Origin of the sequence: Rhodocista pekingensis, assembly GCF_042665545.1 — a bacterium.
In the GTDB taxonomy this organism is placed as follows: domain Bacteria; phylum Pseudomonadota; class Alphaproteobacteria; order Azospirillales; family Azospirillaceae; genus Rhodocista; species Rhodocista pekingensis.
Genome location: NZ_JBHTCM010000004.1, coordinates 446,755 through 502,466, shown reverse-complemented (window position 1 = coordinate 502,466; position 55,712 = coordinate 446,755). Strand labels below are relative to the sequence as shown.

The window sequence follows — 55,712 nt, the reverse complement described above, 5'->3', positions numbered from 1 at the left end:
GCTGCCCTTCGCCCACGTCGAGGCGCCGACCGCCGGGTCGGTGATGCTGGCGGGCGTCATGCTGAAGATGGGCGGCTACGGCCTGATCCGGGTGAACGTGCAGATGCTGCCGGAGGCGACCTTCTTCTTCACGGACTTCGTGTTCGTGCTGTCGGTGGTGGCGATCATCTACACCTCGCTGGTGGCGCTGGCACAGACCGACATGAAGAAGATGATCGCCTACAGCTCCGTGGCGCACATGGGCTACGTGACCATGGGCATCTTCACCATGACCCAGCAGGGCATGGACGGCGCCATCTTCCAGATGCTGAGCCACACCATCGTGTCGGCCGCGCTGTTCCTGTGCATCGGCTTCGCCTACGCCCAGCTCCACACCCGCGAGATCGTGAAGTACGGCGGCATGGCGCAGAACCTGCCGCGCTACGCCTTCGTCTTCATGGTGTTCATGCTGGCCTCGGTGGGCCTGCCCGGCACCAGCGGCTTCGTGGGTGAGTTTCTGACCATGCTCGGGGCCTTCCAGGTGAACACCTGGGTAGCGATGTTCGCTGCCACCGGCCTCGTGCTGGGGGCTGCCTACATGCTGCTGCTGTACCGGCGGCTGTTCTTCGGCAAGCTGGACAAGGACGGCGTGAAGGCGATGCGGGACCTGCGCTGGACCGACACGGCCTACTTTGCGCCCCTGGTCGCCATCGTGCTGATCATGGGCATCTTCCCCGCCAGCTTCAAAGACGTCTATGCGCCGACGGTCGAGAAGGTGCTGCTCGACCATCAGGCGTCGCTGAAGGCCGCCGGCCTGATCGACGACGAGCCCGGCACCCAGGTCGCCGACCGCACCCCGACGAGCGGAAACTGAACCATGGTCGCCATTCCAGATTTCCTGCCGGCCCTGCCGGAGATGTTCCTGGCCTGCGCGGCCATGGCACTCCTGATGCTGGGCGTCTTCCGCCGTGCGGACAGCACGCGGCTGGTCTCCTGGCTGGCCGTGGGCTCGGCCCTGGTCGCCGGCGTGCTGGTGCTGGTCGCTTCGGGTGACCGGGCGGTGACCTTCGCCGGCATGTTCATCGCGGACGATTTCGCCGTCTTCGCCAAGGTGCTGATCCTGACAGCCACGGCCCTGACCGTGGTGCTCTCGGTCAACTACCTGGAGCGGGAGCAGATGGACCGCTTCGAGTATCCGGTCCTGATGCTGCTCGCCACCGTCGGCATGATGCTGATGGTGTCGGCGAACGACCTGATCTCGCTCTATGTCGGGCTGGAGCTTCAGTCCCTGTCGCTCTACGTGATCGCCGCCTTCCGGCGCGACTACGCCAAGTCGTCGGAGGCGGGGCTCAAGTACTTCCTCCTCGGCTCGCTCTCCTCCTGCATCCTGCTCTACGGTGCCAGCCTGATCTACGGCTTCTCGGGCACGACGAACTTCGAGCGTCTGGCGGTGATGTTCTCCTCCGACGTGCCGGCCGCGACCGGCGTGGTCGTCGGTCTGGTCTTCGTCGCCGCGGGTCTGGCCTTCAAGATCTCCGCCGTGCCGTTCCACATGTGGACGCCCGACGTCTATGAGGGGGCGCCGACCTCGGTCACCGCCTTCTTCGCCGTGGCGCCCAAGGTGGCGGCGCTGGCCCTGTTCGTCCGGGTTCTGGTCGATCCGTTCGGGGAGCTGCTGGCCCAGTGGCAGCAGGTGGTCTGGTTCTCCGCCGTCGCCAGCATGCTGCTCGGCTCCCTGGCGGCGATCCAGCAGCGCAACATCAAGCGCATGATGGCCTACAGCTCCATCGGCCATATCGGGTACGCGCTGGTCGGCCTTGCCGCCGGCACGGAGGAGGGGGTCCGCGGCGTGCTGATCTATCTGGCGATCTATCTCGCCATGAATGTCGGCGCCTTCGCGGTCATCCTCTCCATGCGGGTGAACGGCCGGATGGTGGAGAACATCGACGATCTGTCGGGCCTCTCCAGGAGCCATCCGATGATGGCGCTGGCCATGGCGTTCTTCATGTTCAGCCTGGGCGGCGTGCCACCGATGGCCGGCTTCTTCGGCAAGCTCTACGTCTTCATGGCGGCGATCGAGGCGCAGCTCTACGTGCTGGCAGTGATCGGCGTGCTGACCAGCGTCATCAGCCTCTTCTACTATCTGCGCATCGTGAAGATGATGTGGTTCGACGACCTGATGGAGACGATCGAGCGTCCGGCCCGCGCCTCGGCGCTCGTGATCGGCGGCACCGCGCTGTTCGTCTTTCCGGTCTTCTACGTGTTCTCCGAGGGCATCCTGAACAGGGCCGCCGCGGCCGCGTCCACGCTGTTCCTGAGGTGATCGGCGGCCCATGTCCGACACGGCGGAATCCGGGGTGATGGTCCGGTCGCCCGACCTCCCGCCCTGGTACCGGCTGGTCCCGCTGGAGGTCTGCGGCAGCACGAACGACGAGGCGAAGGCTCTTGCCCAGGGCGGTGCCCCGGAGGGGACCCTGATCCGGGCCCGGCGGCAGGAGGCCGGCCGCGGCCGCCGCGGCCGTGGCTGGACCTCGCCGGAGGGCAATCTCTACACCAGTCTCGTGCTGCGCCCGGGCGTGCCGCCGCTGGTGGCGGCGCAGGTGTCCTTCGTCGCGGCGCTCGCCGTGGGCCAGACCGTCTCGGATCTGGTTCCCGGTCTGGCCCGGCTGAAATGGCCCAACGACGTGCTGGTGGACGGGGCGAAGATCGCCGGCATCCTGCTGGAATCCGAACCGGCCGCCGACGGCAGCGTGGACTGGCTGGTCGTGGGTGTCGGCATCAACGTCCTGCACCACCCGGACGTGCCGGGCTATCCGTCCTGCTCGCTGCTGTCCCGCGGTGCTGTATCGCCCGATCCCGACGCCGTGCTGGGGCTCTATGCCCGGCACTTCCAGTCCTGGTACAACCGCTGGCGGGCGCAGGGCTTCGCGCCCGTGCGGGCGGCCTGGTTGAACGCCGCGCACGGGCTGGGCGGACCTCTCACCGTCCGGCTGGCGGGGGAGAGCTTCGCCGGCCGTTTCGTGGACCTGGACGACGATGGCGGCCTGATCGTCGAGACGACCGAGGGGCGCCGCCGGGTCACGGCCGGCGACGTCTTCTTCGGCTGAAGGGAAGGACATGCTGCTCGCCATCGACGCCGGCAACACCAACGTCGTCTTCGCCGTCTTCGAAGGCGATGCGAAGCGGGGGCAGTGGCGCGTCTCCACCGAAGGCCGCCGCACGGCCGACGAATACGCCGTCTGGCTGGTGGCCCTGATGGCGATGAAGGGGCTGACGCGGAAGGACATCCACGCCGCCATCCTGTCCAGCGTCGTGCCGGCGCAGACCGGCCCGCTGACGACGCTGTGCGAGGAGCATTTCGGCTGCACCCCGATGCGGGTGGGCGATCCCGGGGTCCGGCTGGGGCTGGAGGTCCGGATCGACAATCCGAAGGAGGCCGGTGCCGACCGTCTGGTCAACGCCGTCGCCGCCGTCGCCACCTACCCGCCGCCGCTGGTCGTCATCGACATCGGCACCGGCACCACCTTCGACGTGGTGGACGCGAACGGCGATTTCGCCGGCGGCGTCATCGCCCCGGGTCCGGTGCTGTCCCTGGACGCGCTGCACCGGGTGGCGGCACAGTTGCCGAAGGTGGACATCCTCCGCCCCGACCGGGTGATCGGCAAGGGCACGGTGGCCGCCATGCAGTCCGGCATGTTCTGGGGCTATACGGGGATGATCGAAGGCATCCTCGCGCGGATCAGGGCCGAGCTGTCGCCCACGGGCGACCCGCGTGTCACCGTGATCGGCACCGGCGGCCTCGTGCGGCTGTTCGCGGAAGGCAGCACCCTCGTGGACGCCATCGATGCAGACCTGACCCTGCGCGGGCTGCTGCTCATCCACCAACGCAACGCAGCCCGGTAAGTCATTGACCATGGATAATGAAATCGCCCTCGGCGACGCCGATTTCGATCCCGGGGCCCTGTACTTCGTGCCGCTGGGCGGGTCCGGCGAGATCGGGATGAATCTCAATCTCTACGGCCACGCCGGCAGTTGGCTGATGGTCGATCTCGGGATCAGCTTCGGCGACGAGACGACGCCCGGCGTGGAGATCCTGCTGCCGGACCCGACCTTCATCGCGGAGCGGAGGGAGGATCTGGCCGGGCTCGTCATCACCCATGCGCATGAGGACCATCTCGGCGCCGTGCCCTATCTCTGGCCGGAGCTGCGCTGTCCGGTCTACTGCACGCCGTTCGCCGCCGCCGTGCTGCGGGTGAAGCTCCAGGAGCGCGGCCTCTCCGGCGACGTCCAGATCATCGAGGTGCCGCTGTCCGGCCGGTTCCAGGTCGGCCCCTTCGACCTGGAGCTGGTGACCGTCACCCACTCGATCCCGGAGCCGAACGCCCTGGTCATCCGCACCCCGGCGGGCACGGTGCTGCACAGCGGCGACTGGAAGCTGGACCCCGATCCGGTGATCGGCGCCACGGCTGACGAGGCGACGCTGAAGCGGCTGGGGCGGGAAGGGGTGACGGCGCTCGTCTGCGACAGCACCAACGCGCTCGTGCCCGGCGTCGCCGGCTCGGAGGCGGCCGTGCGCGACAGCCTCATCACCCTGTTCGGCCGCTACACCGGGCGCATCGCGGTCGGCTGCTTCGCCACCAACGTGGCGCGGCTGCACTCCATCGCCGTCGCCGCACAGGCCAACGACCGCCATGTCGCCCTGATCGGGCGCTCGCTCTGGCGGATCGACGCGGCGGCGCGGGCGACCGGCTACCTCACCGACCTGCCGCCCTTCGTCACCGAGCACGACGCCGGCTTCCTGCCGCGCGACAAGTGCGTGCTGATCTGCACCGGCAGCCAGGGCGAGCCGCGGGCGGCGCTGTCCCGCATCGCCGGGGGCGACCATCCGGAGATCGACCTCGCGCCGGGCGATGTCGTCGTCTTCTCCGCCCGTGAGATTCCGGGCAACGAGAAGGACATCGCCAAGGTCCAGAACGCCCTGATCCGCCGCGGCATCGAGGTGGTGACGGCGGACGACGCCTTCGTCCATGTCTCGGGCCATCCGGCGCGGGACGAGCTGACCAGCCTCTACCAGTGGGTGCGGCCGCGGGCCGTGATCCCGGTGCATGGCGAGCGCCGACACCTGACGGCGAACGCCCAGCTCGCACAGCAGTGCCAGGTGGCGGAGACGGTGATCCCCGAGGACGGCGCCGTCCTCCGGCTCGCCCCCGGTCCGGCGGAGATCGTGGGCCATGTGCCGTCCGGGCGGCTCTGCCTGGACGGGCGCCGGATCGTGCCGGTCAACGGGGGCGCCATGCGCTCGCGCCACCGCATGATGCTCAACGGCGCCGCCGTCGCCACGGTGCTGCTGACGGCGAGGGGCGACCTCGCCGCCGATCCCAGAGTCTCCGTCATGGGGTTGCTGGACCCGGAAGAGACGGAAGCAGCGGTAGCCGATCTGGTGGACTTGCTCCGGCGGACGGTCGAGACTATGCCCATGCAGTCGCGGCGGGACGACGAGGCGGTGCGCGATGCCGTGCGTCTTGCCGTCCGGCGCAGCTTCAACGCCAGCCAGGGCCGCAAGCCCCTGACCGAAGTGCATGTCGTCCGCCTCTGAGCGGACCCTGATCCGGAGTGCAGACAGAATGATCGGCCGCCTCAATCACGTCGCCATCGTGGTCCCCGACCTCGCCGCCGCCAGCGGCACCTACCGGGACACACTCGGGGCACGGGTGAGCGCACCGGTGGACCTGCCCGCCCACGGCGTCACCACTGTCTTCGTCGAGTTGCCCAACACGAAGATCGAGTTGCTGCACCCGCTGGGGAGCGACAGCCCGATCGCAAAGTTCCTGGAGAAGAACCCTTCGGGCGGCATCCACCACATCTGCTACGAGGTGGAGGACATCCTGGCGGCCCGCGACCGGCTGAAGGCGCAGGGGATGCGGGTGCTGGGCGACGGCGAACCGAAGATCGGCGCGCACGACAGGCCGGTGCTGTTCCTGCATCCCAAGGATCTGTTCGGCACCCTGGTCGAGCTGGAACAGGCCTGAGGCCCGGGCATGGGCTGGGTCACCCTTGCTGCCATCTACTTCACGGTCTGGTGGATCGTTCTGTTCGCCGTGCTGCCCTTCGGCGTCCGGCCACCGGAGCAGCCGGAGCCCGGCACGGCGGCCAGCGCCCCGGCGCGGCCCATGCTGGCCCGCAAGTTCCTCTGGACCAGCCTGATCACTGCCGGCATCGTCGGCGTGGTCTGGGCGGTCTTCGCCACGGGCCTGCTGGACTGGCAGGCCCTGATGCGGCCGCCGGACGGACCGTGAGGGGGCATGACGCTCAGCTACTGCGACATCGCCCCCGGCCACCCCTGGCACGGCCCCTATCACGAGGGCGAGTACGGCGTTCCGCTCGACGACGAGGCGGCGCTGTTCGAGCGGCTGGTGCTGGAGATCAACCAGGCGGGCCTGTCCTGGTTGACCATCCTGAAGAAACGGGCCGCGTTCCGCGCCGCCTATGACGGGTTCGAAGTGGACCGCGTGGCTGCCTATGGACCGGCCGACATCGACCGGCTGCTGGCCGATCCCGGCATCATCCGCAACCGGCTGAAGATCGCGGCCGCGATCCACAACGCGCAGGTGATCCAGGGCATGCGGGCGAGCCATGGCGGCTTCGCCGGCTGGCTGGCCGCCCATCATCCGCGCAGCAAGAGCGACTGGGTGGCGCTGTTCAAGCGCACCTTCCGCTTCACCGGCGGCGAGATCGTCGGCGAATTCCTCATGAGCATCGGCTATCTGCCGGGGGCGCACCGGCCGGAATGCCCCGTGCAGGCACGGCTGGCCGGACTCGCGGTGCCCTGGAGGGAGGCCCGGGCGGCGGGCTTCGACGGCTATGCGGGCTTCTGATCGGGGTGAGGATCGGGCCTGCCTGATGATTGGGCGGATCGCTGACCACCGCGCAATCATGTGAACTTAAATTAGGCAATGCGCCTGAAAAAAGCACAAAAAAGAAGGCGAGCCGTAAAATCGGCTTGCCTTGCAGGGTACAGGGTATCAAACTCGGTGGTGTTGAGAGGGTTTGTTCCCTCTTGACAGACGCCTGGTGGCGATTCCTCCCTAAACTCAGGCCGCGCTGTCCTGTCAGCGCGGTCTTTCTTTTTTGTGAAGCGAGTATAAGCAAATCCGCTTTCCCGCGTCATCTTCTTTTTGCTGATTTTTCAATCGCTCTGCCCCTTTGCAGGCAGGCGCTCGGTCGGCGCCTTGTCTGCATCCCGCAAGCACCTGATCTCCGGCAGTTCAGGCGGTAGCGAATTTCACGACGAACAGCCCGGCCAGGATCACGATGGCCGGATTCAGGGCAGACAGCCGTCCCGACAGCAGCTTGATCCCGACATAGGCGATGAAGCCGAAACCGATGCCGTGAGCGATGGAGAAGGTCAGCGGCATCGCCACCGCCGTCACCACGGCCGGCGCGTATTCGGTCACGTCGTCCCAGTCCACCTCCGCAAGGCCATGCGTCATCAGGCAGGCGACGTAGAGCAGGGCGGGGGCGGTCGCATAGGCCGGGATGGCGGCCGCCAGCGGCGCCAGGAACAGGCAGGCCAGGAACAGCAGCGCCACGACGACAGCGGCGAGCCCTGTCCGGCCGCCGACATTCACACCGGCGGCGCTCTCGATATAGCTGGTCACCGTGCTGGTCCCCAGCATGGCGCCGGCCACCGTCGCCGTGCTGTCCGCCAGCAGTGCCCGGCCCAGCCGCGGCAGCCGGCCGTCAGGCGTCAGCAGGCCCGCCCGGTGGGCGACGCCGACCAGGGTGCCGGCCGTGTCGAACAGGTCCACGAACAGGAAGGCGAAGACGATGGCGATCAGCCCGACATGCAGCGCCCCGGCCACGTCCATCTGGAGGAAGGTCGGGGACGGGTCCGGGGGCAGGGAGACGATGCGGCCGTCGAACGGCGTCACCCCCAGCAGCACGCCCGCCAGGGTCACCGCCAGGATGGCCAGGATCACTGCCCCGGTGACCTGCCGGGCCGCCAGCGCGACCAGCAGCAGGAAGCCCAGGGCGGCGAGCATCGCCTCCGGCCGGGTCAGGTCGCCCAGCGTCACTAGCGTCGCCGGATGGTCGGCCACGATGCCCGCGTTCTGAAGCGCGATCAGGGCCAGGAACAGGCCGATGCCGGCCGAGATGGCGAGCTTCAGGCTGCGCGGGATGGCGTTGATGATGGCCTCGCGTACCGGCAGCAGGCTCAGCACGATGAAGACCACGCCGGACAGGAAGACGGCCCCCAGCGCCACCTGCCAGGAATAGCCCATGCCGCCGACTACGGAGTAGGCGAAGTAGGCGTTCAGCCCCATGCCGGGCGCCAGCGCGATGGGATAGTTGGCATAGAGCCCCATCACCAGCGTGCCGACCGCTGCGGCGACGCAGGTCGCCACGAACACCGCACCGGCATCCATGCCGGTGGTCGCCAGGATCTGTGGATTCACGAAGACGATGTAGGCCATCGTTAAAAAAGTCGTGAAACCGGCCAGCACCTCCGTCCGGACGGAGGTGCCGTGCGCGCTCAGCTTGAAGTAGGATTCCAGCAAGATCGGGTCCCGCTCGAAAGGAAGGTCGGCCGTGCGGCTCAGGAAAAAGGGGACGACAGTATCCATGGGAACGCTGGCTGCCGCCACCGGGTTGCTGGCGCTGCTGCTGCCGGCGACCGTCATAGCCCAGGGAACCGAAGCGCAGCGGCCGGCCCAGGCGCCGGCCTGGATCGCTCCGCCGAAGACGGCACCGCAGCCCCAGGCGCATCCGGGCCCGGCGCAGCCGACCATTGTCGTGGACCGCGCGGCCTGCCGCTGGTTGCAGCGCCATGTGCCGGATGCCGACGTGGAGTACAGGCCGGGCGTGGACGTCAACGGCAGGCCCGTCGCGCCTGCGGACCTGCCGGGCTCGCCGCGGATCGCGCTGCCCGACCGGATCGAGATCGGCATCACCCTGCCACTGGCGCAGCGCTTCGGCATCCCCGCCGACGCGCTCTATGCGGGGGAGGCCTATCTCGGCACCGTGACGGTGGAAGGGAACCGGGTGCTGTTCAACGGCCAGCCGCTTTCCTCCGATGCGGAGGCGGATCTGGTCGCGGTCTGTTCCCGCCGGGATCGCTAGCAGCGGGCCGACCCGGCGGAAAGGACGCGGCGGCGTGCGGCGGGAGGCCGCCCTCCCTGAAGGTTTGTCTTGCGAATCATTCGCAATAGCGTAATGGTCCCGGCAGCGAACCGATCCTATGGGAGCTGGCGACCATGACCATGCCGCAATCCGCCGTTCCGGGGCCTGCCGCCCCGCCGCAGTCCTCGATGATGAAAAGCGCGCCGTCGCTGGTGACCTTCGGGCTCAGCATCGTGCTGCTCGTCGTCGCCGTCGTCCGCTGGCCGGAGAACGGCTGGGGCGCGTCGCTCTGGCTCGCGTCGTTCCTCGCCATGTGGGTGATCCGGGTGCCGGCCTCGATGCGGGTCAGCGGCAACCGGATCGTGGAGGCACGGCGCGGCACCTCCGAGCTGTTCGTGCTGGCGGCCATGTTCCTGACCATGATGGTGCTGCCGCTGCTCTATCTCTCCTTCGGCGCCTTCCGCTTCGCAGACTATGCGTTGCCGGGTTGGGCGGCGGTGGCGGGTGCGGTGCTCCAGGTGCCGTTCCTCTGGCTGTTCTGGCGCAGCCATGCCGACCTGGGCCGGAACTGGAGCCCGGGGCTGGAGGTGCGGGAAGGGCACGAGCTGGTGGTCCGCGGCGTCTATGCCCGCATCCGCCACCCGATGTATGCCGCGCTCTGGATTTCGGTGCTGGCGCAGCCGCTGCTTCTCCAGAACTGGATCGCCGGCGCCCTTGTGGTGCCCGCCTTCGCGGCATTGTGGCTGCTGCGCGTCCCGCAGGAAGAGGCGATGATGCGGGCCCGCTTCGGGGCCGAGTACGATGCCTATGCCGCCCGCACCGGGCGCATCTGGCCATCCTGATCCCGCTGCGGGATGTTCCCTGCGGGATGAACGCCCGACACTCAGGAGGAGTCCATGGGTGATCCGCTGGTCGACCGTGAACTGACGGTGGAGGAGATGCTTTCCGACCCGATCGTGCGCGCCCTGATGCGGCGCGACGGGGTCCATGACGATGACGTGCGGCGGACGCTCGCCCGCGTCGGCGGCCCCCGTCGCGGCGGCGGCGCGCTGGGCGGGGAGTGACCCGCCGGCCGGCGCCGCCTCTGATCTGCCGCCGTATCAGCGTTGCCGGGAGAGGTCACCGGACGGGGACCTCTCCCATTGCCTCCCATGCGGGCACATCCTAAAGTCCGGGCCGCTTCCAACGCCAAGCCTGCGAGTGCCTGTCCATGCGGATGTCCCAGTTCTTCCTGCCCACGCTCAAGGAAACCCCCGCCGAGGCGCAGGTGGTCAGCCACCGGCTGATGCTGCGCGCCGGGATGATCCGGCAGACCTCCGCCGGCATCTATGCGTGGCTGCCGCTGGGCTGGCGCGTGCTCCAGAAGGTCGCGCAGATCGTGCGCGAGGAGCAGGACCGCGCCGGCGCGCAGGAGATGCTGATGCCGACGATCCAGTCGGCCGATCTCTGGAAGCAGTCCGGCCGCTACGAGGCGTATGGCAAGGAGATGCTGCGCATCACCGACCGGCATGACCGGGAGATGCTGTACGGCCCCACGAACGAAGAGATGATCACGGACATCTTCAAGACGTTCGTCAAGAGCTACAAGGACCTGCCGAAGAATCTCTACCATATCCAGTGGAAGTTCCGCGACGAGATCCGCCCCCGCTTCGGCCTGATGCGCGGCCGCGAGTTCCTGATGAAGGACAACTACTCCTTCGATCTGGACGTCGAAGGCGCGAAGCTCTCCTACCGCAGGATGTTCCTGGCCTATCTCCGCACCTTCGCGCGCATGGGCATCAAGGCCATCCCGATGCGGGCGGACACGGGCCCCATCGGCGGCGACCTCAGCCACGAGTTCATCATCCTGGCGGAGACGGGTGAGAGCCAGGTGTTCTGCGACCGGCGCTGGCTGGAACTGGACGTGCTGGCCGAGGCGCCGGCGCCGGACAGCGACCTCAAGGAGTTCTTCGACCGCTACACCTCCATCTACGCCGCGACGGAGGAGATGCATGATGCTGCCAAGGCGCCCGCCGATCTGGTGACGGCGCGCGGCATCGAGGTCGGCCACATCTTCTATTTCGGCAAGAAGTACTCGCAGCCGATGGAGGCGATCGTCGCCGGCCCCGACGGGCAGCCGGTGACGGTGGAGATGGGCAGCTACGGCATCGGCGTCAGCCGTGTCGTCGCCGCCATCATCGAGGCGAGCCACGACGAGCAGGGCATCATCTGGCCGGAGCCGGTGGCCCCCTTCAAGCTGGCCATCGTCAACCTGAAGGTGGACGACGCCGAGTGCTCCCGCGTCTGCGAGGATCTCTACGCCCGCCTGACCGGGGCGAAGGTCGAGGTGCTGTACGACGACCGCAACGAGCGTCCGGGCGCCAAGTTCGCCGACATGGACCTGATCGGCGTGCCCTGGCAGCTCACCGTCGGCCCGCGCGGCCTGAAGGCCGGCGTCGTCGAGCTGAAGCGCCGGGCCACGGGCGAGAAGCTTGAGCTGTCCGTCGAGGACGCGCTCGCCAGGGTCATGGCCTGATCCAGCCTGGCGGTCCGGTCCCGGGGTGTTCCTGTGGGCCGGACCGCCGGGCTCCTGCCATAAATGCGCCGCCATGCCGGGGGATACCCCGTCGGGTCCGTACCGTCCGCGCGGAAACTCCCCATGATCTTCTCAGCCTTCGAACGCATGGTGGCGATGCGCTACCTCCGGGCCCGCCGGCAGGAAGGGTTCATCTCCGTCATCGCAGGCTTCTCGCTCCTGGGCATCGCCCTGGGCGTGGCGACTCTCATCATCGTGATGTCCGTGATGAACGGCTTCCGGGCGGAGCTGCTGGGCCGCATCCTCGGCGTCAACGGCCATGCCTACGTCTATGCGACGATGGGAGCGCTGGAGGATTACGGGCCGTTGGCCGAACGGGTCAAGGCGGCGCCCGGCGTCGTCGCCGTGATGCCCTATGTCGAGGGCCAGGCCCTGGTCAGCATCCAGGGCGTCGCCACCGGCGTGCAGGTCCGCGGCATCCGGCCGGAGGATTTCCGCACCCGGCCCGTGGTCGGCGACAGCGTCGTGCTGGGCGACGAGAACGGCTTCGGCGACGGTGGCATCGCCATCGGCATCCGTCTGGCACAGCGGTTCGGGCTGCGGGTGGGGGACGAGCTGACGCTCATCAGCCCGCGCGGGGCCACCACGGCCTTCGGCACCGTGCCGCGCACGGGCCGCTTCCCGATCGCGGCGATCTTCGAAGTCGGCATGTCGGAATACGATTCCAACATCGTCTACATGCCGCTGGAGACGGCGCAGGCCTTCTACCGGATGCCGGGCCAGATCACGGCGCTGGAGGTCTTCGTCGCCGATCCCAACGATATCGGCCTGCTGCGCGCCAGCCTGGGCGGTGCCGTGGCCGGGCAGGGGCGCGTTCTGGACTGGCAGCAGACCAACTCCAGCTTCTTCACGGCGCTCCAGGTGGAACGGAACGTGATGTTCCTGATCCTCTCGCTCATCATCATGGTTGCCGCGTTCAACATCATCTCCAGCATGATCATGCTGGTGAAGGACAAGGGCCGGGACATCGCCATCCTGCGCACGATGGGCGCGACCCGCGGCATGGTCATGCGCATCTTCTTCCTGTCCGGCGCTTCCATCGGCGTGATCGGAACGGTGGCCGGTTTCACCCTCGGCATCCTGTTCTGCGACAACATCGAGAGCATCCGGCAGTCGATCCAGTCCCTGACGGGGACGGACCTGTTCAACGCGGAGATCTACTTCCTCTCCCACCTGCCGGCGAAGATCGACTGGCGGGAGGTGGCCCAGGTGGTGGGCATGGGCATCGGCCTGTCCTTCCTGGCGACGATCTATCCCTCCTGGCGGGCGGCCCGCCTCGATCCGGTGGAGGCCCTGCGCTATGAGTGAGCCGACGATGACCGCCACGGCCGAACGGACCCGGACGGCGCGGGCCGCGGCAGCGGATGCCCCGGCGGATGGCGCCCTGGTCCTGACCGACATCCGGCGCAGCTTCACCCAGGCCGGGAGCGTGCTGGAGGTGCTGCGCGGCGCCTCCTGCACCGTGCGGCCGGGCGAACTGGTGGCGCTCGTCGGTCCCAGCGGGGCGGGCAAGTCCACCCTGCTGCACATCGCGGGCCTGCTGGAACATGCCGACGGCGGTTCCATCCGCGTCGGCGGCAGCGACGCGACCCGGCTGAACGACGCCGCGCGGACGGCGCTGCGGCGGCGGACCATCGGTTTCGTCTACCAGTTCCACCATCTGCTGCCGGAGTTCAGCGCGGAGGAAAACATCGTCCTGCCGCAGATGATCGACGGCACGGCCCGGTCCGACGCCCGGGTGCGGGCGCGCGAGCTGCTGGCGCTCGTCGGGCTGGAGAAGCGGGCCGGGCACCGACCGGCGCAGCTTTCCGGCGGCGAGCAGCAGCGCGTCGCCATCGCCCGCGCGCTGGCGAACCGGCCGCAGGTGCTGATCGCCGACGAGCCCACCGGCAACCTGGACCATCACACGGCCGAAAGTGTCTTCGCCGTGCTGGCGGACCTGGTGCACGGCCAGGGCGTGGGGGCGCTGGTGGCGACCCACAATCTGGACCTTGCCCGCCGCATGGACCGTGTGCTGGAGATGCGCGACGGTCTTCTGGTCGAGCTTTGAGTGACGGTCCCGTCATCCTGACCGTCCCGGCCGGCTACCGCCCGGACTGGGTGCTGCTGTACCACGGGCGCGATCCGGAGGGGCTGTCGGAGCGGGTCGACGGGTGCGTCCTGACCAAGGCCGTGCTCGTCGCCGGTCGCCCGGTCCGGCTTCGCCTGGAGATCGGCGCCGACGGCGTGGCACTGGACTGCGATCCTGCCCTGGACGGGAACGATCTCGGGACCGCCGTCGGGATCGCGCGGCGGTCGCTGGGGCTGACGACGGAGGTCGGCGGACTGGAGGCCCGGGCCGCGGACGATCCGCAGGTCGCCCGCCTGATCGGCGGGGGTGCCGGCCTGCGCCTGCCGTTGAGCGGCAGCGTCTTCGAGGGGCTGTGCTGGGCCGTCATCGGCCAGCAGGTCAACCTGCGCTTCGCCGCGGTGCTGCGGCGCCGGATGATCGATCTGGCCGGGACGCCGCATCCATCGGGGATGGTCGCGCATCCGGGACCGGAGGCGGTGGCGCGGTTGGATGCGGCGGACCTGACCGTGCGCCAGTTCTCCCGGGCCAAGGCGGAGTATCTGCTCGGTGCCGCCCGGGCGGCCGCGGAGGGGCGTATCGATTTCGAGGCATTGCCCGCCCTCGGGCCGGAGGAGGCGGAGGCGCGACTGGCCGCCCTGCGCGGGCTCGGCCCCTGGTCGCGCCAGTACATCCTGCTGCGGGCCTGCGGCTTCCCCGACTGCGTGCCAGCGGGGGATGCCGGTCTGGCCGCGGCGCTGCAACGCTTCCACGGACTGGACTCCCGCCCGTCGCCCGAGGCGCAGCGCACCCTGATGGCGCCCTATGCCCCCTGGCGCAGTCTGGCGACGGCGCATCTCTGGGCCAGCCTGGGGTGAGAACCCCCGACTGGCGCTGGTGTCGGGTTCGGGTGGAGGGAATCCGGCGGGCGCGTCCGGGGCATCGGACGGGCCCGCCGGGATGGCTGTTGAGAGGGGCGGGGGAAGGATCAGCGGGCGTGGGCCGCGGCGACCAGAGGCGGGCGCCGCGACGGCAGCAGGGTCAGGGCCAGCCCGGCCAGGATGATGCCGCAGGCACCCAGCTTGACCGGCGACAGCTCCTCACCCAGCAGGGTCACGGCAAACCCGATCCCGAAGACGGGGACCAGCATCGAGAACGGAGCGACGATGCTGGCCGTGTACTGCTTGAGCAGGTAGCCCCACAGGCCGAAGCCCAGGATCGTCGCAATGACGCTGCTGTAGAACACCGCGAACCAGGCCGTCGGGCTCATGGTCAGCAGACCGCTGAAGCCCTGCGGCCCCTCGAAGTAGTAGGACGCGATGCAGAGCGGGATGGGCGGGATCAGGCTCATCCAGATCATCATCACGAAGACCTGCGGCGGCTTCGAGACCTTCATCAGCACGTTGCTGACCGCCCAGAACATGGCGCCGACCACACAGAGCATCAGGCCGAGCTGCGTCCCGCCCGCGGGCAGGTCGGCCGCGATGACGGCGATGCCCAGGAAGGCGACGGCGATGCCGGCGAGCTGCCGCACCGACGGCCGGTCCCCGAGCCACAGCGCCGCCAGCATGACCGTGAAGAAGGCCTGGGTCTGATTGACGAGGCTGGCAAGCCCCGCCGGCATCCCGTAGGCCATCCCCATGTACAGGCCGAACTGCAACATCCCCAGCGAGATCCCGACGCCGATGATATAGCGCCAGGCCACGGGCGGCTTGAAGCCGATGAACGGCAGGAAGGCGGCGCACACAGCGAACCGCAGTGCCGTGAACAGCAACGGCGGGATTTCGCTCAACCCCCAGTCGATCACCACGAAGACAAAGCCCCAGATGGCGGCGCACAGGATCGCGAGGGAAATATGGATCGGTTTCATGCGGTAAAAGTAGGGGCTTTCTTCCCGTTCGCAATACGCGGGCAGGGCATGGCTGTGTCGAACGTTGAACCCGTCATTTTGTGAAGATATTCCCGTTTTTCTCCATCTGCGACATTTTGCACCATCGACGTTTCATACCTCCTCTCTCCCGCATCTGCGAAGACCTGGGCGGAAGAGGCTGCCACTTCCGGCGCGTGCCAGACGGTGTCGGATCAGGTAGCCTGCGCGGCCGTCATGCATCCCGCTGAACCGGGCCCGACCGACCGTGAGCGACTTCATCCATCTCCGCGTCCATTCGGCGTACTCGCTGTCCGAAGGGGCGATCAAGGTCAAGGAACTGGTCAAGCTCTGCCAGAAGCAGGGCATGCCGGCCGTCGCCGTGACGGATACCGGCAACCTGTTCGGCTGCCTGGAATTCGCCATGGCCGCGGCCGATGCCGGCATCCAGCCGATCATCGGCTGCCAGATGTGGATCAGGAGCTGGGGGCCGCAGAAGCGGAGCCTGGGCCGCACGACGGGCCCGGCGGCCGACCAGCTCGTGCTGCTGGTGCAGAGCCAGCAGGGCTACCGCAACCTGATGAAGCTCGTCTCCAAGGCGTATCTGGAGACGGAGCCGGGCCTCCTTCCCCAGGTCTCGGTGGACGACCTGGAGGGGCACAGCGAGGGGCTGATCTGCCTGACCGGCGGCCCCGGCGGCGGCGTCGGGCGGCTCCTGGCGGAAGGGCAGAAGCCGCATGCGGAGGAGCTGCTGCTGCGCCTCAAGGCGCTGTTCCCCGGCCGTCTCTATGTCGAGCTGATGCGCCATCCGGAAGGGCCGATCGGGCAGATGGAGGACCGCATCGAGCCGGACCTGATCGATCTGGCCTACGCCCACGACCTGCCGCTGGTCGCTACAAACGACGCCTATTTCGCCGATCCGGGAATGCACCAGGCGCACGACGTGCTGCTCTGCATCGCGGAGGGCGCCTACATCATGCAGGAGGAGCGGCGGCGGGTCACGCCGCACCACTGCTTCAAGTCGGCCGCGGAGATGCGCGAGCTGTTCGCCGACCTGCCGGAAGCGGTGGACAACACGGTCGTGATCGCCCGGCGCTGCGCCTACATGCCGAAGAAGGTGAACCCCATCCTGCCCGCCTTCGTGCCCGGCGACAGCAAGCAGGCGCAGGAGGAGCTGGAGGCCGACGAGCTGCGCCGACAGGCGCACGAGGGCCTGACCTGGCGGCTGGAAAAGTATGTCTTCGCGCCGGACCAGACGCCGGAGACACGGGCCGGGATCGAGGCGCAGTACCGCGAGCGCCTGGATTTCGAGCTGAACACCATCGTCAAGATGAAGTTTCCCGGCTACTTCCTGATCGTGTCGGACTTCATCAAGTGGGCCAAGGGGCAGGGCATCCCGGTCGGGCCGGGGCGCGGTTCGGGAGCCGGCTCGCTGGTGGCGTGGTCGCTCTCCATCACCGACCTGGACCCGATCCGCTACGGCCTGCTGTTCGAGCGCTTCCTCAATCCCGAGCGCGTGTCCATGCCGGACTTCGACGTGGATTTCTGCCAGGACCGCCGTGACGAGGTGATCCGCTACGTCCAGCGCAAGTACGGCTACGACAAGGTCGCGCAGATCATCACCTTCGGTAAGCTCCAGGCCCGCGCCGTCGTGCGCGACGTCGGCCGCACGCTCCAGATGCCCTACGGGCAGGTGGACAGGATCTGCAAACTGATCCCGAACAACCCGGCCAACCCGGTCAGCCTGCAACAGGCCATCGACGGCGAGCCGTTGTTGCAGGACATGCGGAAGTCGGACGAGACGGTCGGCCGCCTGCTCGACATCGCGCTGAAGCTGGAGGGGCTCTACCGCCACGCCTCCACCCACGCGGCGGGTGTCGTGATCGGCGACCGGCCGCTGGACGAGCTGGTGCCGCTCTACCGCGATCCGCGTTCCGACATGCCGGTCACCCAGTTCAACATGAAGTATGTCGAGCTGGCGGGGCTGGTGAAGTTCGACTTCCTGGGCCTGAAGACGCTCAGCGTGCTGAAGACAGCCGTGGACCATGTCCGCGACCGCGCGGTGGAGCTGGACCTGCTGGACCTGCCCATGCTGGACGAGAAGTCCTACGGGCTCCTGGGACGGGCGGAAAGCTCGGGCGTGTTCCAGCTTGAAAGTTCGGGCATGCGCGACGTGCTGCGCCGCATGAAGCCGAACCGGATCGAGGACATCATCGCGCTGGTGTCGCTCTACCGGCCCGGCCCGATGGACAACATCCCCAAGTACATCAAGGTGAAGTTCGGGGAGGAGGCCCCGGACTACATGCACCCCTCGCTGGAGCCGATCCTGAAGGAGACCTTCGGGATCATGGTCTACCAGGAGCAGGTCATGCAGATCGCCCAGGTGCTGGCCGGCTACAGCCTCGGCGGCGCCGACCTGCTGCGCCGCGCCATGGGCAAGAAGATCAAGGAGGAGATGGAGAAGGAGCGCGCGAAGTTCATTGCCGGTGCCCGGGAGAAGATGGGCGTCGATGAGGAGCATTCGGGCCTCATCTTCGACCAGGTGAACAAGTTCGCCGGCTACGGCTTCAACAAGTCGCACGCCGCCGCCTATGCCCTGGTCGCCTACCAGACGGCCTATCTGAAGGCCAACTTCCCGGTCGAGTTCATGGCCGCGACCATGACCTACGATCTGGGCAACACCGACAAGCTGAACCAGTTCAAGCAGGAGCTGGACCGGCTGCGGGTCCGACTGCTGCCGCCCGACATCAACCGCTCCGGCGAGCGCTTCACGGTCGAGGTGATGCCGGGCGGGGAGCGGGCGGTGCGCTACGCCCTGGCCGCCATCAAGGGCGTCGGCCTGCCCGCCATGGAGGCCGTCGTGGCAGAACGCCGCGCCAACGGGCCCTTCAAGGATGTCTTCGACTTCGCGCGTCGGGTGGACACCGGCGCCATCAACAAGCGGATGATGGAGAAGCTGGTCTGCGCCGGCGCCTTCGACGCGCTGACCGCGAACCGGCACCAGCTCTTCGCCGGGCTGGACACGATCATGCGCTTCGCCCAGTCCGAGGCGCAGCAGCGCGAGAGCGGCATGGCCAGCCTGTTCGGCGCCTCGGCGGCGCTGAAGGCGCCGGACCTGCCCCGCATCGCCGACTGGGACCCGCTGGAGAAGCTCCGCCACGAGTTCGAGGCGATCGGCTTCTACCTCTCCGCCCACCCGCTGGACGGCTACGGCAAGGCGCTGGAGCGGCTGGGCGTGGTCCGTTTCGCCGATCTGGCCGCACGGGTCGCGCGGGGCGGGTCCACCCGCTTCAAGATGGCCGGTATCGTCGTTGCGCGGCAGGAACGGACGGCCAAGAGCGGCAACCGATTCGCCTTCGTCTCGATGTCCGACAGCTCCGGCGTCTACGAGGTGACCCTGTTCTCCGAGGCGCTGGCGCCGGCGCGCGAGCTGCTGGAGGCCGGCAAGGCCGTGCTGATTCTGGTGGACGTGCAGCAGAACGGTGAGGAACTGCGCCTGACCGGCAGCCAGGTCCTGCCGCTGGAGGAGGAGGTCGCACGCACCGCCGCGGGCATGCGCATCGTGGTGAAGGACGAGGCGCCGCTGCCCACGCTCCAGTCCGTGCTGAAGCGTCTGCGGCCCGGGCGCGGTCGCATCCAGGTGGCGGTGGAGGTGGATCTGATGACGGAGGTCGAGATCCTGCTGCCGCAGGCCCTGTTGATCGACGCCGGCAGCCGCGCCGCGATCAAGTCGATCCCCGGCATCGTGGACGTGCAGGACCTGTAGGCGCGGTAAGGGGGCCTGGGGCCTGCGGCTCTCAGTCCCGGGCAGGCAGGGCGGTCAGGATCTCCGTCACTTCGGCCAGCAGGGTGCCGTCCAGACGGCTCACCCGCGCCGTGCGCCCGAACAGCTCGCCCGTGCAGCCCGCCAGCGCGGGCAGGGCGGCCAGATCGGGAGCGGTGGCCGGGATGCGGAAGAATCCGTCCGGCCGGCTGCGGAAGGCGACCCCCGCCTGGGCCAGCAGCGTGCCGAAGGGCAGGATGCCGCCGCGCACCGGCTCATGGATGCACTCCGGCAGGGAGGGCAGATGGATGACGATTCGGCCCAGCTCCACCGGCCGTCCGCTGTCCGCGCCATAGAGCAGGACGGTGCGCGCCAGGCACTCCCCGACCTCGTGCGCGTCCAGCACCTCCAGCGCCATCGTCTCGTCCCAGGCGGCCTCCAGCGTCGCGGTCATGCCGCGTTCATGGTCGAGCAGCGGGCGCGCGGCCTCCGGCAGGTCGGCGGCGGTCACGCTCACCGCGCCGGCGGGAAGGGACGGGGCCATGGCGAGGTCCGCGCTGTCGATGAAGAAGCTGTGCGAGGGAATGGACATGGTGCTCGGTCGGAGGGGAATGCGGGCGGACCATAGGCGCCCGGGCACGGGCTGCCAAGTCCCGGCGGGTGCCATGCGTCAGCCGGCCCTCGGCGGGGTTGCATTGGCGGGGCCCCGGCGGTATTTAACCGCCCGTCGTCAATCCCACACGCGGGCTTGCGGTGCGTGCGCTTGCATTGCGGCGCCCCGATCCGGTGTCCGGACCTTGTCTCCGGACGTCGCCCGCGGAGGATCAACCGGAAAAGGAAGATTTCCCATGGCCATTCCCACCTTCACGATGCGCCAGCTCCTGGAAGCCGGCGTGCATTTCGGTCACCACACCCGGCGCTGGAACCCGAAGATGGCGCCGTACCTGTTCGGCGTGCGCAACGGTGTCCACATCATCGACCTGGAGCAGTCGGTCCCGATGATGTACCGCGCCATGCAGGCGGTGCGTGACGTGGTGGCCGGCGGCGGCCGCGTCCTGTTCGTCGGCACCAAGCGCGCCGCGCAGGAGAAGGTCGCCGAGTCCGCCAAGCGCTGCGGCCAGTACTATGTCAACCACCGCTGGCTCGGCGGCATGCTGACCAACTGGAAGACCATCTCCCAGTCGATCCGCCGCCTGAAGGAGATGGACGAGCAGCTCGCCGCCGGTGAGCAGTCCGGCCGTACCAAGAAGGAGCTGCTGAACATGACGCGCGAGCGCGACAAGCTGGAGCGCGCGCTCGGCGGCATCCGGGACATGGGCGGCCTGCCGGACCTGCTGTTCATCATCGACACCAACAAGGAGTCGCTGGCGATCCAGGAGGCCAACAAGCTCGGCATTCCGGTCGTGGCCGTGGTCGACAGCAACAGCGATCCGGACGGCGTCACCTTCCCGGTCCCGGGCAATGATGACGCCCTGCGCGCCATCGACACCTACTGCGAGCTGATCTCCGGTGCGGTGCTGGACGGCTTGCAGGCCGAGATGAGCGCGGCCGGCATCGACCTCGGCGCCGCCGAGGAGGCCCCGGAAGAGGTGCTTCCGGCCGAGGACGCCGAGCAGGCTCCGGCCCAGGCGTGAGTGCGTGCCGGGGCGGCCGGTCCCGTTCCCTCCGGGGGACGGGCCGGCCGCCCCGCTGTTTGTTCAAGGTTCACCGAGATTTCGGAAGAGAGGCGAAGATGGCGGAGATCAGTGCTGCGCTCGTGAAGGAGCTGCGCGAGAAGACCGGCGCCGGGATGATGGACTGCAAGAAGGCGCTGACCGAAACCAGCGGTGACATGGAAGCCGCGGTGGACTGGCTGCGCAAGAAGGGTCTGGCCGCCGCCGCAAAGAAGTCCGGCCGCGTCGCCGCCGAGGGTCTGGTCGGTGTCGTCGCCGCCCCGACGGCCGGCGCCTGCGTCGAGGTCAATGCCGAGACCGACTTCGTCGCCCGCAACGAGACCTTCCAGAACTTCGTCGCCAAGGTGACGGAACTGGCGCTGACCACCGGCGACGACGTCGGGACGTTGCAGTCCCAGCCCTTCCCGGGCACCGGCCGCACCGTCGCCGAGGAGCTGACGCACCTCGTCGCCACGATCGGCGAGAACATGACGATCCGTCGCGCCGCCAGGCTGTCGGTGACGCAGGGCATCGTCTCGACCTACATGCACTCCTCGCTGGTGCCGAACCTCGGCAAGATCGGCGTGCTCGTCGCGCTGGAATCGGCCGGTGATCAGGCGAAGCTCCAGGAGCTGGGCAAGCAGATCGCCATGCACATCGCCGCGGCCCGTCCGGAGGCGCTGGACGTCGCCGACGTCGATCCGTCCAAGCTGAACCGTGAGCGCGACGTCCTGGCCGAGCAGGCCCGCGCCAGCGGCAAGCCGGAGGAGATCGTTCAGAAGATGGTCGAGGGCCGCGTCCGCAAGTACTACGAGGAAGTGGTCCTGCTGGAGCAGGTCTTCGTCGTGGACGGCGAGACCAAGATCCGCAAGGTCGTCGAGAACGCCGCGAAGACCGTCGGCGCCCCGGTGGCGCTGACCGGCTTCGTCCGCTTCGCGCTGGGCGAGGGCATCGAGAAGACCACGAGCGACTTCGCCGCCGAAGTCGCCTCGATGGCCGGTTGATCGCCCGGACATCCGCTGTTGTCGGTCGGAAGCTCCCCCGGGGGCTTCCGACCTTCCCGACCGATACCGGGGAAAGGACCTGCCCGTGAGCGACGGCCGCTACCGACGTGTTCTGCTGAAGATATCGGGCGAGGCCCTGATGGGCGACCGGGACTACGGTCTCGATCCCCAGGTCGTTGACCGCGTCGCCGACGAGGTCCGCGCCGTCATCGCGATGGGCGTCGAGGTCTGCCTGGTGATCGGCGGTGGAAACATCTTCCGCGGGATCTCGGCAGCCGCCACCGGCATGGAGCGCGCCACCGCCGACTACATGGGCATGCTGGCGACGGTGATGAACTCGCTCGCCGTCCAGAATGCGCTGGAGAAGGTGGGGGTGCAGACGCGGGTGCAGTCCGCGATTCCCATGGCCAGCGTCTGCGAGCCCTACATCCGCCGCCGTGCCGTCCGCCACATGGAAAAGGGGCGGGTGGTGATTTTTGCCGCAGGCACCGGCAATCCCTTCTTCACGACCGATACCGCCGCGGCGCTGCGCGCCTCGGAAATGGGCTGCGATGCCCTGCTCAAGGGGACCAAGGTCGACGGCGTCTATTCGGCCGACCCCAAGAAGCATCAGGACGCGACGCGGTATGATAGGCTAAGCTACCTTCAGGTTCTGTCCCAGGACTTGCAGGTGATGGACGCCTCCGCCATCTCCCTGGCTCGTGAGAACAGGATTCCCATCCTGGTCTTCTCGATCCACACCGACGGCGCCTTCGCCGAGGTGATGGCCGGGCGGGGCAAGTTCACCATAATAACCGAAGAGGAATAAGGTGGCCGAACCCGACATCAAGAGCTTCGAGCGCCGCATGGATGGCGCTGTCGAGACGCTGCGTAAGGAATTCGGCGGCCTCCGCACGGGCCGCGCCTCCACCACGCTGCTCGATCCGGTGTATGTGGACGCCTACGGCAGTTCCAGCCCGCTGAACCAGGTCGCCACGGTCGGCGTTCCGGAGCCGCGCCTCATCACCGTGCAGGTCTGGGACCGCTCGCTGGTGAAGGCCGTGGAGAAGGCGATCCGCGACGCCGGCCTGGGCCTGAACCCCCAGTCCGACGGGCAGACCCTCCGCGTGCCGATTCCGGAACTGAACCAGGAACGTCGCCAGGAATTGGCCAAAGTCGCAGCGAAGTATGCGGAACAGGCCCGGGTGGCCGTCCGCAACGTGCGCCGCGATGGTATGGACATGCTGAAGAAGCTCCTGAAGGACGGGGATATTTCCGAGGACGAGCAGAAGACCTGGGCCGACAAGGTCCAGGGCCTGACCGACGCCCACATCAAGAAGATCGATGAGGCGCTGGCGACCAAGGAAAAGGAAATCATGCAGGTTTGAGCGAGGGTCCGGGCGCCGCTGCCATGGCCGTTTCCTCCCCCCTGCCGCAAGGCGCCCCACCGGTCCACGTCGCCATCATCATGGATGGCAACGGGCGCTGGGCAACCGCACGCGGACTGCCCCGCACCGCCGGCCACCGAAAGGGCGTCGAGGCGGTCCGGCGTGCCCTGGAGGCGGCCCGGGAACTGGGCATCCGCTACCTGACGCTCTACAGCTTCTCCTCGGAGAACTGGAACCGGCCGCGGGACGAGGTTTCCGACCTCATGCAGCTCCTGCGGTTCTATCTGCGCGGCGAGATCGCGTCCCTGCACAAGAACGGCGTGCGGCTCCGGGTGATCGGGGACCGCTCGCGCCTGTCCAAGGACATCATCTCGCTGATCGACAATGCCGAATCCCTGACGGCCGCGAATGAGACGCTGACCCTGGTGATCGCCCTCAGCTACGGCGGCCGCCAGGAGATCGCCAGCACCACCCGCCAGATCGCCGAGCAGGTGAAGGCGGGGCACCTGGAGCCGGCGGACATCGATGAGGGACGGTTCGCCAACTATCTCTCGACGGCCGGCATACCCGATCCCGACCTGTGCATCCGCACGAGCGGGGAGAAGCGGATAAGCAACTTCCTGTTGTGGCAATTGGCCTATGCGGAGTTGGTGTTCGTCGATACCCTGTGGCCAGACTTCACCAAACGCGATCTCGAAGATGCCATCCAAGAGTACCACCGGCGGGATCGCCGGTTCGGGGCATCGGTCGGCAGCCGCTGAGCCGGCGCCGGCGGGCGCGCGGTCGAGCGACCTGAAGACCCGTTTCCTTTCCGCGATCATCCTCGCCCCGCCCGTGCTGGCTGCCGTCTGGTTCGGCGGTCCGGTGTTCGACGCGCTGGTGGTGCTCGCGGCCGCCCTGTCGGTGCGGGAATGGGTGCGGCTGGTCGCGCCGGCGCCCGCAACGCTCATGCCCCTGCTGCTGTCGCTCGTGGCCGTGGGCGCCGTCATGGCGGCCGACCTCGCCTGGGGAACGGCGACCGCCCTGCCGGTCGCTGCCGCCGCCACTGTGGCGCTGTATGGCGCCTGCCTGCTGGCCGGGGTGGGGCCGCGCGCCCTTGTCGCGCTCACCGTCCCTTATATCGCGCTGGCCTGCGTCGCCCTGATGTGGCTGCGTAACGCCACCGGCGAGGACGGGCGCAGTCTCTTCTTCTTCCTGCTGCTGGCCATCTGGGCGACCGACATCGGCGCCTATGCGGCCGGGCGGACCATCGGCGGGCCGAAGCTGGCGCCGCGGGTCAGTCCGAAGAAGACCTGGGCCGGCCTGATCGGGGGCATGCTGGCCGCGGCCCTGGTGGGGGCGGGGGTCGCCTTCTTCGCCGATGCCGGCCGGCCGCTCGTCGCGGCCCTCATCGCCGCCTGTCTGGCCGTCGCGGGTCAGGCGGGCGACCTGTTCGAATCATTCATGAAGCGGCGCAGCCACGTGAAGGACAGCGGTCACCTCATTCCCGGCCATGGCGGTCTGCTCGACCGCATCGACGGGCTGATCGTGGCGGCACCGGTCTTCGCGCTGGTCCACGGGCTGGCCGGGGAGTCTCTGCAATGGTGGTGAGCGTGACCCCGCGGCATCCGACCGGGGGCGATGGAATCCGCAGCGTGACGGTGCTGGGCTCGACCGGATCGGTCGGCAGCAACACGGTCGAACTGATCGAGGCCTATCCGGACCGCTACCGCACGGTGGCGCTGGTGGCCCGCCGCAACGTCGCCGCCCTCGCCGCGCAGGCCCGCCGCCTGCGGCCGGAGGTCGCTGTCGTCGCCGATGAGGCCCACTACGCCGACCTGAAGGACGCGCTGGCCGGCACCGGCATCGCCGCGGCGGCCGGTCCGGCGGCCGTGGTCGAGGCGGCGCAGCGCCCGGCGGACTGGGTGATGGCCGCCATCGTCGGCGCCGCCGGGCTGGAGCCGACCCTGGCCGCCGCGCGCCGCGGCGCCATCGTCGCCTTCGCCAACAAGGAATGCCTCGTCTGTGCGGGCGAGCTGCTGATGGCGGAGGTGCGCCGGCACGGCGCCACGCTGCTGCCGGTGGACAGCGAGCACAGCGCCATCTTCCAGGTCTTCGACCCGGAGCGCCGGCCGGCGGTCAGCCGCCTGATCCTCACCGCGTCGGGCGGCCCGTTCCGCACCTGGACGCGCGAGCGCATGGCGGCGGCCACGCCGAAGGAGGCGTGCGCCCATCCGAACTGGACGATGGGGGCCAAGATCTCCGTCGACAGCGCCAGCATGATGAACAAGGGCCTGGAGATCATCGAGGCCTGCCACCTGTTCGGCATGCCCGACGGGCAGATCGACGTTCTGGTGCATCCGCAGTCGGTCGTCCACAGCATGGTCGAGTATGTGGACGGCTCCGTCCTGGCCCAGCTCGGCACGCCCGACATGCGCACGCCGATCGCCGTGGCGCTCGGCTGGCCGGATCGCATCGCCACGCCCGGCGCGCGCCTGGATCTCATCCGGTCGTCGCGGCTGGAGTTCGAGGCACCGGACCCGCTGCGCTTCCCGGCGCTGCGGCTGGCGCGGCACGCGCTCCAGTGCGGCGGGGCCGCGCCGACCCTGCTGAACGCGGCGAACGAGGTCGCGGTCCAGGCCTTCCTGGAGGAGCGGATCGGCTTCCTGGACATCGAGCGGGTCGTCGAGGCGACGCTCGCATCGCTGCCACATTCTGAGCTCAATGACCTGGATGATGTGCGCACAGCCGATGCCGATGCCCGCCGCTTCGCGTCCGAGATGGTCGCGGCGGGGCGGGTCAGCCGGTAGCTGAGGCAGGAGAACGATCGATGGATGCGGTCGGATACGTCTGGAATTACGGGGTCGTCTTCCTGGTCGTCCTGACCGTGCTGGTCTTCGTCCACGAGCTGGGCCACTACTGGGTGGCCCGCCGCAACGGGGTCCGGGTGGAGGTCTTCTCGATCGGCTTCGGGCCGGAGCTGTTCGGTTTCAACGACCGGGCCGGGACGCGCTGGAAGTTCAGCGCCATCCCCCTGGGCGGCTACGTCAAGATGTTCGGGGACGCCGATGCGGCGAGCCGCCCGGATTTCCGGCTGGACGACCTGCCGCCGGAGGAGAGGGCGCGGTCCTTCTACCACCAGAGCCTGGGAAGCCGGGCAGCCATCGTGGCTGCCGGGCCGGCGGCCAACTTCGCCTTCGCCATCGTGGCGCTCGCTCTCCTCTTCACCGTCTACGGCCAGCCCTTCACGGCGCCCGTGATCGAGGAGGTGAACCCCGACGGCGCCGCCGCCGAGGCGGGGCTGCTGTCGGGCGACCGGGTCCTCAGCATCGACGGTCAGACGATCGAGCGGTTCGAGGACATCACCCAGCTCGTCGTGCAGTATCCGGGCCGGCCGCTGGCGTTGGTCGTGCAGCGCGACGGTGCGGAGGTGCCGCTCACGGTCACCCCGCGCAGCGTGGAGGTCGAAGACCGCTTCGGCAACACCCACACGATCGGCCGCATCGGCGTGCTGCGCGGGGCCGACGAGTTCAAGAAGCGCGATCCGCTGTCCGCCGTCTGGTACGCCGGCAAGGAGACGCTGTCGCTGACCCTCGGCACCTTGAAGGCCGTGGGCCAGATGATCAGCGGCACCCGTGGCACGGACGAGCTGGGCGGGCCGCTGCGCATCGCCCAGATGTCGGGGGAGGTGGCCCAGACCGGCTTCGTGGCCCTGGTCTGGTTCGTGGCGATCCTGTCCATCAACCTTGGACTGATCAACCTGTTCCCGATTCCGATGCTGGACGGTGGCCACCTGTTGTTCTATGGCATTGAAGCCGTCCGGGGCCGCCCCCTGGGAGAACGCGCCCAGGAATATGGTTTCCGGATCGGCCTGGCTTTGGTACTAACGCTGATGGTGTTCGCCACGTGGAACGATCTCGTCCATCTACGCGTGGTCCAGTTCTTCGTGGACGTTCTTTCCTAGCCGATACCGGGGGAACACTTGGGTTTGGTTTCGAGGGTCGCGGCCGCGTGCCTGCTGATCGGCAGCACCACCGCAACTTCCGTCCTTGCGCTCACGGCAGGGGCTTTCGCCCAGGAAGCCTTCAGCGGCGGCACCGTCCGGGAAATCCGGATCGAGGGGACGCAGCGCATCGAGGCAGCGACGGTACGGTCCTACCTGACCGTGCAGACCGGCGATCCGTTCAATGCCGAGCGCATTGACGAATCGTTGAAATCCCTCTTTGCCACCGGCCTGTTCGCCGACGTCACGCTGCGCCGTGAGGGCGGGACCCTGGTCGTCAACGTGGTCGAGAACCCCATCATCAACCGGGTCGCCTTCGAGGGGAACCGTCGGGTCAAGACCGACGATCTGGTGGCCGAGGTGCAGCTCCGTCCCCGCGTGGTCTATACCCGGACCCGCGTGCAGAACGACGTGCAGCGCATTCTGGAGATCTATCGGCGCAGCGGCCGCTTCGCGGCGCGCGTGGAGCCCAAGATCGTCCAGCTCGAACAGAACCGCGTCGACCTGATCTTCGAGATCGATGAAGGCCCGCTGACCGGCGTGCAGCGGATCAACTTCATCAACAACAACATCTTCGACGATACCGACCTGCGCGACATCATGCTGACCAAGGAATCGCGCTGGTGGCGGTTCCTGAGCAGCAACGACACCTATGATCCCGATCGCCTGAACTACGACCGCGAGCAGATCCGCCGGCACTACCTGCGCAACGGCTATGCCGACTTCCGCGTGCTGTCGATGGTGGCCGAGCTGACGCCGGACCGCGAAGACTTCTTCATCACGATGACCGTGGACGAGGGCAAGCGGTACAAGTTCGGCGAGATCAAGATCCAGAGCGACATCAAGGATCTGGACGGCGAGCTGCTGCGCCCGTTCATCCTTGCCCAGACCGGCGACTGGTACGATGCAGACCGCGTGGAGAGCAGCATCAACCTGCTGAGCGACGCGCTGGGCGATCTCCAGTACGCCTTTGTCGAGGTCGATCCGCTGCTGCAACGCAATGAGGAGGAGGGCACGATCGACCTCCTCTTCGAAATCAACCAGAGCCCGCGTGTCTTCGTCGAGCGTATCGACATCAACGGCAACGTGCGCACGCTGGACCGCGTGATCCGGCGCGAGATGCTGCTGGCCGAAGGCGATCCGTTCAGCATCACCCGCGTCCGCCGGTCCGAACAGCGCATCAAGGATCTGGGCTTCTTCGAGGAGGTGACGGTCGAACCGAAGGAGGGCAGCACGCCCGACCAGTCGGTCATCACCGTCGAGGTGTCGGAACAGCCGACCGGCGAAATCCAGCTCGGCGCCGGCTACTCCACGACCGACGGGGCGCTGGTGGACTTCTCCATCCGTGAGCGCAACCTGCTGGGTCGCGGCCAGGATCTGCGCTTCTCGACGATGCTGTCGACCCGCAGCCAGGAATTCGACGTCAGCTTCACCGAGCCGTACTTCATGGAGCGCGACCTTGCCGTCGGCGTGGACCTGTTCCGCGTCGTCCGCGACGACCGCGACACCATCACCTACGACCTGGAGAGCACGGGTATCGTGCTGCGCGCCGGCTATCCCCTGTCGGACCGCCTGCGCCAGCGCTTCCAGTACACCCTGTCGCAGAACTCCATCGAGAACGTCTCGATCTACGCCTCCCGCTTCATCCGGGATCAGGCCGGTACGACGACGACCTCCTCGATCGAGCAGCTTCTGTTCTATGACGCCCGGAACAGCCGCCTGCGCCCGACCGACGGCTACTTCATCTCGCTCTCCAACGAGTTCGCCGGCCTGGGCGGCAGCGTCCGTTACCTGCGCAACCGACTGTCCGCCGCCAACTACTGGAACGTCTATTCCGACTGGGTGCTCTCTCTGACCGGCGAGGTCGGGTACATCCTGGAGCTGGGCAAGGACATCCGGATCAACGATCGCTTCTTCCTGGGCGGCGATACGCTGCGCGGCTTCGAGCCGGGCGGCGTCGGTCCGCGCGACCTGACCAACGGCAACGACGATGCCCTGGGCGGCAAGCGGTTCGCCCGCACCAGCCTGGAGATGACGGTTCCGCTCGGGTCGGACGAGATGGGCGTGCTGGCCCATGCCTTCGCCGACGCCGGAACCCTGGGCGATTCCGGCCTGAAGCCTTACGTCGATCCCACCGACCCGACGAAGAGTGACGTTTTCCGTGACGAGGACGCCCTCCGCGCCTCGATCGGTGTGGGTCTCTCCTGGAAGTCGCCCTTCGGCCCGATCCGTATCGATCTGGCCATGCCGCTGGTCAAGGAGGACTACGACCGGACGGAGCAGTTCCGCTTCAGCTTCGGCACCCGCTTCTGAGGGGAAGGCCGATGCACGGTCGCGGCCTGATCGTTCTTGCCGCGGCGCTCTGGGCCGGCGTCGGCTTGCCCGGCGCCGCGGACGCGCAGGAACAGGCGCCGACCACGCCGCCGTCGGTGGCGCATCCGGTCGGCCCGGCGGCCGAAGGGCAGCCGCAGCCGACCATCGCCATCGTGGACGCGCAGGGTCTGCTCTCCGCATCCAGCGCCTGGCGCAGCATCCAGCAGCAGCTCACCGCCTTGCAGCAGGATTTCCAGGCGGAGATGAATGCCCAGATCACCCGCCTGCGCAGCCTGGAACAGGACCTGGCGAAGCAGCGTCAGACCCAGAGCGCCGAGGAGTTCGACCGCGCCCGCAAGCAGTTCGAGCAGGAGGTCGCGGAGTCCCGCCAGCACGCGCAGGAACGCGCCCGCATCCTGGACACGGCGCTGAACGACGCGAAGGAGAAGCTCCTGGACATGCTGGGCCAGGTGGTCCGGGATGTCGCCAAGGAGCGCGGCATCGTCCTTGTGCTGCATCGGGAAGCGGTGCTTTATCGGGGAGATCCGTCCCTTGACCTGACCGATGTGGTCCTGCAACGGCTGAATGCGCGGCTGCCGCAGGTCACGGTCGTCCTGCCGAAGTAGGGATCATGGCCGATCCACGTTTCTTCCGCCGGGCGGGGCCGTTCAGCCTCGCCCAGCTCGCCGACCTGTCCGGTGCCGAGATCGCGCCGGGCGCCGATCCGGCGTTGCTGCTGCACGACGTCGCCCCGCTGGATTCGGCGGGGCCGGAGCAGCTCAGCTTCCTGGACAACCGGAAATATGCCGACGCCTTCGCGCGGACCGGCGCCGGCGCCTGCGTCGTACATCCCGACCTGGCCGGCCGGGCGCCGACGGGCACGGCCCTGCTGCTGAGCCGCAAACCGTACCGGGCCTATGCGCTCTGCGCCCAGGCTTTCTATCCGGCCCCGGCGGCGGAGGGCGGCGTCTCCCCGGGCGCGCATCTGCACCCGACCGCCCGGGTGGGCGAGGGGACCGAGGTCGCCCCCGGCGCCGTCATCGAGGTGGGGGCGGAGATCGGCAATGGCTGCCGGATCGGTCCGAATGCGGTGATCGGCCGCAATGTGCGGATCGGCGACGGCACCACCGTCGGCGCCTGCGCCTCCCTCAGCCACTGCGAGATCGGCAACCGGGTGGTGATCTATCCCGGCGTCCGTATCGGCCAGGACGGCTTCGGTTTCGCCATGGATGCGGCCGGCCATGTCCGCGTGCCGCAGCTCGGCCGCGTCCTCGTCGAGGATGACGTGGAGATCGGCGCCAACGTCACGATCGACCGCGGCGCCGGTCCGGACACGGTCATCAGCCGGGGGTGCATGATTGATAATCTGGTCCAGATCGGGCACAACGTCCACCTCGGCCCGGGCTGCGTTGTCGTCGCCCAGGCCGGTATTTCGGGCAGCACGAAGCTCGACCACCATGTGATCCTGGCGGCCCAGGCGGGCATCACGGGCCATCTCAAGATCGGCGCCGGCGCCCGGATCGCCGCCCAGAGCGGGGTGATGCGCGACGTGGCGCCCGGTGAGCAGGTTGGTGGATCGCCCGCCGTTCCCATGCGCCAATGGCTGCGGCAGGTGGCAATGCTGGGGCGGCTGGTCCGCGGAAGGGGTGACGAGGACAATGGACGCAACGGCTGAGAACAAGACACCAGCGCAGCAGACCGTGACGGAGCTGGATATTCTGCGGATCATGCAGATGATCCCGCACCGCTATCCCATGCTCCTGATCGACAAGGTCGTGGACATCGTCACGGGCGAGAGCTGCACGGGCATCAAGAACGTCACCATCAACGAGCCGTTCTTCACCGGCCATTTCCCGGCCCGGCCGGTGATGCCGGGCGTGATGATCGTGGAGGCCATGGCCCAGACCTCGGCCGTGCTGGTGATGCACTCGCTCGGCGAATCCGCCGAGGGCCGGCTGGTCTATTTCATGACGATTGACGAGGCCCGCTTCCGGCGCCCGATCGTTCCGGGCGACCGCATCGAGATCAAGGTGCAGAAGCAGCAGAACCGCCGCAATGTCTGGCGCTTCCGTGGCGAGGCCTGGGTCGATGGCACGCTCTGCGCCGAGGCGGTCTATGCCGCGATGATCGTGATGGACAACTGACCACCCCATGGCGACTTCCATCCATCCGACCGCCGTCGTGGACCCGGCCGCCCGGCTGGGCGAAGGCGTGTTCATCGGTCCCTTCTGCGTGGTCGGCCCGGCCGTCGAACTGGGCGACCGGGTGACGCTGCACTCCCACGTCGTGGTCGAGGGGCGGACCCGGATCGGCGAGGGGACGGTCGTCTTCCCCTTCGCGTCGCTGGGCCATCCGCCGCAGGATCTGAAGTACAAGGGCGAACCGTCGGAACTGGTGATCGGCCGGAACAACCGTATCCGCGAGCATGTCACCATGAACCCGGGGACGGAGGGCGGCGGCATGCTGACCTCGGTCGGGGACGGCGGGCTGTTCATGGTCGGCGTCCATGTCGGGCACGACTGCCGGGTCGGTGACGGCGTGATCTTCGCCAACAACGCCACCCTGGGCGGCCATGTCGTCGTGGGCGACTTCGTCGTGCTCGGCGGCCTGTCGGCCGTCCACCAGTTCGTCCGCATCGGTGCGCACGCCATGATCGGCGGCATGACCGGCGTGGAGGCGGACGTGATCCCCTTCGGTCTCGTCAAGGGCGAGCGAGGCCATCTGGCCGGGCTGAACCTCGTCGGCCTGGAGCGGCGGGGCTTCCCGAAAGAGGAGGTGGCCGCCCTGCGTACCGCCTTCCGGCAACTGTTCAGCGGTGAGCGCACCCTCGCGGAGCGGCGGGAACAGGTCGCCGGCTCCTTCCCGGACAGCCGTCTCGTCTCCGAGATTCTGGGCTTCCTGGACGAGCGGACCCATCGCGCGCTGACGCTGCCGCGCTGACCGGCATGGCGCCCCGGCTGGCCATCCTCGCGGGCGGCGGCGACCTGCCGGGCCGCCTTGCGGAAACCTGCCGTAGCGCCGGTCGGGACGTGGTGCTGGTGGCGCTGGAGGGGCAGGCGGAACCCGACCGTCTGCCGCCCGACCTGCCGGCCGTCTGGTTCCGCATGGGGGCGGTCGGCGCCATTCTCGACCATCTGCGTAAGGCGGGCGTGGGCGACATCGCCCTGGCGGGCCGCGTCCGCCGGCCCTCGCTCGCCGAACTGCGTCCCGACTGGAAGGCGGCGCAGATCCTGGCCCGCGTCGGCGCCCTGGCACTCGGTGACGACGGGCTGCTGCGTGCCGTCGCCGCTGTTCTGGAGGCGGAGGGATTCCGCGTCGTCGGCGTACCGGACCTGATGGCGGACCTGCTGATGCCGGCCGGCCCGGTCGGCGGTCTCGACGCCGCTGACGACTGCCGGGACGATATCGGGCGCGGCGTCGCCGTGGCCCGCACGCTCGGCCGCCTGGATGTCGGTCAGGCGGTGGTGGTGCAGCAGGGCATCGTGCTGGGGGTTGAGGCGATCGAGGGGACCGACGCCCTGATCGACCGCTGCGGCGACTTGAAGCGGAAGGGGCGCGGGCCGGTTCTGGTCAAGGTCCGCAAACCCCAGCAGGATAGGCGCCTCGATCTGCCGACGATCGGGACGGAGACCGTGGCGCGGGCGGCCCGCGCCGGGTTCGCCGGCATCGCCGCGGAGGCCGGGAGCGCGATCCTTCTGGGGCGCGATCAGGTCGCCCGTGCGGCCGATGCGGCCGGGCTGTTCGTCGTCGGCATCCCCGCCGACGCAGAGGAGAGCCCGTGAAGCCGCTGTTGATCTTCCTCATCGCGGGCGAACCGTCCGGCGACGTGCTGGGCGGACGCCTGATGGCCGCGCTGCGCGAGGCCATGGAGGGCCATGTCGAATTCGCCGGCGTCGGCGGGCCGCGGATGACGGAGCAGGGGCTCCAGAGCCTGTTCCCGATGGAGGATCTGGCCCTGTTCGGGCTGGCGGAGCTGCTGCCGCGCCTGCCCACGGTGCTGAAGCGCCTGGACCAGACGACGAAGGCGCTGCTGGAACGGACGCCGGATGCCGTGGTGTCCATCGACGCGCCCGATTTCTGCTTCCGCGTTGAGCAGCGGCTGCGCTCGGCCGGGGCGCGGATGCCGCTGATCCACTACGTCGCCCCCACCGTCTGGGCCTGGCGGCCCGGGCGGGCGCGCAAGGTGGCGAAGTTCCTGGACCATCTGCTGGCGCTGCTGCCCTTCGAGCCGCCCTATTTCGAGGCAGTCGGACTGCCCTGTACCTTCGTCGGGCATCCGGTGGTGGAATCGGGCGCGGACGCCGGCGACGGCGAGCGGTTCCGGCGCCGCCACGGCATCCGTCCGGACGCCACCGTGCTGACCGTGCTGCCGGGCAGCCGGCGCAGCGAGGTGACGAAGCTGCTGCCGGACTTCGGGGCGACCCTGGAGATCCTGGCATCGCGCTATCCGGACCTCCAGGTCGTCGTGCCGACGGTGCCCGGCGTCGCGGAGACCGTGGCCGAGGCGGTGCAGGCCTGGCCCGTGCCGGCGATCACGATCCTGGGCGACGCCGACAAGTACGATGCCTTCGCGGCCAGCACGGCGGCCCTGGCCGCGTCGGGCACGGTGGCGCTGGAACTGGCGCTGGCCCGGGTGCCCGCCGTCATCGCCTACCGCATCCACCCCCTCAGCCACGCGCTCTACCGGCGCTTCATCCGGGTCCGCTATGTCAACCTGGTCAACATCATGCTGGACCGGCCGCTGGTGCCGGAACTGTTGCAGCAGGACTGCACGCCCGACCGGCTGGCGCTGGCCGTGGACCGGCTGCTGAACGAGCCGTCGGCCCGGCAGGAACAGATCGACGGTGTGACGGAGGTGGCCCGCTGGCTGGGGCAGGGGGACGTGCCGCCCAGCCGGCGCGCAGCCGAAGCGGTGCTGAACGTCATCACGAAGCGCGTGATCGCGGATCGGCAACGGCAGGGACCAGAACGGTCCCGGGGCTGAGCGGCATCAAGGATGCCGAAGCCTTCCAGGGCGCGGTGCTCTTGGATGTCACTGTCGGCTGATAGGCTCAAGAATTCGTGATACTGTCCCTTGCAGATGAGGCTGGCCGGTCATGCGTCGGGAGTCCTCGCCATGCAAGTGACCTTCGGACGAAGCACCCCGATCCTCCGCGTGTCCGACATGGGCCGCGCGGTGGCCTACTACACCGATGTCCTCGGCTTCCGGCAGAACTGGGGGGACAGCATCTTCTCAGAACTGTCCAGAGGAGAGACGAACATCATGCTGGCTCACGGCGACCAGGGCCGTGGGAAAGCGTGGCTCTATGTCGGCGTCAATGACGTTGACGCCCTGCGCGACGAGATCGCTCCCAAGGGCGGCGTCATCCGGCAGGGACCGAGCAATTATCCCTGGGGCGCGCGGGAACTGCACGTCGAGGACCTGGACGGGAATGTTCTCCGCTTCGGCTCCGGGGCCACGGATGAGCCGTTCGGGCCATGGCTGGATGAGAACGGGATACGCTGGGACTATGGCGCCGACGGCTGTTGGCGGCGTTCGGACCAGGCTCCCCCGGGACCAGACGCTTGAGGACCTTCATGCGCCCAGGATCAAGGCATGCGCCCAGGATCAAGGAACCCCCGCTTCGCCCGGCCCTGACAGAACCCCGATCCTAACTCAGCGCGTAGACCGCCCAGGCCAGGGCGGACAGGAGGGCGGCCGCGATCAGGGCCCGCCGGACACGGCGCGCCAGGGGCACGGGGTTGTCGTTCGCCGCGAGAACCCGGCGGCTGCGGACCTCGTGCCGGGAAAGGATGGACGCAGACGGCGGACGGGCGGTCCGTGGGGGACCGCCCGGGCCGTGGGGGGAGTTCGCCCGCTCAACCACGCTCGTCCAGCGGCACGTAATGCCGCATCGTGGCGCCGGTGTAGAGCTGGCGCGGCCGGCCGATCTTCTGGACCGGGTCCTCGATCATTTCTTTCCACTGGCTGATCCAGCCGACGGTGCGCGCCAGCGCGAACAGCACGGTGAACATGCTGGTCGGGAAGCCGATGGCCTTCAGGATGATGCCCGAATAGAAGTCCACGTTCGGGTAGAGCTTCTTCTCGACGAAGTACTCATCCTGCAAGGCGATCCGCTCCAGCTCGACGGCGATCTCCAGCAGCGGGTCGTCCTTGATGCCGAGGGTCTGCAACACCTCATTGCAGGTGCGCTGCATCACCTTGGCGCGCGGATCATAGTTCTTGTAGACGCGGTGGCCGAAGCCCATCAGGCGGAAGCTGTCGCTCTTGTCCTTCGCCCGGCGGACGAATTCGGGGATGCGGTCCTTGTGGCCGATCTCCTGCAACATCTCCAGAACGGCCTCGTTGGCACCGCCATGGGCCGGGCCCCAGAGAGAGGCGATACCGGCGGCGATGCAGGCGAAGGGGTTGGCGCCGGAGGAACCGGCCAGCCGCACCGTGGAGGTGGAGGCGTTCTGCTCGTGGTCGGCGTGCAGGATGAAGATGCGGTCCATCGCCTTGGCGATGACGGGATCGACCTTGTACGGTTCGCACGGAACCGCGAAGTTCATGTGCAGGAAATTCTCCGCGTAGTCCAGGTCGTTCCGCGGATAGATGAAGGGCTGGCCGATCGAATATTTATAGGCCATCGCGGCGATGGTCGGCATCTTGGCGATCAGCCGGTGCGACGCGATCATCCGCTGCTGCGGGTCCTCGATGTCGAGGGAGTCGTGATAGAAGGCCGAGAGGGCACCGACGACACCGCACATGATGGCCATCGGGTGTGCGTCGCGGCGGAAACCGCGGAAGAAGTTCGAAAGCTGCTCATGGACCATCGTGTGCCGGGTGATGGTGAGTTCGAACTTCTGCTTCTGTTCGTGGTTCGGCAGTTCGCCGTGCAGAAGGAGGTAGCAGACCTCCATGTAATCACTGTGTTCGGCCAGTTCCTCGATCGGATAGCCGCGGTGCAGCAAAATCCCGTTGTCGCCATCGATATAGGTGATCTTCGACTCGCAGCTTCCCGTCGAAGTGAAGCCCGGGTCGTAAGTGAAACACCCGGTCTCGGCATAGAGCTTGCGGATGTCGATTACGGCGGGGCCGGTCGTTCCATGATGGATCGGCAATGTGAAGGTTCTGCCGGTCCTGTTGTCGGTCAGTGTGACCGTATCCGACTTGGTGCCATCTCCCGCCCTAGTCGCCTGGCTCATTGCGGCTTGTCCTTGATCTTCGTGTGGGGCCGGGCCCCGTTGATCTGGCTAAACAACCCGAGTTTAGTGCTCCGCAGCATGGATGGCAACGCGACGGCACCATTTCACCCGGCCTTCCGGGCGTCATCTATACGTTCGAGTGTCTCCGTCCGGCCGAGGACTTCCGCCACCTCGAAGATCGGCGGCGAGACGGTCGAGCCGGTCAGCGCCGCGCGCAGCGGCTGGGCCACCTTGCCGAGTTTCAATCCGGTACGCTCCGCGAAGTCGCGCACGGCCTGCTCCAGCGCCGCACCGGTCCAGTCGCCCAGGCCGGAGAAGAGCGCGTGCAGCTCGCCGAGCTGGGCCTTCGTCTCCACCGTCAACAGCGCAGCGGCCTTGTCGTCCATCGCCAGCGGTCGCGTGGCGAACAGGAAAAGGCAGCCGTCGGCCAGTTCGACCAGGGTCTTCACGCGCGGCTTGAAGCCCGGCATGGCCGCGAGCAGACGGGCGCGCTCGGACTCGGTGAGCGGACGGCCCAGCCGCTTCTCCACCATCGGCACGACCAGCGCCACCAGCCGCGCATCGTCGCTCTGCCGGATGTAGTGGCCGTTCAGATTGTCCAGCTTGGCGAAGTCCAGCCGCGAGGGAGAGCGGCCGATGCCGTCGAGATTGAACCAGGATTTCGCCTGGTCGGTCGAGATGATCTCGTCGTCGCCATGGCTCCAGCCGAGCCGGAGCAGGTAGTTGCGCATGGTCTCCGGCAGGTAGCCCATGTCGCGGTAGGCATCAACGCCCAGGGCGCCGTGCCGCTTCGACAGCTTCGCCCCGTCCGGCCCGTGGATCAGCGGGACATGGGCGTATTCCGGCGGCGTCCAGCCCATGGCGGCATAGATCTGGAGCTGGCGGAAGGTGTTGGTCAGGTGGTCGTCGCCGCGCACCACATGGGTCACGCCCATGTCGTAATCGTCCACCACCACGGCCAGCAGGTAGGTGGGCGTGCCGTCGGAGCGCAGCAGGATCATGTCGTCGAGCTGCGCGTTCTGCACCCGCACCTCGCCCTGGACATGGTCGCGCACCACCGTCTCGCCCTCCTGCGGGGCCTTGAGGCGGATCACCGGGTTCACGCCCGCCGGCGCTTCCGACGGATCGCGGTCGCGCCAGCGCCCGTCATAGCGCATCGGCAGCCCCTGACGGCGCTGCTCCTCCTTCATCGCCTCCAGTTCCTCCGGCGAGGCGTAGCAGCGGTAGGCCATGCCCCGGCGCAGCATTTCATGCGCGACCTCGGCGTGGCGGTCCTTGCGCTCGAACTGGCTGATCGGATCGCCGTCCCATTCCAGGCCCAGCCAGTCCAGACCGTCCAGGATGGCGTCCACGGCGGCCTGGGTGGAGCGGGCGCGGTCGGTATCCTCGATCCGCAGCAGGAACTTGCCGCCGTGACCGCGGGCGTACAGCCAGTTGAACAGGGCCGTGCGGGCACCGCCGATATGGAGAAAGCCGGTCGGAGAGGGCGCGAAGCGCGTGACGATGGTCATGACGACGCAATTTTCCAGAATGGTGCTAGGATGCTGGGCGGTGGTGTAGCACAGCGGAAACGAAGATGCATCCCGACGGGGCCCGCGCGTGACCGGCTGGACCGATGCACCGGACGCGGACGCCCTGGACGCGGATACCCTGGACGGGGACGGGTACGACCCGCCGGCAGCGCCTCCCGGACGGGTCCGCACCCTGATTGCCGCCGTCCGCGCCCCGTTCCTGGAGGAGCGTGACCGCTGGGTGCTCTGGCTTCCGGTCGGGCTGTCCGCGGGAATCCTGGTCTATTTCGCCCTGCCGACGGAGCCGCCCGGCTGGCTCGGCGCGGCACTCCTGCCTGCGCTGGGGCTTTTCGTCGTGCTGTCGCGCCGGCGCTGGCCTGGCAGCGGCGCGGCCCTGCTGCCCACCGTGCTCCTGATCCTCGTGGCGGGCTTCGCCGCGGCGCAGGTCAGGACCTGGAGCGTCGCCGCCCCCGTGCTGGCCCATGAGACGCGGGCGGCGCGGGTGGAGGGGCGCGTCGTCGGCATCGACCGGCTGGAGGAGGGGCTCCGGGTCACGCTCGCCGACGTGACGGTCGGGCGGCTGCCGGTGGCGGAGACTCCGGCGCGGGTCCGCCTCCGGCTGAAGAAGGGGGATGTGGCTCCGGCGGCGGGGGCGCGCATCGGTCTGCTGGCCGTGCTGCGGCCGCCGCCCGACGCACCGGAGCCGGGCGCCTACGACTTCCGGCGACATGCCTACTTTCTGCGCCTGGGCGCGGTCGGCTTCGCCCTGTCCGCGGCGGAGCCGCTGCCGGCCCCGCCTCCCGACGGATGGGCGGCCGTGCAGGCCGGGCTTGAGCGGCTGCGCCAGGGGATCGCCGAGCGGGTCGAGGCCCGCCTTGACGGTGCCGCGGGTGCCGTGGCGACGGCGCTGCTGAACGGTGAGCCCACCGCCATCCCCGAGTCCGACCTGGAGGCGATGCGGGTGTCGGGGCTCCAGCACCTGCTCTCCATCTCCGGTCTGCATATCGGGCTGGTGGCGGGGCTGGTCTTCTTCACCCTGCGCGCGCTGCTGGCCCTGGTCGAGCCGCTGGCGCTGCGCCGGCCGATCAAGAAATGGGCGGCGGTGGCGGCCCTCGCGGCCGCGCTGGGCTACACGGTGCTGGTCGGCGCCCCGGTGCCGACGGTGCGCTCGGCCCTGATGACGGGACTGATGCTGCTGGCCGTGCTCGTCGACCGTTCCCCCTTCTCGCTGCGGGTGGTGGCCTTCGCCGCCACGGTGGTGCTGCTCTGGCAGCCGGAGGCGTTGCTCGGTCCCAGTTTCCAGATGTCGTTCGGGGCCGTGATCGCGCTGGTCTCCGCCTATGAGGCCGCCGGACCGACGCTGCGCGACTGGCACGCGCAGGCGGGGCCGGTCCGGCGCACCCTGCTGTATGTCGGGGGACTGGCGCTGACCTCCCTGGTCGCTGGCACGGCGACGACGCCCTTCGGGCTCTACCACTTCCAGCAGGGAGCCAATTACGGGTTGCTGGCCAACCTGCTGGCCGTTCCTGTCACCTCCTTCTGGGTCATGCCCTGGGGGCTCCTGGTCTATTGCCTGATGCCCTTCGGGCTGGACGGATGGGCGGTGGAGGCCATGGGGATGGGCGTGCAGGCCATCCTCTGGACAGCGCATGCCGTGGCCGGGCTGCCGGGCGCGGTCCTGCACGTTCCGGCCGCGCCGGCGGCGGCCCTGCTGCTGTTCGTCATCGGCGGGGTGTGGCTGGCGCTGTGGCGGCGCTCCTGGCGTTTCCTCGGGCTCGTGCCCATGGGGCTTGCCGTCGCGCTCGCCGCGATGGCGGCGCGGCCCGACCTCCGGGTCACCTCCAGCGGCAAGCTGGTCGGCATCCGGGCGGCCGACGGATCGCTCCTCGTCTCCACCGGCCGGGCCGCCCGTTTCGAGGCGGAGGTCTGGTGGCGCCGCGACGGCGGCACGGACGCGCCGCCGCGCTGGCCGAAGGCAGGCTCGGCGGACGGGCGGCTGGCCTGCGACCCGCTGGTCTGCCGCTACCGCCTGAACGGGGTGACGGCGGCCATCGTGATGAAGCCGGAAGGGCTGGCGGACGCCTGCACCGGGGCGGATCTGGTCATCACCCGGCTGCGCGCGCTGGGCTGCGACGGTCCCCGGGTAATCGACAGCGCCGCCCTGAGGGAGCGGGGGGCGCACGCCGTCTTCATCGGGCCGGACGGGCGTATCGAGATCCGGACGGGACGGCCGCGGCCCCTGGCACGGCCGTGGAGCTAAGGACGGTCCGGGGCGTCAGTAGCGGCGGATCAGGCCGACCAGCCGGCCCTGGATGCGGACCCGGTCGGCGCCGAAGACGCGCGTCTCATAGGCCGGGTTCGCGGGCTCCAGCGCGATGGAGTTGCCCTTGCGGCGCAGGCGCTTCAGCGTCACCTCGTTGTCGTCCACCAGGGCGACGATGACGGTGCCGTTCTCCGCCGTCTCGCAGCGCTGGATGACGACCGTGTCGCCGTCCAGGATGCCGGCATCGACCATGGAGTCGCCGGCCACCTCGAGCGCGTAGTGCTCACCCGAGGCGAGCAGCCCCGTGGGCACGTCGATGCTGGCGGAGGTATCGCGCAACGCCTCGATCGGCAGGCCGGCGGCGATGCGGCCGTAGAGCGGCAGACTGACGGCCTCCGCATCGCCGCGGGCTTCCCGGCCGGGCAGGGCGCCGCGGAAGTCGCCGCGGATGACATTGGGGCGGAACCGCACCGGCTCCTCCGTCCGCGGGGCGACCCGCAGCGGCGCGGGCTGCTCCGGCAGGCGGAGCACCTCCAGCGCGCGGGCGCGGTGGGGCAGGCGGCGGATGAAGCCCCGTTCCTCCAGTCCCGTGATCAGGCGGTGGATGCCGGACTTGGACTTCAGGCCCAGCGCGTCCTTCATCTCGTCGAAGGAGGGGGACACGCCACCGTCCTTCAGCCGGTCATGGATGAAGAGGAGCAGTTCCTGTTGCTTCCGCGTCAGCATATCGCCCCCTGTTCTTGTCTGACCACAACATATGGGAACATTACCGGAACGTCAAGTGGACGTTCTAGTTTGGTTCCGGTTGAGCGTCAAGCATTCCCGCCGCCGCACGTCCACCGCAGGTCCGCGAAGCGCCCGGAACCGCTCAGAAACCGTCCAGCGGAATGATCTCGACCTCGGTGCCGGCGGGGGCCGTGGGCGCGAGTGGCGGGCGCACGATCAGGCAACCGGCCGCCGCCAGGGCGGAGAGCATGGAACTGTCCTGCTTCGGAAAGGCGCGGGCCAGCAGGCTGCCGTCCGCGGCCCGCTCCAGCCCGGCGCGCAGATAGTCCTGGCGGCGGTCGTTGGCGGCCAGCGGCGTCGCCAGCCGGGCCCGCAGGGCGGGGCCGTCGTCCGGAGGCAACCCTTGGAGCGCGCGCAGCAATGGCCGCAGGAAGACCAGGGCGCAGACCAGGGTCGAGACCGGATTGCCCGGCAGGCCCAGCACCGGAACCTCGCCCACCCGGCCGGACAGCAGCGGCTTGCCCGGCCGCATGGCGACCTTCCAGAAGTCGAGCCGTGTCCCCGGCGCGGCCAGCGCCTGCCGCATCAGGTCGTGCTCCCCGACGGAGGCGCCCCCCGTCGTCACCAGCAGGTCGCAGCCCGCCGCTGCGGCGAGATGGCCGGCAAGGGCGGCGGGATCGTCCGGGGCGATGCCGAGGCTGACGGGCAGGCCGCCCTCCCGCTCGACCAGGGCGGCCAGGGCCAGCCCGTTGGAGCTGACGATGCAGCCCGGCCCCACCGGATCGCCCGGCATCACCACCTCGTCGCCCGTGGCGAGGATCGCCACCCGCGGGCGCCGCCGAACTGCCAGCCAGGGGACGTTCATGGCGGCGGCCAGGGCCAGGTCGCGCACCGTCAGCCGGCGATCGGCGGCCAGCCCGATCTCTCCCGCACGGAAGTCCAGCCCCGCGGGCCGCACCCAGCGGCCCCGTCCGCCGCTCTCGCGCACGGTGACGGCGCCACCGGCCTCGTCGCAGTCCTCCTGCAAGACGACCGTGTCCGCTCCCGCCGGCAGCACCGCGCCGGTGAAGATCCGCACCGCCTCGCCCGGCCCGACCGTGCCGGCGAAGGGGCGACCCGCCGGAGCCTCCCCGATCCGGCGCAGGGTCGCGGGCAGGGGGGCGAGGTCCACCGCCCGCACGGCCCAGCCGTCCATGGCCGAGACATCGGCCGGCGGCTGGGTCAGGCGGGCCGCCACGTCCGCCGCCAGCACCCGCCCCAGGGCCTGCCCGATCCCGACCATCTCGGACGGCAGCGGAGCGACACCGTCCAGGATGCGCGCGCGGGCCTCGGCGACGGGGATCATGCCTCGTCCCCGGCCCGGTAGGTTCCGCTCTTGCCGCCCGACTTGTGGAGCAGGCGGATGTCCCCGATGGTCATGCCGCGGTCCACGGCCTTGCACATGTCGTAGAGCGTCAGCGCGGCGACGCTGACCGCGGTCAGCGCCTCCATCTCCACCCCGGTCCGGCCCTTCAGCGCCACCGTCGCCTCGATGCGGACGGCGGAGCGTTCGGGCAGCAGGGTGAAGTCCACCGCCACCCTGGACAAGGCCAGCGGATGGCAGAGCGGGATCAGGTCGGCCGTGCGCTTGGCCGCCATGATGCCGGCGATGCGCGCCACCCCCAGCACGTCGCCCTTGGCGACCTGACCGGACTCGATCAGGGCGAAGGTCTCCGGCCGCATGCTGACCAGGGCCTCGGCCGTCGCCACGCGCTCCGTCTCCGCCTTGGCGGAGACGTCCACCATGGCGGCGTTGCCGTGCGCGTCGAAATGGGTCAGCCGGGGGGCGTCCCCGGGATCGCCGGCGCCCACGGGGTCAGGCCGCGGTGGCCGGGGCGGGGGCAAGCAGGGCGCGGGTGGCGGCCGTCACGTCCGCCTGCCGCATCAGGGACTCGCCGACCAGGAAGCGCCGCGCCCCGACCGCCGCCAGCCGGGCGATGTCGGCCGGCGTGTAGATACCGCTCTCCGCCACCAGCGACCGGCCGGGCGGCACCATGGCGGCCAGCCGCTCCGTCGTCGCCAGATCCACGGCCAGGGTCTTCAGGTTGCGGTTGTTCACGCCCAGCAGGCCGCCCGGCAGGGCCAGCGCCCGTTCCATCTCCGCCTCGTCATGGACTTCGACCAGCACATCCATGCCGTAATGGATGGCGGCGGCGTACAGTTCCGCGGCCTGCGCATCGTCCAGCGCCGCCATGATCAGCAGGATGCAGTCGGCCCCGAGCGCCCGGCTTTCCGTGATCTGGTAGGGCTCCAGCATGAAGTCCTTGCGCAGCGCCGGCAGCGGCACGGCCGCCCGCGCCGCCTCCAGATAGCGGTCGTCGCCCTGGAAATAGGGGATGTCGGTCAGGACCGACAGGCAGGTGGCCCCGCCGGCGAGATAGGCCCGGGCCAGGGCGGGCGGGTCGAAGTCGGGCCGGATCAGCCCCTTGCTGGGGCTCGCCTTCTTGATCTCGGCGATCAGGCCGTGGCGGCCCGCCGCGACCGCGGCATCCAGGGCGCGGGCGAAGCCGCGCGGCGGTGCGGCGGCACGGGCCGCGTCCTCCACCGCCGCGAGGGGACGCTCGCGCCGGCAGCGGGCCACATGCTCCCGCTTGTCGGCGCAGATGCGCGCCAGCACGTCCGCGCTCATGCCTCGACGCTCCCGTTGGTGATGGCGACAAGCCGGTCCAGCGTCGCCATGGCGCGCCCCTCGTCGATACAGCCGGCCGCATGCCGCACCCCGGAGCGGAGGTCGGGCACGGCACCGGCGACGACCAAGGCGCCGGCGGCGTTCAGCAGGACGATGTCGCGGTAGGGGCCGCTGGCCCCGCCCAGGACCGCGCGCAGGGCGGCGGCGTTCGTCTCCGGATCGCCACCGCGCAGGTCGTACAGGCTGGCGCGGGGCAGGCCCGCCTCCTCGGGCGTGACCTCGAAGGTGCGGATGCGGCCGTCGCGCAGTTCCGCCACGAAGGTCGGGCCGGTCGTCGTGATCTCGTCCAGCCCGTCGGAGCCATGCACGACCCAGGCGCTCTCCGACCCCAGGCGCAGCAGGACCTGCGCGATCGGCTCGACCCAGGTGCGGGCATAGACGCCCAGGAGCTGGCGCCTGGCGTGGGCCGGGTTGGACAGGGGCCCCATCAGGTTGAAGATGGTGCGGGTGCCCAGCTCGACCCGCGTCGGGCCGACATTGCGCATGGCGGTGTGGTGGCGCGGCGCCATCATGAAGGCGATGCCGGCGTCCCACAGGGCCTTGTGGACCAGATCGAACTCCGCCTCCACGTTCACGCCCAGGGCGGCCAGCACGTCCGCAGCGCCGGAGCGGGAGGAGATGGCCCGGTTGCCGTGCTTGGCGACAGGGACGCCGCAGCCGGCCACCACCAGGGCGACGGCGGTGGAGATGTTGTAGGTGCCGGCGGCGTCGCCGCCGGTGCCGCAGGTGTCGATCAGCCCCTCGGGCCCCTCCACCGGGACAAGGCGGGAGCGGATGATGCGGGCGGCGCCCGTGATCTCGTCCACCGTCTCGCCGCGGACCCGCAGGGCCATCAGAAAGCCGCCCATCTGGGCCGGCGTGGCGTTGCCGGCCATGATGATGTCGAAGGCGGTCTCGGCCTCGGCCTCGCTGAGCGAGGCGCCCGTGGCCACTTTCGCCAGCAGGCTCTTGAAGTCGGGCGTGTCGCCCGGGGTACGTTCGGCGTTCATCGTTTCCGCGCTCAGGCCGCTTCGCCGGGGACGCGGCTCGGCACGGTGCGGCCGCCGCGGGCGATGTCCAGGAAGTTGTCGAGGATTCTGTGCCCGTGCTCCGAGGCGATGCTCTCGGGATGGAACTGCACGCCGTGGATCGGCAGTTCCCGGTGGGACAGGGCCATGATCATCCCGTCCTCCAGCTCGGCCGTGACCTCCAGACAGGCGGGCAGGGTGGTTCGCTCGACGATCAGGGAATGGTAGCGCGTGGCCTGGAACGGGCTGGGCAGCCCCCGCATCAGCCCGGCGCCCGCATGACGCACGCTGCCCATCTTGCCGTGCATCGGCTCCGGCGCCCGCACCACCTTGCCGCCGAAGGCCTGGCCGATCGCCTGATGACCCAGGCAGACCCCCAGGAGCGGCAGGCGCGCCTGCGCCGCCAGATGGATCATGGGCAGGCAGATGCCGGCCTTGTCCGGGTCGCAGGGCCCGGGCGACAGGACCACCGCCTCCGGCCGCATCGCCAGGGCTTCTTCGGCCGTCAGCGCGTCGTTGCGACGCACCTCGACCTCGGCCCCCAGCTCGCCGAGATAATGGACCAGGTTCCAGGTGAAACTGTCATAGTTGTCGATGAGCAGCAGCATGGTCGGATTCTGCGGAAAAGCCGGGCGCGGGACGCGGGCACGTACCGTACAGCCTGCACCGGGGGATTTCCAGCGCGCGGCCTGTCACGCCGGAAGGGCCGGACGATGAAGATCGGGACCGCAGCCGCACGGTCGGGCGTTCCGGCCCGGACGATCCGCTATTACGAGAGCGCAGGCCTGATCGACGCCGCCGGGCGCCGGCAGAACGGCTACCGCGATTACGACGACACCGATGTCCGCACCCTGCGGTTCATCAGCCGCGCGCGGGCTCTCGGGTTTTCCATGCGGGAGGTGGCCGACCTGCTGGAACTGTGGCGCGACCGGTCGCGCGCCTCCGCCGACGTGCGCGCCCTGGCCCAGCGGCACATGGCGGAGATCGACGGGCGCATCGCGGAACTGCAAAGCCTGCGCCGGACGCTCGGCGATCTGGTAGAACGATGCCAGGGAGACGGGCGGCCCGACTGTCCGATCCTCGACACCCTGTCCGGTTCCCGCTGCCACGACTGAACGACCATGCCCGAGCCTCGGCGTTCCCCCTCCCGCCCGCGTCGGAAGGGGCGCGCGAAACCCGTTCCCCTGTGGCAGAGGCTGCGGCGGTCCCGTTGGGCGCCGGGTCTGGCGGCCATGGCGCTCGTGCTGGTCCTCGGTCTGGTGGTCGGGGTCACCCTGTCACCGCCGCCGCTGCCCGACGGAGTGACGGAGGAGCTGGACGAGTCGGGCATGGCCGAGGCGGTCCCGCCGGAGGAGGGGGAGGCCTTGCGCCCCACCCGTCCCGCACCGCCCCCCGCACCACCCCCGCCCGCACTGCCGCGGACCACAGCAGCACCGGCCGCAGCACCGTCCACCGCGCCGGTCGTACAGCCGGCCCCGGCCCGGCAGGCCGCCGCATCGCCGCCGGCGTCGGCCGTGACACCGGCCCGCCCGCCCGCGGCCCAGGTCGCCCTTCTGCCGCCGCCCGCACCGCCGCGGCCCGATGCGGCACCGGCCCCCGACGGCGTGCCGGCATGGCAGCGCAACGCCGTTCCGGCAGCCCCGGCCGACGGGCGCCCCCGCATCGTCATCGTGATCGACGACATGGGCCTGGACCGCCGGCGCAGCGGACGGGTTGTCTCGCTTCCCGGGCCGCTGACCCTGGCCTGGCTGCCCTATGCCCGCGATCTGCCGGAGCAGACGCGGCAGGCGCACCGGCACGGCCACGAACTGATCGTCCATATGCCGATGGAGCCGGCGGGCGGCGTCGATCCGGGACCGGACGCCCTGCTGGTGCGGCAGAGCCCCGAGGAGATCCTCAGCCGCCTGCGGGCCAATCTGAACGCCTTCAGCGGCTATGTCGGCATCAACAACCACATGGGCAGCCGTTTCACGGCCGATGCCGCCGCCTCGGCCGTCGTGGTCGAGGAACTGGCGCGGCGCGGCCTGCTGGTGCTGGACAGCCGGACCACGGCGGACAGCCGGCTGCGCGACGAGGCGGTGCGCCGGCATGTCCCAAGCGCCAGCCGGGACGTCTTCCTCGACCATGTGCAGACCCCGGCGGCCGTCGCCACGGCGCTGGAGAAGGTCGAGGCGACGGCGCGCCGGCAGGGGCTGGCCATCGCCATCGGCCACCCGCACGATGTGACGACCGAGGCGCTGGCGCGGTGGCTGCCGACGCTGGCCGGCAAGGGGTTCCAGCTCGTCCCGCTCAGCGCCGTGGTGCGGACGGGCCCGCCCGAGTCCTGAGACGTTGTGGGTGCGGGCGCTGTTCCTGCCCGCACCGACCGACCGCTTTCCCAGAAGAGTCCCCGGAAGAGAAGGAGATTTCCATGGCCGCCACCTACCGCGTCGAAGGCATGACCTGCCAGGGCTGCGCCAACTCGGTATCGCGCGCGATCGAGACGCAGACCAGCGCCAGCCGGGCGCTGGTCGACCTGACGGCCGGCACGGTGTCCGTGGAAGGGGCGGCGTCCGAGGCGGAGGTGCGCGCCGCGATCGAGGCTGCCGGGTTCGACTTCAAGGGCGCGGCTTGAAGGGGAAGCGCCCGGGAACGGCGCCGGGTGGGCGGGGCGGGTGACGCATCACCCGCCCGCGTCCCGGTTCAGGCGTCGGCGGTGACGGCCTGACGGTGTTCGGCGGCGAAGCGCATCGCTTCCTCCGCCGCCTTGAACAGCGCCTTCGACTTGTTGACCGTCTCCTGGTACTCGGCCTCGGGATCGCTGTCGGCTACGACCCCGCCGCCGGCCTGGACATACATCATCCCGTCCTTGAGCACCGCGGTGCGCAGGGCGATGCAGGTGTCCATCGTGCCGTTGGCGGCGAAATAGCCGATGCAACCGCCATAGATGCCGCGCCGGGTCTTCTCCAGCTCGTCGATGATCTCCATGGCACGGATCTTCGGCGCGCCGGACACGGTGCCGGCGGGGAAGCCCGCGATCAGCGCGTCGATGGCCGTGAAGGTGGGAGCCACCTGGCCTTCGACGTTGGAGACGATGTGCATGACGTGGCTGTAGTACTCGATGGTGAAGCGTTCCGTGACCTTCACCGTGCCGACCTGCGCCACGCGGCCGACATCGTTGCGGCCGAGGTCCAGCAGCATCAGATGCTCGGCCAGTTCCTTCGGGTCCGACAGCAGGTCGGCGGCCAGTTCCTTGTCCTCGACCGCGTCCTTGCCGCGCCGCCGGGTGCCGGCGATGGGCCGGATCGTTACCGTGTTGTCGCGCAGCCGGACCAGGATCTCCGGGCTGGAGCCGACGACGGAGACATGGCCGAAATCCAGGAAGAACAGGAAGGGTGAGGGGTTCAGTCGGCGCAGCGCGCGGTAGAGCGCAAACGGCGGCAGGCTGAACGGGACCGAGAAGCGCTGGCTCGGCACGACCTGGAAGATGTCGCCGGCCCGGATGTACTCCTTCGCCCGCTCCACCAGCGCATGGTACTCGGCGCGGCTGGTGTTGGAGGCGGGGTCCGGCAGCGGCTGGAGGTCGAGATCCGTCCCCAGTGCCGCGGGCACCGGCCCCTGGAGGTCGGCGACCGCTTCCGCCAGCCGCTCGGTGGCGCGCCGGTAGGCCGTGTCGGCGGAGACACCCTCTTCCCGGCGCACGGGGGTCACGACGGTGATGACGTTCTCGATACCGTCGAAGATCGCCATCACGGTCGGGCGGATGAGGATCGCGTCGTCCAGCCCGAGTTCGTCCGGGTTGGCGTCCGGCAGGCGCTCCATCAGCCGGACCATGTCGTAGCCGAGATAGCCGAACAGGCCCGCCGACATGGGCGGCAGGCTGGCCGGCAGGTCGATCCGGCTTTCCTCCAGAAGGGCTGCCAGCGCCTTCAGCGGCGGTTCGGCACAGGGCTCGAACGCCGCGGGGTCCTCCGCGAAGCGGCGGTTCACCTCGGCGCGGTCGCCCTTGCTGCGCCACATCAGATCCGGCTTCAGGCCGATCAGCGAATAGCGCCCGCGGACCGATCCGCCGGTCACCGATTCCAGCAGGAAGGCATTCGGCCGCCCCCGTGACAGCTTCATCATCGCCGAGACGGGGGTGTCCAGGTCGCTGACCAGACGGGTCCACACGACCTGGGAGGTGCCCTGCCGGTAGGTCCCGGCGAAGACGTCCGCTTCCGGAAAGACGCGCACGGTCGATTACTCCGGACGGTAGAGGCTGTCGATCATGCCGCGGTTGACGCTGACCGGGAACTGGCGCTGCAACCCGGTCACGTACTGCGTCACCAGATCATCGGCCAGCGTGGCCTCCGTCGTCTCGCGGATCGACCTGACCCCGGCGGCGTCGGGCACCGCCGGGATGATCTCGACCAGCCGGGCGACCACCGGTCCCTCGCGGCCGTCACCCACGGCGACGCCGCCCGGCTGGGCGCCGAACAGCTCCTCGACCAGCGCCCCAGGAAGGGCGCCGGCAGCCTCGGGACGGCGGGTGAACGGCTCGCTGCGCGCATGGGCCGCACCCGGCACCGTGGCGGCGAGCTGGGCCGGGTCGGCGCCCTCACGCAGCTTCGCGGCCAGCTCATCCGCCTTCGCGCGGGCAGCGGCGGCACGCTGTTCCGAGATCCAGTCGGCCAGGACCCGATCCCGGATCGTCTCCAGAGGCTTGAGCGCCGCGGGCTGCACGCCGTCCACGCGGACGGCGAAATAGCCCTGCGCATCCGTCTCCGTCATGTGGCCGGTATCGCCTGCGGGCAGGGCGAACGCCGTCTCCAGCACCTGGGAGAGGGCGGGAACGCCCTCGACCGGGGTGCCGGCAGGCGTGGCACCCCGGTTGTCCACCGCTTCGATGCGGACGATCTCCGCCCCGGCGCGCTGTGCGGCCTCCTCCAGCGTGGCGCCGCCGGCGAGGTCGTCGTCCATCTGGTTCGCCACCTCGTAGAGGCGGTCGAGCGCGCGCTCCTTGCGCAGGTCGGCGACGACCTGGTCGCGCACCTCGGCGAGCGGGCGCTCATGGCCCGGGGTGATGGAGCGGACGGACAGGACGTGCCAGCCCAGGGTGGATTCGACGGGGGCCGAGCTGGCCCCCTGGGCCAGACCGAAGACAGGCTCCACCAGTTCGGGCAGGAGCTGGTCGCGGGTGACCTCGCCCAGATCGATGGCCTCCGCACCGGCCGCTTTCGCAGCCTGTTCCAGCGGGGTGCCGCCGGCCACGGCATCGGCCACGGCCTTGGCCGCCGCCTGGTCGGGCAGCACGGCCTGCACGACGGCACGCCGCTCCGGGGCGACGAATTCACTGGCGCGGGCGTTGTAGGCCTGCTCGATGTCGGCGTCGCTGACCGTGATGTCGTCAGCAATGGCCTCTGCGTTCAGCTTGGCGACGGTCAGGCCGCGGTACTCCGGGGCCGTGTAGCGCACCGCGCGATCCTGGTGGTACTGCGCCAGGACGGAAGCCTCAGGCGCCGCCGGTTCCGGCATGGCGCTGGCCGGCACGGTGATGAGGTCGGCCACCCGCTTCTCGTTACGGAAGCGGAAGAGCGTCTCCGCCAGGGTCGTCGGAAGAACGGCGCCGATGCTGACGGAGCCCAGGAGCTGTCCGCGGGCCATGTCGGCGCGGACCTGCTCGACGAGGCCCTGTTCGGTCATGCCGTTCTGGCGCAGCAGCGCCCGCATCAGGTCGGGGTCGAACTGACCGAGCTGGTTGTGGAAGACGGGCACGCGGCGGATCTCGTCGGCCACCATCGCGTCGCTGGGCACGAGGCCCTTGTCCTGCCCGGCGAGGCTGACCAGGGTGCGCTGCACCATCTGTTGCAGCGTCCGTTCCAGCAGGCCGAAGGCGCGCGCCTGTTCGGACGTCAGGTCCGCGCCCATGACCCGGCGCAGCCGGGTCACCTCGTCGCGGAATTCCTGATCCAGCTCCTGCGGGGTGATCTGGACATCGCCCACCTCCGCCACATGGCGGCCGAGGCCGCGGGTGAAGTCGCCAATCCCCCAGACCGCGAAGCTCGCGATCAGGAGGATGAACAGGATCTTGGCGATCCAGGAGCCGGCGGTGCTGCGGATTGCTTGGAGCATCGGGAGCTTTTGCGATCTCGAAAGGGGCCGTCATCGGGCCGAGGGAATGCGGCAACCCTGGGGCCGCCGAAGGCCGCGCATCATAGAAGCCGGTCACCGGCCCGGCAAGCCCGCCTGCCGGCCGCGTTCCCGCGGGTGGAAAAGCGTATCCGCGGCTGTTAAACGGGATGGCGCGTCATGCCGATCCGGCAGCCAACCCGCAGAGCGCCGTCTCAAGTGCGCCAGCCAGGAGAAACGACCATGCCCGACCGCCGCCCGTTGATCGCCGGAAACTGGAAGATGAACGGCCTGCGCGCCGATGGAACCGCCCTGGCCCGGGATCTGGCCGGGCGCCTCACGGCGGCCGGCGCGGCGGGCTTCGACCTGCTGGTCTGCCCCCCTGCGACACTTCTCCACGCCGTCGGCGAGGTGCTGGCCGGCAGCGGCGTCGCCCTGGGCGGGCAGGACTGCCACGCGGCGGAGAAGGGGGCCCATACCGGCGACGTCAGCGCCTGGATGCTGGCCGACCTCGGGTGCAGCCACGTCATCGTCGGCCATTCCGAGCGCCGCCACGACCACGGGGAGGACGACGCCACCGTGCGCGCCAAGGCCGCGGCGGCGCACAAGGCCGGCCTGACCGCCATCATCTGCGTCGGCGAGACGGAGGCCGAGCGTGATGCCGGCGATGCCGAGACGGTCGTCGCCCGCCAGCTCGAAGGCTCGATTCCGCAAGGGGCGTCCGCCGCCGACACGGTCATCGCCTATGAACCCGTCTGGGCGATCGGCACCGGGCGGACCCCGACGGTCGCCGACATAGCCGCCATGCACGGCATGATCCGCCATCGGCTCCACGGGCTGGTTGCCAGCCCCGACTCCGTGCGCATCCTGTATGGCGGTTCGATGAAGCCCGGGAATGCCGCTGAAATCATGGCCGTGGCCGACGTGGACGGCGGCCTGGTCGGCGGTGCCAGCCTGAAGGCGGACGATTTCTGGCAGATCGCCCTGTCCGTCCGATAGCACATTCGGGCTGGCGCGGGACGCGGACAGACTGTAAACACTGCGGCCGAGAGCACCGGATTCCTGCCGCTTCCGGGCGTGCAGCGTTCCGGTGCTTCGTTCGTTGCGAAGGACAGTTCCCATGGAAAAGGTGGTTCTTGTCGTCCATCTGCTGATCGCCGTGTCGCTGGTCGGCGTCGTCCTCATCCAGAAGTCGGAAGGCGGCGGGCTGGGCATCGGTGGCGGCACCATGGGCGGTCTCATGACGACGCGGGGCAGCGCCAATCTGCTGACCCGGACGACGGCGATCCTCGCCGCCTGCTTCTTCACCACCAGTCTGGTGCTGGCCGCGATGACCGGCGCCACCGGCCCGGCCGAATCGATCTTCGACCGCACGGCGCCCGGCGTGCAGCAGGAGGCCCCCGCGGCCCCCGCTCCGGCACCCGAGCAGCCTCCGGCCCAACCGGCGCAGCCGACGGTCCCCGTCGGCCAGTAAGTCCGGACAACCGGCTGAGACGAAGAGGCGGCGGAAAGGCCGCCTCTTTCCATTGGGGGGCATGGCGGCCGTATCGGGCGCTGTGGCCCGGGATTTCCGATCGAGCTAGATTAGGCTTCCATGACGCGCTTCATCTTCATCACCGGCGGCGTTGTGTCTTCCCTCGGCAAGGGCCTCGCCTCGGCCGCCCTCGGAGCGTTGCTCCAGGCCCGTGGCTTCAAGGTCCGCCTGCGGAAGCTGGACCCTTACCTGAACGTCGATCCGGGCACGATGAGCCCGTACCAGCACGGCGAGGTTTATGTCACCGACGACGGTGCCGAGACCGACCTCGACCTCGGGCACTATGAGCGCTTCACCGGCGTGCCGACGCGCCAGAGCGACAACATCACCACCGGGCGCATCTACTCGAACGTCATCGCCAAGGAGCGCCGCGGCGATTATCTGGGCGCGACGGTGCAGGTGATCCCGCACATCACCGACGCCATCAAGGAATTCGTCCAGGCCGACCTGACGGACGAGGATTTCTGTCTGGTCGAGGTCGGCGGCACCGTCGGCGACATCGAGAGCCTGCCCTTCCTGGAGGCCATCCGCCAGCTCGGCAACGAGCTGGGGCCGGACCGGGCCCTGTTCACCCACGTCACCCTGCTGCCCTACATCCCGGCGGCAGGCGAGCTGAAGACGAAGCCGACGCAGCACTCCGTGAAGGAGCTGCTGAGTGTCGGCATTCAGCCGCAGATCCTGCTCTGCCGCGCTGATCGGCCGATCCCCGACAACGAGCGCCGCAAGATCGCGCTGTTCTGCAACATCAAGCAGGAGGCGGTGATCGCGGCGCTGGACGTGGACACCATCTACCAGGTGCCGATCAGCTACCACGAACAGGGCTTCGACACGCAGGTGCTGAAGTTCTTCGGCATGCCGGTCGAGGGCGAGCCGGATCTCAGCCGCTGGCAGGAGATCGTCTCCCGTGTCCGCCACCCGGAGGGCGAGGTCACCATCGCCGTCGTCGGCAAGTACACGAGCCTGCTGGACGCTTACAAGTCGCTGGGCGAGGCGCTGACCCATGGCGGCATCGCCAACAACGTGAAGGTCAAGCTCGACTGGATCGACGCCGAGATCTTCGAGACCGACGGCGCCATCCACCGGCTGGAAGGTGTCCACGGCATCCTGGTGCCGGGCGGTTTCGGCGAGCGCGGCACGGAAGGCAAGATCAAGGCGGCCCAGTTCGCGCGGGAGCGCGGCATCCCCTATTTCGGCATCTGCTTCGGCATGCAGATGGCGGTGATCGAGGCGACGCGGCACCTCGCCGGGCTGGAGAATGCCGGCTCGTCCGAGTTCGGCCATCCCGATCCGGCCGTCGTCGGCCTGATGACCGAGTGGAGCCGCGGCAACCAGCTTGAGAAGCGGGCGGCCGGCGGCGACCTGGGCGGCACCATGCGGCTGGGAAGCTACGACTGCCACCTGCTGCCAGGGACCAAGGTCCGCGATATCTATGGCGCCGACTTCATCCAGGAGCGGCATCGCCACCGCTACGAGGTCAACATCAACTTCCGGGAGAAGCTGGAGGCGGTGGGGCTGAAGTTCTCCGGCCTGTCGCCCGACGGCGTGCTGCCGGAGATCGTCGAACTGCCGGTGCACCCCTGGTACATCGGCGTGCAGTTCCATCCGGAGCTGAAGTCCAAGCCGTTCGAGCCGCACCCGCTGTTCACCAGTTTCATCCGCGCGGCCATCGAGCAGAGCCGGCTGGTCTGACGCGATACCGTCCGGCCGCGGGACGGCCGGACGGACGCTTGAGGCAACCACAATCAAGGGAAGGCCTGGAGACATGGTTGCGCCCCGCACCGTCGCCGTCCGCGACCTCACGGTCGCCAACGACCGGCCGTTCACGCTGATCGCCGGGCCGTGCCAGCTCGAATCCCGCCAGCACGCGCTGGAGATGAGCGGCGCCCTGGTGGAGATCACCCGCCGGCTGGGCATCGGGTTGATCTACAAGACCAGCTTCGACAAGGCGAACCGAACCTCCGTCAGCACCGCCCGCGGGCTGGGGATGGAGAAGAGCCTGCCCATCCTGGCCGAGGTGCGGGAGACGTTCGGCATCCCCGTGCTGACCGACGTCCACGCGCCCGAGCAGTGCGCCCCGGTGGCTGAAGCGGTGGACGTGCTCCAGATCCCCGCCTTCCTCTGCCGCCAGACCGACCTGCTGCTGGCGGCCGGCGAGACCGGCAAGCCCGTCAACGTGAAGAAGGGGCAGTTCCTGGCGCCCTGGGACATGAAGAACGTGGCGGCGAAGATCGCCAGCACGGGCAACGACAACATCCTGCTGTGCGAGCGCGGCGCCAGCTTCGGCTACAACACGCTGGTCAGCGACATGCGCTCGCTGCCGATCATGGCCGCGACCGGCTATCCCGTCGTCTTCGACGCCACCCACAGCGTGCAGCAGCCGGGCGGGCAGGGAACGACCAGTGGCGGGCAGCGGGAGTTCGTGCCGGTGCTGGCACGGGCCGCGGTCGCCATCGGCGTGGCCGCCGTCTTCATGGAAACGCACCAGGACCCCGATCACGCTCCGAGCGACGGTCCCAACATGGTGCCGATTTCGGAACTGGGCTCCATCCTTGAGGTCATGGTGGCGCTCGACCGCATTGCAAAGGCGACCCCTGTCCGGTTCTGATCAGTCTCCTTCCGGCTCAACCCAAGGTCCCGAAAGTTCCGTCCGTGCAGCCTCCCATCGTCGGTCCTTCCGTTCCCCGCCGCGGCACCCCCTTCACCCGCTGGCTCGGCCTCGCCCTGATGCGCCTGGGCGGCTGGAAGTTCGAGGGAGAGGTGCCCGACGCGCCGAAGTTCATCATCATCGGTGCCCCGCACACCTCCAACTGGGACTTCCTTGTCGTCATGAGCGCAGCGCTCGCGCTCGCCATCGACGTCAAGATCATGGCGAAGCACACGCTGATGCGCGGGCCGCTGGCCCCGTTCATGCGCTGGTGCGGGGTGTTCGGCATCGACCGGCGCCGTGCCGGTGGCGTCGTCGGCCAGATGGCCGAGAAGTTCCGGCAGGCCGACAAGCT

Annotated in this window: 54 protein-coding genes (2 of these 54 only partly in view); 41 read left to right on the top strand and 13 right to left on the bottom strand. The window is 69.3% G+C overall.

The window, feature by feature from the left end; all coding sequences use genetic code 11:
- The 8 genes in view from ACFQPS_RS02925 to ACFQPS_RS02890 are tightly spaced (at most 28 nt apart) and all read left to right on the top strand, a layout consistent with a single transcriptional unit that may run on beyond the window.
- Positions 1–853, top strand: partial view of an NADH-quinone oxidoreductase subunit M gene (locus tag ACFQPS_RS02925; protein ID WP_377356301.1) — the 3' portion only. 698 nt of this gene lie to the left of the window's left edge; the window shows 853 of its 1,551 coding nt (coding positions 699–1,551); the start codon falls outside the window, past its left edge; the stop codon is at positions 851–853.
- Positions 854–856: 3 nt separating this feature from the next.
- Positions 857–2,302 (top strand): NADH-quinone oxidoreductase subunit NuoN, encoded by a 1,446-nt coding sequence (gene nuoN, locus ACFQPS_RS02920; RefSeq protein WP_377356300.1) that lies wholly within the window; start codon positions 857–859, stop codon positions 2,300–2,302.
- Positions 2,303–2,312: 10 nt separating this feature from the next.
- On the top strand, positions 2,313–3,086 hold the full coding sequence (locus ACFQPS_RS02915) for a biotin--[acetyl-CoA-carboxylase] ligase (RefSeq protein ID WP_377356298.1): 774 nt from the start codon (positions 2,313–2,315) through the stop codon (positions 3,084–3,086).
- 10 nt (positions 3,087–3,096) lie between these two features.
- Positions 3,097–3,882 (top strand): type III pantothenate kinase, encoded by a 786-nt coding sequence (locus ACFQPS_RS02910; protein WP_377356295.1) that lies wholly within the window; start codon positions 3,097–3,099, stop codon positions 3,880–3,882.
- Positions 3,883–3,892: 10 nt separating this feature from the next.
- Positions 3,893–5,575, top strand: a complete 1,683-nt coding sequence (locus tag ACFQPS_RS02905; RefSeq protein ID WP_377356293.1) for a ribonuclease J — start codon at positions 3,893–3,895, stop codon at positions 5,573–5,575.
- Positions 5,576–5,603: 28 nt separating this feature from the next.
- On the top strand, positions 5,604–6,008 hold the full coding sequence (gene mce, locus ACFQPS_RS02900; protein WP_377356291.1) for a methylmalonyl-CoA epimerase: 405 nt from the start codon (positions 5,604–5,606) through the stop codon (positions 6,006–6,008).
- 9 nt (positions 6,009–6,017) lie between these two features.
- A complete protein-coding gene (locus ACFQPS_RS02895; RefSeq protein WP_377356290.1) occupies positions 6,018–6,275 on the top strand; it encodes a DUF1467 family protein in 258 nt (85 codons plus the stop codon).
- Positions 6,276–6,281: 6 nt separating this feature from the next.
- Positions 6,282–6,854 carry a DNA-3-methyladenine glycosylase I gene (locus tag ACFQPS_RS02890; protein ID WP_377356288.1) on the top strand — a complete coding sequence of 191 codons (573 nt, stop codon included), beginning with the start codon at positions 6,282–6,284 and terminating at the stop codon, positions 6,852–6,854.
- 390 nt (positions 6,855–7,244) lie between these two features.
- Here ACFQPS_RS02890 and ACFQPS_RS02885 read toward each other — a convergent pair whose 3' ends face one another.
- Positions 7,245–8,537 (bottom strand): NCS2 family permease, encoded by a 1,293-nt coding sequence (locus tag ACFQPS_RS02885; protein WP_377356286.1) that lies wholly within the window; start codon positions 8,535–8,537, stop codon positions 7,245–7,247.
- 64 nt (positions 8,538–8,601) lie between these two features.
- On the opposite strand from ACFQPS_RS02885, the gene ACFQPS_RS02880 reads away from it, so the two are divergent.
- The 7 genes from ACFQPS_RS02880 (at position 8,602) to ACFQPS_RS02850 (ending at position 14,599) form a co-directional block, all read left to right on the top strand.
- A complete protein-coding gene (locus ACFQPS_RS02880) occupies positions 8,602–9,099 on the top strand; it encodes a hypothetical protein (protein ID WP_377356285.1) in 498 nt (165 codons plus the stop codon).
- Between the two features lie 134 nt (positions 9,100–9,233).
- Positions 9,234–9,941: a protein-S-isoprenylcysteine O-methyltransferase gene (locus tag ACFQPS_RS02875; RefSeq protein WP_377356283.1), complete on the top strand. Its 708-nt coding sequence runs from the start codon at positions 9,234–9,236 to the stop codon at positions 9,939–9,941.
- A gap of 54 nt (positions 9,942–9,995) precedes the next feature.
- A complete protein-coding gene (locus tag ACFQPS_RS02870) occupies positions 9,996–10,163 on the top strand; it encodes a hypothetical protein (RefSeq protein ID WP_377356281.1) in 168 nt (55 codons plus the stop codon).
- Positions 10,164–10,309: 146 nt separating this feature from the next.
- Positions 10,310–11,614: a proline--tRNA ligase gene (gene proS, locus ACFQPS_RS02865; protein ID WP_377356279.1), complete on the top strand. Its 1,305-nt coding sequence runs from the start codon at positions 10,310–10,312 to the stop codon at positions 11,612–11,614.
- A 123-nt stretch (positions 11,615–11,737) separates the two neighbouring features.
- Complete coding sequence (locus tag ACFQPS_RS02860) at positions 11,738–12,982, top strand: lipoprotein-releasing ABC transporter permease subunit (RefSeq protein ID WP_377356277.1); 1,245 nt, start codon at positions 11,738–11,740, stop codon at positions 12,980–12,982.
- On the top strand, positions 12,975–13,724 hold the full coding sequence (locus ACFQPS_RS02855) for an ABC transporter ATP-binding protein (RefSeq protein WP_377356275.1): 750 nt from the start codon (positions 12,975–12,977) through the stop codon (positions 13,722–13,724). The genes ACFQPS_RS02860 and ACFQPS_RS02855 overlap by 8 nt, the downstream gene beginning before the upstream one ends.
- Positions 13,721–14,599: a DNA-3-methyladenine glycosylase family protein gene (locus ACFQPS_RS02850; RefSeq protein WP_377356274.1), complete on the top strand. Its 879-nt coding sequence runs from the start codon at positions 13,721–13,723 to the stop codon at positions 14,597–14,599. The genes ACFQPS_RS02855 and ACFQPS_RS02850 overlap by 4 nt, the downstream gene beginning before the upstream one ends.
- Positions 14,600–14,709: 110 nt before the next feature.
- Here the strand turns inward: ACFQPS_RS02850 and ACFQPS_RS02845 are convergent, their stop codons facing one another.
- Positions 14,710–15,591 (bottom strand): EamA family transporter, encoded by an 882-nt coding sequence (locus ACFQPS_RS02845; RefSeq protein ID WP_377356272.1) that lies wholly within the window; start codon positions 15,589–15,591, stop codon positions 14,710–14,712.
- A 265-nt stretch (positions 15,592–15,856) separates the two neighbouring features.
- Between ACFQPS_RS02845 and dnaE the strand changes: the two genes are divergently transcribed.
- Positions 15,857–19,354, top strand: coding sequence for a DNA polymerase III subunit alpha (dnaE, locus tag ACFQPS_RS02840; protein ID WP_377356271.1), 3,498 nt, complete (start codon positions 15,857–15,859; stop codon positions 19,352–19,354).
- A gap of 31 nt (positions 19,355–19,385) precedes the next feature.
- Here the strand turns inward: dnaE and ACFQPS_RS02835 are convergent, their stop codons facing one another.
- The gene (locus ACFQPS_RS02835; RefSeq protein ID WP_377356269.1) at positions 19,386–19,943 is read right to left on the bottom strand and encodes a hypothetical protein; all 558 of its coding nucleotides are present in this window, start codon (positions 19,941–19,943) and stop codon (positions 19,386–19,388) included.
- 256 nt (positions 19,944–20,199) lie between these two features.
- Between ACFQPS_RS02835 and rpsB the strand changes: the two genes are divergently transcribed.
- The 16 genes from rpsB (at position 20,200) to ACFQPS_RS02755 (ending at position 35,238) form a co-directional block, all read left to right on the top strand.
- A complete protein-coding gene (gene rpsB / locus ACFQPS_RS02830; protein ID WP_377356267.1) occupies positions 20,200–20,985 on the top strand; it encodes a 30S ribosomal protein S2 in 786 nt (261 codons plus the stop codon).
- A 98-nt stretch (positions 20,986–21,083) separates the two neighbouring features.
- Positions 21,084–22,007 (top strand): translation elongation factor Ts, encoded by a 924-nt coding sequence (gene tsf / locus ACFQPS_RS02825; RefSeq protein WP_377356265.1) that lies wholly within the window; start codon positions 21,084–21,086, stop codon positions 22,005–22,007.
- Positions 22,008–22,092: 85 nt separating this feature from the next.
- On the top strand, positions 22,093–22,815 hold the full coding sequence (pyrH, locus tag ACFQPS_RS02820) for a UMP kinase (protein WP_012566408.1): 723 nt from the start codon (positions 22,093–22,095) through the stop codon (positions 22,813–22,815).
- Position 22,816: 1 nt separating this feature from the next.
- Positions 22,817–23,374, top strand: a complete 558-nt coding sequence (gene frr / locus ACFQPS_RS02815; protein ID WP_377356264.1) for a ribosome recycling factor — start codon at positions 22,817–22,819, stop codon at positions 23,372–23,374.
- A 23-nt stretch (positions 23,375–23,397) separates the two neighbouring features.
- Entirely contained in the window at positions 23,398–24,135 is a 738-nt protein-coding gene (locus tag ACFQPS_RS02810) for an isoprenyl transferase (RefSeq protein ID WP_377356627.1), read from the top strand.
- The gene (locus ACFQPS_RS02805) at positions 24,074–24,964 is read left to right on the top strand and encodes a phosphatidate cytidylyltransferase (protein WP_377356263.1); all 891 of its coding nucleotides are present in this window, start codon (positions 24,074–24,076) and stop codon (positions 24,962–24,964) included. The genes ACFQPS_RS02810 and ACFQPS_RS02805 overlap by 62 nt, the downstream gene beginning before the upstream one ends.
- On the top strand, positions 24,955–26,163 hold the full coding sequence (locus ACFQPS_RS02800) for a 1-deoxy-D-xylulose-5-phosphate reductoisomerase (protein ID WP_377356262.1): 1,209 nt from the start codon (positions 24,955–24,957) through the stop codon (positions 26,161–26,163). The genes ACFQPS_RS02805 and ACFQPS_RS02800 overlap by 10 nt, the downstream gene beginning before the upstream one ends.
- Before the next feature lie 20 nt (positions 26,164–26,183).
- Positions 26,184–27,317, top strand: coding sequence for an RIP metalloprotease RseP (gene rseP / locus ACFQPS_RS02795; RefSeq protein ID WP_377356261.1), 1,134 nt, complete (start codon positions 26,184–26,186; stop codon positions 27,315–27,317).
- A gap of 24 nt (positions 27,318–27,341) precedes the next feature.
- Positions 27,342–29,669, top strand: a complete 2,328-nt coding sequence (gene bamA / locus ACFQPS_RS02790) for an outer membrane protein assembly factor BamA (RefSeq protein WP_377356259.1) — start codon at positions 27,342–27,344, stop codon at positions 29,667–29,669.
- Between the two features lie 11 nt (positions 29,670–29,680).
- Entirely contained in the window at positions 29,681–30,295 is a 615-nt protein-coding gene (locus tag ACFQPS_RS02785; RefSeq protein WP_377356256.1) for an OmpH/Skp family outer membrane protein, read from the top strand.
- A 5-nt stretch (positions 30,296–30,300) separates the two neighbouring features.
- On the top strand, positions 30,301–31,344 hold the full coding sequence (lpxD, locus tag ACFQPS_RS02780; RefSeq protein ID WP_377356254.1) for a UDP-3-O-(3-hydroxymyristoyl)glucosamine N-acyltransferase: 1,044 nt from the start codon (positions 30,301–30,303) through the stop codon (positions 31,342–31,344).
- Positions 31,328–31,813, top strand: a complete 486-nt coding sequence (fabZ, locus tag ACFQPS_RS02775) for a 3-hydroxyacyl-ACP dehydratase FabZ (protein ID WP_377356253.1) — start codon at positions 31,328–31,330, stop codon at positions 31,811–31,813. The genes lpxD and fabZ overlap by 17 nt, the downstream gene beginning before the upstream one ends.
- Positions 31,814–31,820: 7 nt before the next feature.
- Positions 31,821–32,609, top strand: a complete 789-nt coding sequence (lpxA, locus tag ACFQPS_RS02770) for an acyl-ACP--UDP-N-acetylglucosamine O-acyltransferase (RefSeq protein WP_377356251.1) — start codon at positions 31,821–31,823, stop codon at positions 32,607–32,609.
- A gap of 5 nt (positions 32,610–32,614) precedes the next feature.
- The gene (locus ACFQPS_RS02765; protein ID WP_377356249.1) at positions 32,615–33,451 is read left to right on the top strand and encodes an LpxI family protein; all 837 of its coding nucleotides are present in this window, start codon (positions 32,615–32,617) and stop codon (positions 33,449–33,451) included.
- Positions 33,448–34,653 (top strand): lipid-A-disaccharide synthase, encoded by a 1,206-nt coding sequence (lpxB, locus tag ACFQPS_RS02760; protein WP_377356247.1) that lies wholly within the window; start codon positions 33,448–33,450, stop codon positions 34,651–34,653. The genes ACFQPS_RS02765 and lpxB overlap by 4 nt, the downstream gene beginning before the upstream one ends.
- Positions 34,654–34,785: 132 nt before the next feature.
- A complete protein-coding gene (locus tag ACFQPS_RS02755; RefSeq protein WP_377356245.1) occupies positions 34,786–35,238 on the top strand; it encodes a glyoxalase superfamily protein in 453 nt (150 codons plus the stop codon).
- A 290-nt stretch (positions 35,239–35,528) separates the two neighbouring features.
- Here ACFQPS_RS02755 and gltA read toward each other — a convergent pair whose 3' ends face one another.
- Both gltA and gltX read right to left on the bottom strand, forming a co-directional pair.
- Positions 35,529–36,857 (bottom strand): citrate synthase, encoded by a 1,329-nt coding sequence (gene gltA / locus ACFQPS_RS02750; RefSeq protein ID WP_377356243.1) that lies wholly within the window; start codon positions 36,855–36,857, stop codon positions 35,529–35,531.
- A 104-nt stretch (positions 36,858–36,961) separates the two neighbouring features.
- Positions 36,962–38,368, bottom strand: a complete 1,407-nt coding sequence (gene gltX / locus ACFQPS_RS02745) for a glutamate--tRNA ligase (protein ID WP_377356241.1) — start codon at positions 38,366–38,368, stop codon at positions 36,962–36,964.
- An 88-nt stretch (positions 38,369–38,456) separates the two neighbouring features.
- Between gltX and ACFQPS_RS02740 the strand changes: the two genes are divergently transcribed.
- Entirely contained in the window at positions 38,457–40,628 is a 2,172-nt protein-coding gene (locus ACFQPS_RS02740; RefSeq protein WP_377356239.1) for a ComEC/Rec2 family competence protein, read from the top strand.
- Positions 40,629–40,643: 15 nt separating this feature from the next.
- Here the strand turns inward: ACFQPS_RS02740 and lexA are convergent, their stop codons facing one another.
- The 6 genes from lexA to ACFQPS_RS02710 form a co-directional block, all read right to left on the bottom strand.
- Positions 40,644–41,357 carry a transcriptional repressor LexA gene (gene lexA / locus ACFQPS_RS02735; RefSeq protein WP_377356237.1) on the bottom strand — a complete coding sequence of 238 codons (714 nt, stop codon included), beginning with the start codon at positions 41,355–41,357 and terminating at the stop codon, positions 40,644–40,646.
- A gap of 142 nt (positions 41,358–41,499) precedes the next feature.
- Positions 41,500–42,702 carry a molybdopterin molybdotransferase MoeA gene (locus ACFQPS_RS02730; protein ID WP_377356236.1) on the bottom strand — a complete coding sequence of 401 codons (1,203 nt, stop codon included), beginning with the start codon at positions 42,700–42,702 and terminating at the stop codon, positions 41,500–41,502.
- Positions 42,699–43,208 (bottom strand): cyclic pyranopterin monophosphate synthase MoaC, encoded by a 510-nt coding sequence (gene moaC, locus ACFQPS_RS02725; RefSeq protein ID WP_377356234.1) that lies wholly within the window; start codon positions 43,206–43,208, stop codon positions 42,699–42,701. Before moaC ends, ACFQPS_RS02730 begins: the two co-directional genes overlap by 4 nt.
- 4 nt (positions 43,209–43,212) lie before the next feature.
- Positions 43,213–44,025, bottom strand: coding sequence for an indole-3-glycerol phosphate synthase TrpC (gene trpC, locus ACFQPS_RS02720; RefSeq protein ID WP_377356232.1), 813 nt, complete (start codon positions 44,023–44,025; stop codon positions 43,213–43,215).
- On the bottom strand, positions 44,022–45,074 hold the full coding sequence (gene trpD / locus ACFQPS_RS02715; RefSeq protein ID WP_377356230.1) for an anthranilate phosphoribosyltransferase: 1,053 nt from the start codon (positions 45,072–45,074) through the stop codon (positions 44,022–44,024). Before trpD ends, trpC begins: the two co-directional genes overlap by 4 nt.
- A gap of 11 nt (positions 45,075–45,085) precedes the next feature.
- On the bottom strand, positions 45,086–45,700 hold the full coding sequence (locus ACFQPS_RS02710) for an anthranilate synthase component II (protein ID WP_377356228.1): 615 nt from the start codon (positions 45,698–45,700) through the stop codon (positions 45,086–45,088).
- 105 nt (positions 45,701–45,805) lie between these two features.
- Between ACFQPS_RS02710 and cueR the strand changes: the two genes are divergently transcribed.
- The 3 genes from cueR to ACFQPS_RS02695 all read left to right on the top strand — a co-directional run bounded on the left by cueR (position 45,806) and on the right by ACFQPS_RS02695 (position 47,706).
- Positions 45,806–46,207 carry a Cu(I)-responsive transcriptional regulator gene (gene cueR / locus ACFQPS_RS02705; protein WP_377356226.1) on the top strand — a complete coding sequence of 134 codons (402 nt, stop codon included), beginning with the start codon at positions 45,806–45,808 and terminating at the stop codon, positions 46,205–46,207.
- Between the two features lie 117 nt (positions 46,208–46,324).
- A complete protein-coding gene (locus ACFQPS_RS02700; protein WP_377356224.1) occupies positions 46,325–47,419 on the top strand; it encodes a divergent polysaccharide deacetylase family protein in 1,095 nt (364 codons plus the stop codon).
- Positions 47,420–47,502: 83 nt separating this feature from the next.
- Complete coding sequence (locus tag ACFQPS_RS02695) at positions 47,503–47,706, top strand: heavy-metal-associated domain-containing protein (protein WP_377356223.1); 204 nt, start codon at positions 47,503–47,505, stop codon at positions 47,704–47,706.
- A gap of 68 nt (positions 47,707–47,774) precedes the next feature.
- Here the strand turns inward: ACFQPS_RS02695 and trpE are convergent, their stop codons facing one another.
- A complete protein-coding gene (gene trpE, locus ACFQPS_RS02690; protein WP_377356221.1) occupies positions 47,775–49,304 on the bottom strand; it encodes an anthranilate synthase component I in 1,530 nt (509 codons plus the stop codon).
- Between the two features lie 6 nt (positions 49,305–49,310).
- The gene (locus tag ACFQPS_RS02685) at positions 49,311–51,182 is read right to left on the bottom strand and encodes a peptidylprolyl isomerase (protein WP_377356219.1); all 1,872 of its coding nucleotides are present in this window, start codon (positions 51,180–51,182) and stop codon (positions 49,311–49,313) included.
- A 240-nt stretch (positions 51,183–51,422) separates the two neighbouring features.
- Here ACFQPS_RS02685 and tpiA point away from each other — a divergent pair, with 240 nt between their 5' ends.
- The 5 genes from tpiA to ACFQPS_RS02660 form a co-directional block, all read left to right on the top strand.
- Complete coding sequence (gene tpiA, locus ACFQPS_RS02680) at positions 51,423–52,178, top strand: triose-phosphate isomerase (RefSeq protein ID WP_377356218.1); 756 nt, start codon at positions 51,423–51,425, stop codon at positions 52,176–52,178.
- Between the two features lie 121 nt (positions 52,179–52,299).
- Positions 52,300–52,653 (top strand): preprotein translocase subunit SecG, encoded by a 354-nt coding sequence (gene secG / locus ACFQPS_RS02675; protein ID WP_377356216.1) that lies wholly within the window; start codon positions 52,300–52,302, stop codon positions 52,651–52,653.
- A 120-nt stretch (positions 52,654–52,773) separates the two neighbouring features.
- On the top strand, positions 52,774–54,402 hold the full coding sequence (locus ACFQPS_RS02670) for a CTP synthase (protein ID WP_377356214.1): 1,629 nt from the start codon (positions 52,774–52,776) through the stop codon (positions 54,400–54,402).
- A gap of 73 nt (positions 54,403–54,475) precedes the next feature.
- Complete coding sequence (kdsA, locus tag ACFQPS_RS02665) at positions 54,476–55,318, top strand: 3-deoxy-8-phosphooctulonate synthase (RefSeq protein ID WP_377356212.1); 843 nt, start codon at positions 54,476–54,478, stop codon at positions 55,316–55,318.
- 44 nt (positions 55,319–55,362) lie between these two features.
- Positions 55,363–55,712: the 5' portion of a lysophospholipid acyltransferase family protein gene (locus tag ACFQPS_RS02660; protein ID WP_377356211.1), read on the top strand. The gene runs 274 nt beyond the window's last position; only the first 350 of its 624 coding nucleotides appear in the window; its start codon is at positions 55,363–55,365; its stop codon lies off the right edge, out of view.

What these genes read in the sequence shown, in the direction of transcription:
- nuoN (WP_377356300.1), top strand. Translation starts at nt 857, where the DNA reads ATGGTCGCCATTCCAGATTTCCTGCCGGCCCTGCCGGAGATGTTCCTG.
- ACFQPS_RS02915 (WP_377356298.1), top strand. Translation starts at nt 2,313, where the DNA reads ATGTCCGACACGGCGGAATCCGGGGTGATGGTCCGGTCGCCCGACCTC.
- ACFQPS_RS02910 (WP_377356295.1), top strand. Translation starts at nt 3,097, where the DNA reads ATGCTGCTCGCCATCGACGCCGGCAACACCAACGTCGTCTTCGCCGTC.
- ACFQPS_RS02905 (WP_377356293.1), top strand. Translation starts at nt 3,893, where the DNA reads ATGGATAATGAAATCGCCCTCGGCGACGCCGATTTCGATCCCGGGGCC.
- mce (WP_377356291.1), top strand. Translation starts at nt 5,604, where the DNA reads ATGATCGGCCGCCTCAATCACGTCGCCATCGTGGTCCCCGACCTCGCC.
- ACFQPS_RS02895 (WP_377356290.1), top strand. Translation starts at nt 6,018, where the DNA reads ATGGGCTGGGTCACCCTTGCTGCCATCTACTTCACGGTCTGGTGGATC.
- ACFQPS_RS02890 (WP_377356288.1), top strand. Translation starts at nt 6,282, where the DNA reads ATGACGCTCAGCTACTGCGACATCGCCCCCGGCCACCCCTGGCACGGC.
- ACFQPS_RS02880 (WP_377356285.1), top strand. Translation starts at nt 8,602, where the DNA reads ATGGGAACGCTGGCTGCCGCCACCGGGTTGCTGGCGCTGCTGCTGCCG.
- ACFQPS_RS02875 (WP_377356283.1), top strand. Translation starts at nt 9,234, where the DNA reads ATGACCATGCCGCAATCCGCCGTTCCGGGGCCTGCCGCCCCGCCGCAG.
- ACFQPS_RS02870 (WP_377356281.1), top strand. Translation starts at nt 9,996, where the DNA reads ATGGGTGATCCGCTGGTCGACCGTGAACTGACGGTGGAGGAGATGCTT.
- proS (WP_377356279.1), top strand. Translation starts at nt 10,310, where the DNA reads ATGCGGATGTCCCAGTTCTTCCTGCCCACGCTCAAGGAAACCCCCGCC.
- ACFQPS_RS02860 (WP_377356277.1), top strand. Translation starts at nt 11,738, where the DNA reads ATGATCTTCTCAGCCTTCGAACGCATGGTGGCGATGCGCTACCTCCGG.
- ACFQPS_RS02855 (WP_377356275.1), top strand. Translation starts at nt 12,975, where the DNA reads ATGAGTGAGCCGACGATGACCGCCACGGCCGAACGGACCCGGACGGCG.
- ACFQPS_RS02845 (WP_377356272.1), bottom strand. Translation starts at nt 15,591, where the DNA reads ATGAAACCGATCCATATTTCCCTCGCGATCCTGTGCGCCGCCATCTGG.
- ACFQPS_RS02835 (WP_377356269.1), bottom strand. Translation starts at nt 19,943, where the DNA reads ATGTCCATTCCCTCGCACAGCTTCTTCATCGACAGCGCGGACCTCGCC.
- rpsB (WP_377356267.1), top strand. Translation starts at nt 20,200, where the DNA reads ATGGCCATTCCCACCTTCACGATGCGCCAGCTCCTGGAAGCCGGCGTG.
- tsf (WP_377356265.1), top strand. Translation starts at nt 21,084, where the DNA reads ATGGCGGAGATCAGTGCTGCGCTCGTGAAGGAGCTGCGCGAGAAGACC.
- ACFQPS_RS02810 (WP_377356627.1), top strand. Translation starts at nt 23,398, where the DNA reads ATGGCCGTTTCCTCCCCCCTGCCGCAAGGCGCCCCACCGGTCCACGTC.
- ACFQPS_RS02805 (WP_377356263.1), top strand. Translation starts at nt 24,074, where the DNA reads ATGCCATCCAAGAGTACCACCGGCGGGATCGCCGGTTCGGGGCATCGG.
- ACFQPS_RS02800 (WP_377356262.1), top strand. Translation starts at nt 24,955, where the DNA reads ATGGTGGTGAGCGTGACCCCGCGGCATCCGACCGGGGGCGATGGAATC.
- rseP (WP_377356261.1), top strand. Translation starts at nt 26,184, where the DNA reads ATGGATGCGGTCGGATACGTCTGGAATTACGGGGTCGTCTTCCTGGTC.
- ACFQPS_RS02785 (WP_377356256.1), top strand. Translation starts at nt 29,681, where the DNA reads ATGCACGGTCGCGGCCTGATCGTTCTTGCCGCGGCGCTCTGGGCCGGC.
- lpxD (WP_377356254.1), top strand. Translation starts at nt 30,301, where the DNA reads ATGGCCGATCCACGTTTCTTCCGCCGGGCGGGGCCGTTCAGCCTCGCC.
- fabZ (WP_377356253.1), top strand. Translation starts at nt 31,328, where the DNA reads ATGGACGCAACGGCTGAGAACAAGACACCAGCGCAGCAGACCGTGACG.
- lpxA (WP_377356251.1), top strand. Translation starts at nt 31,821, where the DNA reads ATGGCGACTTCCATCCATCCGACCGCCGTCGTGGACCCGGCCGCCCGG.
- ACFQPS_RS02765 (WP_377356249.1), top strand. Translation starts at nt 32,615, where the DNA reads ATGGCGCCCCGGCTGGCCATCCTCGCGGGCGGCGGCGACCTGCCGGGC.
- ACFQPS_RS02755 (WP_377356245.1), top strand. Translation starts at nt 34,786, where the DNA reads ATGCAAGTGACCTTCGGACGAAGCACCCCGATCCTCCGCGTGTCCGAC.
- gltA (WP_377356243.1), bottom strand. Translation starts at nt 36,857, where the DNA reads ATGAGCCAGGCGACTAGGGCGGGAGATGGCACCAAGTCGGATACGGTC.
- gltX (WP_377356241.1), bottom strand. Translation starts at nt 38,368, where the DNA reads ATGACCATCGTCACGCGCTTCGCGCCCTCTCCGACCGGCTTTCTCCAT.
- lexA (WP_377356237.1), bottom strand. Translation starts at nt 41,357, where the DNA reads ATGCTGACGCGGAAGCAACAGGAACTGCTCCTCTTCATCCATGACCGG.
- ACFQPS_RS02730 (WP_377356236.1), bottom strand. Translation starts at nt 42,702, where the DNA reads ATGATCCCCGTCGCCGAGGCCCGCGCGCGCATCCTGGACGGTGTCGCT.
- trpC (WP_377356232.1), bottom strand. Translation starts at nt 44,025, where the DNA reads ATGAGCGCGGACGTGCTGGCGCGCATCTGCGCCGACAAGCGGGAGCAT.
- trpD (WP_377356230.1), bottom strand. Translation starts at nt 45,074, where the DNA reads ATGAACGCCGAACGTACCCCGGGCGACACGCCCGACTTCAAGAGCCTG.
- ACFQPS_RS02710 (WP_377356228.1), bottom strand. Translation starts at nt 45,700, where the DNA reads ATGCTGCTGCTCATCGACAACTATGACAGTTTCACCTGGAACCTGGTC.
- cueR (WP_377356226.1), top strand. Translation starts at nt 45,806, where the DNA reads ATGAAGATCGGGACCGCAGCCGCACGGTCGGGCGTTCCGGCCCGGACG.
- ACFQPS_RS02700 (WP_377356224.1), top strand. Translation starts at nt 46,325, where the DNA reads ATGGCGCTCGTGCTGGTCCTCGGTCTGGTGGTCGGGGTCACCCTGTCA.
- ACFQPS_RS02695 (WP_377356223.1), top strand. Translation starts at nt 47,503, where the DNA reads ATGGCCGCCACCTACCGCGTCGAAGGCATGACCTGCCAGGGCTGCGCC.
- ACFQPS_RS02685 (WP_377356219.1), bottom strand. Translation starts at nt 51,182, where the DNA reads ATGCTCCAAGCAATCCGCAGCACCGCCGGCTCCTGGATCGCCAAGATC.
- tpiA (WP_377356218.1), top strand. Translation starts at nt 51,423, where the DNA reads ATGCCCGACCGCCGCCCGTTGATCGCCGGAAACTGGAAGATGAACGGC.
- secG (WP_377356216.1), top strand. Translation starts at nt 52,300, where the DNA reads ATGGAAAAGGTGGTTCTTGTCGTCCATCTGCTGATCGCCGTGTCGCTG.
- ACFQPS_RS02670 (WP_377356214.1), top strand. Translation starts at nt 52,774, where the DNA reads ATGACGCGCTTCATCTTCATCACCGGCGGCGTTGTGTCTTCCCTCGGC.
- kdsA (WP_377356212.1), top strand. Translation starts at nt 54,476, where the DNA reads ATGGTTGCGCCCCGCACCGTCGCCGTCCGCGACCTCACGGTCGCCAAC.